Here is a 57,671-nt window from a genome sequence, read left to right as displayed (position 1 = left end):
AGCAACATTAGTCAGCAGGAGAGCCAGCGTGAGAGCTATCGCTACCAGCTTATGGCGACGTTGACCGGTGTGGCAGAAAAAACGGCGCAGGCCTATGTCGATGTGAAGCGTAACCAGGCGCTGATCGCGGCAACGACAGAGAGTATTGCCGCGCTGCAAAACGTCAACACCATGGCAAAGCTGCGGGCGGATGCCGGGCTGAGCTCGAGTTCGGACGTGCTGCAAACCCAGACTCGCATTGCCGGTATGCGCTCAACGCTTGAACAATATCAGGCGGCGCTCCAAAGCGCGAAAGCGAGACTGGCGGTATTAACCGGAATCAACGCCGCGCAATATCAGGCCATGCCGGTACGTCTGGCGCTTGAACAGGAACCGCTCGACAACATTGATTACTCGCTGATCCCGAGCGTGCTGGCGGCGGAGGCCATGCGTGAGTCTTCAGGGTATGCCGTAGAGAAAGCGAAATCGGGCCACTGGCCCACGTTGAGCCTGAAAGGCGGACGCACTCGTTACCAGTCCAACAACAGCGCGTACTGGGACGATCAGATTCAGCTGAGCGTGGACGCGCCTATCTATCAGGGCGGGGCGGTCTCCGCCCAGGTCGAGCAGGCTCAGGGAGCCAGACGTATTGCGGCTTCTCAGGTTGAGCAGGCGAAATTCGACGTGCTGCAAAAAGCGTCCGTGGCAATGGCTGACTGGAACGGGGCCAGAGGCCGTGAAACGGCGGGAAAACTCCAGCTGGAAAATGCCCGACGCGCGCGGGAAGTTTATAAAAATGAATATAAATTAAGCAAGCGCAGTCTCAACGACTTATTAAGCGTGGAGCAGGATGTGTTCCAGGCGGCCTATGCACAAATTAATGCGGACTTCGACGGCTGGCAGGCGGCAGTAAATTACGCTGCCGCCGTTGATAATCTATTGCCCCTGACAGGCGTCGAGAAAAATGCCGCCTCGAAATTACCGGATTTGAAATAAATGGTGTGAAAGTAGTGGCTTAGCCCCGCCACATAAAAATAAGTTGATGTGAAATGAGATCCGGAATTCTCAGGGGTTTCCACATCCAAAAATTAATACCGTATGCCTCGTTCCGGCATATATAAGGAGAAGTGCTATGAGTAAGATTCTTGAAGTTATTTCCCGCAAGGACGCAGAGAAAACCCTGGTAACAGGCGATGGGAATCTCTCTGTGTCGCTTTCATCCCCCTCTGTCATTCAGATTCACGGCAGCGCTAAAGATGTGGCGCACTATCTGCGTCAGGGCAACGATCTGCTGGTATACATGAAAGACGGCAGCGTTATTCGCTGCAATGGCTATTTTGTGGAGGAAGAAGGGCGGTCTGGGCACCATTCAGAACTGGTGTTTGATGACGGCAAGGCACTGACGCATATCACTTTCGACGAAGCGGGCGCCGCGGTTGGCAGCCAGGGCACGGCTTTAACGGCAACCTCCGTCCCCATTGAATCCATTGCACCATTCATGGACGGCTCTGCGCTCGGCGATGTGCCGTGGGGCTGGGTTGCTGGTGCCGTGGCCGGGGGCGCGGGTATCGGGGCGCTGCTGGCACACGGCGGCGGGAAGTCACACACCACCGTTATCGACAATACCAAAGAGGTCGAAAGCGCCCGGCCAACGTTCACGGTTACCGACAACAAAGGCGACAGCAAAGGGCTGCTGAGCAGCAACGCGGTGACCGATGACGCAACGCCAACCTTCAGCGGCTCCGGACAGCCGGGAGCCACTATTCAGGTCAAAGACAGCAACGGCAACACCATTGCCAGCACCATGGTCGACAGCAACGGCAACTGGAAAGTGCTGCTGAGCGAGCAGCCGGACGGGACGCACACCTACAGCGTGGTGCAAATCGACGGCAATAAAGTCACCTCTGCCGGGGATATTACCCTCAATGTTGTTACCGCTCAGGCTTCACTGACCGTCGCGACGACGGCAGGCGACAATATGATCAACGCGGCGGAGCAGGCAAATGACGTTATCATCAGCGGCAGTTCGCAGGCGCTGGCCAGCGGCACGGCGTTAACCCTCACCCTGAACGGGAAAACTTACAGCACAACCGTAGGTAGCGACGGCAGCTGGAGCGTAACCGTGCCTGCAGCCGACGCCAAAAACCTGGCGGACGGGAGCTGGACGGTAGCCGTGAGCGGGAAAGACGCCGCAGGCAACAATGTCACTGCCAGTGAAACGCTGGTGGTGGACACGAAAGCGCCTGGGCTGACGGTAAATGCCATCGCCGACGACAACATCATTAATGCGGTTGAACACGGCACGGCGGTGATCATCGGCGGTAAAACTGACGCCGAAGCCGGGCAGGTGGTCACGCTTAAGCTGAACGGCAAAACCTATACCGCAACGGTAAGCGCAGACGGCAGCTGGAGCATGACCGTGCCGGCGGATGATGTGCAGACTATGGCGGACAATAGCTACACGCTGAACTTCAGCGTCAGCGATAAAGCGGGTAACACCACCACCACTAACGCGTCCCTGCTGGTAGACACCACGCCGCCGGAAGCCAGCGTCAATACCGTGGCCGGGGATGATATTCTCAGCGTCAGCGAACAGGGTCAGGCACAGATCATTTCTGGCACCAGCCGTGGCGCAGCCCCTGGAGACAAGGTCACCGTTTCTATTGGAGGAGAAACCTTCCAAACCAGCGTGCAGCAGGACGGCAGCTGGAGCGTGGGCGTACCCAAAGAAGTTATTTCATCGCTGCCGGAAGGCACAAATACCGTTACCGTAACTATCACCGATGCGGCGGGAAACAGTGGCCGAGTAGACCATGACATCACCGTCAGCTCTACGCCGCCAGCGGTTGCCTTCCATCCGATAAGCCAGGACAACGTGCTGAACGCCATTGAGGCGACTCAGCCGTTAACGCTGAGCGGCACCAGCAATTTACCGGACGGCAGCACCGTCACCGTCAGGCTGAATAACGTCAATTATACCGCGGACGTTCAGGGCGGTGTCTGGCAGGTTCAGGTACCCGTTGAGGATGTCGTCAAGCTGGGCGATACCACTTACACGCTGAGCGTCAGCGGCACGGACAGTACGGGAAATACGGGGACGGCGAATGCGACGCTGCTGGTTGATACGGCACTGCCTACGGTAGTGGTGTCGACCTTCGCGGGCGACAACCGCATCAACAACAGCGAAATCGCTAACGACCAGACGCTGAGCGGGCGAGTCACCGGCGCGCGTGAAGGCGACACGGTTACCCTTAACGTAGGTGGAAAAAACTACACCACCAAAGTACAAAGCGATTTGACCTGGAGCATCACTGTTTCTGCGGGCGACCTGCAGGCGCTGGGCGATGGCGATGTCTCCGTGGTTGCGTCCGTGACCAACGGTCACGGCAATACCGGCCGGGGCGACAGCAGCTTTAATATCAACGCTCAGCTCCCGGGGCTGCGCATCAATACCGTGTCCGGGGATGACGTGATTAACGCCATCGAGCAGCATCAGGATTTGACGGTGAGCGGCACCAGCTCACACCTCAACGCTGGGACAATTATTACCGTACGCGTGAATGGCGTGGATTACCCGGCGGCTGTAAGCGCCACCGGCACCTGGCAAATAGGGATCCCGGCAAGCGATCTGGCCAGCTGGCCGAACGGTAAGCTGGACATTAGCGCCAGTTCTGCCGATGAATGGGGCAACCCGGTTGCGGCCTCCCGCCCGGTGGACGTTGATCTGAACTCCGTCGCTATCTCCATCAACAGCGTGACCAGCGATGACATGCTGAATGCGGTTGAGAAGGCCGCAGATCTTACCCTGGGCGGGAAAACTCAGGGCGTAGAAACCGGGCAAACTGTAGTCATTAAATTTGCCGGGCACACCTACACCACAACCGTTAACGAAAACGGTGACTGGACGTATACCGTGCCAGCGGCGGATATGCGCGACATGATTGATGGCCGAGCAGAAGTATCCGTGAGCGTTACCAATGCCAGCGGTAATAGCGCCAGCGGCGCAAGGGAAGTGCTGGTCGATACCCAGCCACCGTCAATCACGCTCCACAGCGTCACGGCTGACAATATTCTTAATCATGCCGAAGCGGCACAAGACCTGGTCATCACAGGTACCAGCACCGCACAGCCGGGGCAAACGGTCACCGTGAACCTCAATAACCAAAGCTACACCGGCCAGGTGCTGGCCGATGGCACCTGGAGCATCACCGTGCCGGTTGCAGACCTGGCTAATCTAACCGACGGTAACTGGTCTATCAGCGCCAGCGTCAGCGACATAGCAGGCAACCCGGCCAGTATCAACCACGGCATGCTGGTCGATACCACAGTGCCGGTGGTCACCATCAATGTTTTCGCTGGCGATAACATCGTTAACCGCACCGAACATTCCCAGGCGCAGATCTTGTCCGGTAAAGCCACCGGCGCGGCCGCGGGCGACAGCGTTAAAGTCACCGTTAACGGCGTCGAGTATTCTACGGTGCTGGACGCCGGTGGAAACTGGAGCATTGGCCTGCCTGCAGAGGTGATAGGCGGTCTGGCAGACGGCAAATATACCGCAACGGTCGCGGTGACGGATAAAGCAGGCAACGTCGGCGGCAGCTCGCTGGCGTTTGATGTTGCTACCGGACTGCCGCAAATCACCATCAATGTCATCGCGCAGGATGACGTGATTAACGCGGCAGAAAAGAGCGCAGAAGTTACCATTAGCGGGACCAGCAACCAGCCGGACGGGACACAAATCACCGTGAATCTGAACGGTGTTGACTATGCTGCCGTCGTTACCGGCAGTGCCTGGAGCGTTAAGATCCCGGCGCCGGACGTCGCAAAATTGGGTGAAGCTAACTATACCGTTAACGCATCGGTCACGGATGCCAGCGGTAACAGCAATTCTGCCAGTCACAGCGTGCTGGTCGACAGCTCGCTGCCTGTCATCACTATTAATACCGTCGCGGGCGACAACATCATCAACCTGGCGGAGGTTAACGCCGGACAGGTGCTCAGCGGCAGCGCGTTCAACGCGGCGGCAGGAGATGAAGTTACCGTCATTCTTGGCGGTAAAAGCTATACGGTTACCGTCCAGAGCGACCTGAGCTGGAGTTTGCCGCTGAGCAAAGAGATGCTCACCGCGCTGGGCGATGGTGAGCTTACCGTTCACGCCTCCGTCACCAACGGGCGCGGTAACACCGGCAGCACGGATCATGACATCACGATCGCAGCCCAGCTGCCGGGCCTGCGTATTAATACTATCGCGGGCGATGACGTGATCAACCTCGCGGAGCATAGCCAGGATCTCATTGTCAGCGGCACCAGCATTGGCCTCAACGCGGGTAGCGTGGTGACCGTGACGCTAAACGGCAAAGACTATCTGGCAACGGTAAACGCCGACGGCACCTGGAGCGCCGCCGTACCGGGAAGCGACGTTAGCCGCTGGCCTGACGGCGTGCTGACGGTAACCGCAAAAGCAGAGGATGGCGCCCAAAATCCGGTCAGCATCGACGGTATCGTGGATGTCGATTTAGCGCCGGTGTCCATCAGCGTGAATAGCGTCACGGCCGATAACGTGCTGAACGCGGCAGAAAAAGGCAGCGATCTGGTGCTCTCCGGCTTGACCACTAACGTTGAGCCGGGCCAGACCGTCAGCATTACCTTCGCCGGGCATCGCTATACCACCGTCGTGAATGACGACGGGAGCTGGCGCTATACCGTACCAGCCGCCGACATGGCAAAACTGAAAGACGGTGATGCCCAGGTGACCGTCAGCGTCAGCAACGTGAACGGTAACCCGGCAAACGCCGCCCAGGAATACAGCGTGGACGCCAGCGCGCCAACGCTACTTATCGATCCGCTGAGCGGGGATAACCTGCTTAACGCCGCAGAAGCGAAGCAGCCGCTGATTGTCAGCGGCAGCAGCAGCGCAGAGCCGGGGCAGGACGTTACGGTGACGCTGAATAACGTCAACTATACCGCGACCGTTGGCGCCGATGGCCGCTGGAGCGTCAGCGTTCCGGCCAATGATTTAGCCGCGCTCAAGGACGGCATCATCACCGTCAGCGCCTCCGTGGCTGACAAAGCAGGTAACCCTGCAAACGCCGATCGCGGCATGCTGGTTGATATTACCGAGCCGAAGCTGACTATCGATACCGTGGCAGGCGATGACATCATTAATGCCAGCGAGCATAACCAGGCCCACACCGTGAGCGGCACCAGCACCGGAGCTGCTGCGGGGGATGTGGTTACCGTCGTGGTGACCAACGGGCAGGGAACGTCGTTCACCTTCACCACAACGCTTGATGCCGGGGGTAACTGGAATGTCGGCATCCCGGCGTCGGTCATTAATGGCCTGGCGGACGGCAGCTACACCATCACCGCCAGCGTCACCGATGCGGCTGGCAACAGCGGCAGCGCCGATCGCGGCCTGAGCGTGAATACCGCGCTGCCGGCGATCTCGATTGCCGCCATTGCGGTGGATGACGTTATTAACGCGACGGAAAAGGGGCAGGACCTTGTGCTTTCCGGGACCAGCAACCAGCCCGCTGGCACCCTCATCACCGTCACCCTGAACGGGATTACTTACCAGGCCGTGGCCGGAACCGACGGCAGCTGGAGCACAACGATTCCGGCTTCTGCCGTCAGCAAGCTGGGTGAGGCTAATTACACGGTGACCGCGGCGGTAACCGACGCCCACGGCAATAGCAATAGCGACAGCCACAGCGTGCAGGTCGATAGCGCCTTGCCAACCGTTACTATCAACAACGTCACCAGCGACAATATTCTCAATATCACGGAAATCGCCAGCGGCCAGACGCTCAGCGGCCTCGTCACCGGGGCGGCAAAAGGTGACGTTGTCACTATTAATCTCGGCGGCAAGCTGTATCAGGCGACCGTCCAGGACGATTTAAGCTGGAGCCTGTCGGTTTCCAAAGAGATCCTCACCGCGCTGGGCAACGGCGAGCTGACCATTACTGCTTCTGTGACCAACGGACACGGCAACACAGGCAGCGGCAGTCGCGATATTGTTATCGACGCGAACCTGCCGGGGCTGCGCGTGGGCACCGTCGCGGGCGATGACGTGATTAACGCCATCGAGCATAACCAGAACCTGATTATCAACGGTACCAGCACCGGCCTCAGCGCGGGCAGCGCGGTAACCGTAACGATTAACGGTAAAGACTACGCGGCAACCGTTCGCGCGGACGGCAGCTGGCAGGCCGCCGTACCGGGAGAAGATGTCGCTCGCTGGGCAGAAGGTGCCGTCACCATTGAGGTGAAGGGCAGCAGCGGCGCGGGAAATGATGTGGCTATCCAGCATCAGGTTACCGTCGATCTCAGCGAAGTGGTGATCGGCATTAACGCCATAACCGGCGATAATGTACTGAACGCCGCTGAAAAGAGCGCCAACCTCGAACTCTCCGGCACGACGCAAAACGTAGAGCCGGGGCAAACCGTCAGCATTACCTTTGCCGGACACACCTACACCGCCACGGTTCAGGCGGACGGCAGCTGGAAGTACACCGTCCCGGCGGCGGATATGGTGAACCTGAAAGAGGGTGACACCACCGTTCAGGTGAGCGTGACCAACAAAAATGGCAACAGCACAGAAGCGGCGCAAAACGTCAGCATCGACAGCCTTGCTCCGACCCTGACCGTGGATCCTGTCAGCCAGGATAACCTGCTGAATGCCGCAGAGGCTAAGCAGGATCTGATTATCAGCGGAACCAGTACCGCAGAGGCGGGCCAGACCGTGACCGTGCAGCTGAACGGCGAAAGCTATCAGGCAACGGTAAAGGCAGACGGAAACTGGAGCCTGACCGTACCTGCATCGGACGTCGGTAAACTGGCTGATGGTAACGTCACCGTCACCGCAAGCGTGGAAGACCGCGCGGGTAACCCGGGCAGCGCCAGCCGCGACGTGCTGGTTGATAAAACCGTGCCTGAAGTGACCATCGGCACCGTCGCTACTGACGACGTGATTAACCAGACCGAACACGGCCAGGCGCAGGTGATCTCCGGTACCAGCACCGGCGCGCAGGCTGGCGATATTGTTACCGTTACGCTAGGCGGTAAAAGCTACACCGGCGTAGTGGACGCGAGCGGGAACTGGAGCGTCGGCATCCCGCGGGCGGATATCAGCGCACTGGGCGATAACACCTACACCGTGACGGCCTCCATTACCGACAAAGCGGGCAATACCGGCGATGCGATTCATAGCGTCAAGGTCGATACCGCGGCACCAACCCTGACCATCGACATTATTGCGGGGGACAACATCCTCAATGCCGATGAGAAAACCGGGGATGTCATCATCAGCGGTTCCTCTACCGGGCTGGCGAGCGGGAGCACCGTCACCGTACATCTGAACGGTAAAAACTATGCCGCTACCGTGGGCGACGACGGCAAATGGTCCACCACCGTACCAGCAGGCGACGTGGGCAAACTTGGCGAGGCCTTCTATGAGGTTTCCGTCAGCGCCAGCAACGGCGTGGGTAACGCTGGCAGCCAGAGCAGCACGCTGGAAGTCGCCTCTACGCTGCCGGGCGTTATTATCAATGCCGTGGCGATCGACGACATTATCAATGCCTCCGAGCTGGCCGCTGGCCAGACGATCACCGGGCGCGTGACCGGCGTGCAGGCCGGCGCAGACGTGACCATTAACATCGGCGGCGTCAACTATACCGCGAAGGTGCAAAGCGATCTCACCTGGAGCCTGGCCCTTAGCCAGGATGTGCTGACCGCACTGGGCGACGGCTCGCTTAAAATTAATGCTTCCGTGACGGACGGCGCGGGTAACACCGGTACCGGCTCTCGCGAAGTCACTATCGACGCGGCCCTGCCGGGCATCCGGATTAATACCATTGCGGGCGATGACGTTATCAACGCCATTGAACATGGCCTGAACCTGGTCATCAACGGCACCAGCCGTGGCCTGAGCGAAGGCAGTGCGGTAACTGTGACCATCAACGGTAAAGACTATGCCGCGACGGTACGTGCCGACGGCAGTTGGCAGACTGTGGTGCCAGGAAACGAAGTCAGCCAGTGGCAGGCAGGCGATATTACCGTTTCGGCAGGCGGAACCAGCAGCTCAGGCAACCCGGTGTCCATCGATCACACCGTCAATGTTGATCTCAGCGCGGTGGCGATAACCATCGGCCAGATTGCCGGGGACGACGTGCTGAACGCTGTCGAGAAGGGCGCTGATTTATTGCTATCCGGGGCAACACAAAATGTGGAGGCCGGGCAGACCATCACCATTACCTTTGCCGGGCACACCTACACTACTCAGGTAGCAAGCGACGGTAGCTGGACATTCACCGTACCGGCTAATGATATGAAAGGGTTGAAAGACGGCGAGACTTCTGTGGAAGTTAGCGTCGCTAACGTGAGCGGTAACGGAGCATCGGCCGGGCGTGAAATCAGCGTGGATACCGCAGCCCCGACCCTGCAAATCAACACTATCGCCGGGGATGACGTGCTCAATGCAGCCGAGGCCGGGCAGCCGCTGGTCATCAACGGTACCAGCAATGCGGAGCCGGGCCAGACCGTGACCGTGAAGCTGAACAATGAAACTTATACCGGCACCGTGCAGGCTGACGGAACGTGGAGCATAACCGTTCCGGCGGAGAAAGCTTCTGCGCTTGGTGACGGCGTCTATTCCGTTGCAGCCAGCGTCAGCGATGCCGCAGGCAACCACACCTCCACAAACCATAACTTCAGCGTGGACGTCACCGTGCCGACCATCTCCTTTGGTGTGGTTGCGGGCGACGATGTGATTAACCTCGCCGAGCACGGGCAGGCACAAATTATCTCCGGTTCCAGCAGCGGCGCTGCGGCAGGGGACAAAATTACCGTGACCATTGGCTCCAACAGCTGGACTACCACCGTGGACGCTGCGGGCAACTGGAGCATTGGCGTCCCGGCCAGCGTCGTCAGCCAGCTGGCGGACGGCACCGTCACTATTCACGCCAGCCTGACGGATGCAGCAGGTAATACGGGGATCGGTAGCCATGACGTTGTGGTCAATACCGGTTTACCGTCGCTCAGCTTCAATCCGTTAAGCGTTGACAACGTGCTTAACGCCAGTGAAAAAGGGGAAACATTAACCCTGAGCGGGACCAGCGCTAATCTGGCCCCGGGCACTGCGGTTATTGTCACGCTGAACGGTAAAAATTATACCGCCACCACCGACGCCAGCGGTAACTGGAGCGTTGACGTTCAGCCGGGCGATCTGGCCGGGCTGGGCGAAGCCAACTATACGCTGACCGCTACCGCAACAAGCGCTATCGGCAACAGTGCCAGCACTCACGCCAGTTTGTTGGTAGACACCGCCGCGCCGGGCGTCACGATTAATCCAGTGACCGCAGACAACGTCCTTAACGCGTCTGAAATCGCAGCAGGCCAGACTCTGAGCGGAAAAGTCAGCAATGCGGCAGCCGGCGACACAGTCACGATCAATCTGGGAGGGAAAACCTACACCGCGACGGTGCAGAGCGATCTGAGCTGGAGCCTCGACCTGCCTGCTAGCGTGCTTACCGCCCTGGGGAACGGAAAACTCACCGCCACGGCCTCGGTCACTAACGGGCACGGCAACAGCGGCACGGCAGAACGTGAATTTACCATTGATGCCAGCCTGCCGGGTCTTCGGATCCACACCGTGGCGGGGGACGATGTGATCAACGCCATTGAACACAATCAGAACCTGATTGTTAGCGGAAGCGCTAGCGGTATGAGCGCAGGCAGTACCGTGACCGTCACCATCAACGGCAAAGACTACCTGGCAACGGTGAGCGCCAGCGGAACCTGGTCGGCCGCCGTACCTGCGGAAGATGTCAGCCAGTGGGCGGCAGGCAATGTCACTGTTACCGCCGCGGGCAGCAGTAGCGCGGGGAACCCTATCTCTATCGATCGCATGGTGAATGTCGACCTCAGTCCGGTTGCGGTCAGCGTTGACGCTATCACAGCAGATAACGTGCTTAACGCGGCTGAGAAAGGGGCCGATCTGGTTCTTTCAGGTAAGACCCAGAACGTTGAGGCCGGGCAAAACGTCACCATTCTTTTCGGCGGGCACACCTATACGGCGCAGGTTGCGGTCGACGGGAGCTGGAGTTACACCGTGCCAGCAGGCGATATGGCTGGGCTGAAGGATGGCGATGCGTCAGTAAAAGCTACCGTGACTAACGTGAACGGCAACGGAGCCAGCGCAGAGCGTGAGTTCAGCGTGGATGCCACGCCGCCGGGGCTTGCCATTGACCCCATTGCCACGGACAACGTTATTAATGCCGCAGAAGCAGGCGCGGGCGTCGTCGTCACAGGAACGTCAAACGCGGAAGCCGGACAGACGGTCACGCTGACCCTGGACGGAAAAACCTATACTGGCGTAGTGAAAGCGGACGGCACCTGGAGCGTAACGCTTGATGCTACAGCCCTGGGGAGCCTGGCAGATAACAACTATCAGCTTAGTGCGAGCGTCAGCGATGCGGCGGGTAACGGATCAACCAGCAGCAAAACGATAACGCTAGACACCACCGCGCCGACGATCGGCTTTAACGTCGTGGCGGGTGACGACATCATCAACTTTGAAGAGCACGCCCAGGCGCAGATTATCTCTGGCTCCAGCAGCGGCGCAGCGGCAGGGAATAAAATTGTTATTACCCTCAACGGCACTCAGTATGTCACCCAGATAGATGCCAACGGCAACTGGAGCATAGGCGTCCCGGCTTCGGCGATTTCATCGCTGAAAAACGGCACAGCAACGATTACCGCCACGCTCACCGACAGCGCCGGCAACGAGGGCACTAACACCCATACGGTTGAGGTTAACGCCGTCCGTGTCGGGCTAACCATCGGGACTATCAGCGATGACGACGTGATTAACGCCTCAGAATCTCAGCAGGATTTAGTTATCGGCGGAGGTAGCGCTGAACTGGCCGTGGGCACTCAGGTGACCGTTACGCTGAACGGCGTACAGTACCACACCACTGTTCAACAAGGCGGCGGCTGGAGCGTTACCGTGCCGGCGAATCAGGTACAAAACCTGGTGCACGGTAACGGCTACACGGTCGTGGCATCGGCGACGGACGGCGCAAATAACGCCACTTCGGCAAGCCATAACATCACCATAGACACCGCAGCGCCGGTCATCACCCTCGCCGATATCTCCGGTGACAACGTGATCAACGCGGCGGAACAGCAGCTGCCGTTAACCATTCGCGGTACCAGCAGCGCGGAAGCCGGGCAAAAAGTGACCGTTAAGCTGGGGAGCGGGAGCTACGACGCTACGGTGCAGGCGGACGGCTCCTGGAGCGTGACCGTTGCCGCGGACGATCTGGCGAAGCTTACCGACGGTGACTTCAACGTTAGCGCCTCCGTTCAGGATAAGGCAGGAAACCCGGGCAGCGCGGATCGTACTTTGACGGTGGACACCACCCCGCCAACCATCACCTTTAACAAGGTGGCGGGGGACGACATCATCAACAGCGCCGAGCAGCAGGCAGGCCAGGTCATTAGCGGCACCACTGACGCTCAGCCTGGGCAGACGGTAACCATCACCTTCAATAATCACTCTTATAAGGCGGTGGTGAGCGACACCGGAACATGGTCTGTGACCGTCCCGGCACAGGACTTCCTGGGCGCGACAGACGGCAGTTACCAGATTTCCGCCAGCGTTAGCGATAAAGCCGGGAACAGCAGCAGTGCGAATAAGCAGGTGACCCTGAACGGCGAGGTGCCGACCATCAGCGTCAATGACTTCGCGCAGGACAACATTGTCAGCGCCGCAGAACACGGCACTCCGCTGGTGATAAGCGGCGTGACCAACGCGCCTGCGGGCCAGACGGTGACTATCACCCTGAATAATCAGAGCTATACCACCACGGTCAACGGCGACGGCACCTGGAGCTACACCCTCGGCAGCGGTGCGGTTTCCGCGCTGGTCGATGGCGGCTCGTATGTGATTCATGCCAGCGTCAGCAACAGCATCGGTAACAGTGCGGGAGCAGATCGCACCGTCACGGTGGACACCACACCGCCGCAGATGACCATTACCATTGACGCTCTGCAAAACGACACCGGGCTGAGCAAGACTGACTTTATTACCGCCGATAACAAGGTGGTGGTGAAAGGTTCCCTGAGCGCGGCACTCGGCAATAACGAAAAGGCGCAGATAAGCCTCGACGGGGGATCCAGCTGGATTGACCTTGTGGTTAACGGCAAATCCTGGAGCTATGCCGACGGGCGCACGCTGCCGGACGGTATCGTGACCTATAACGTACGCGTCATCGACAATGCCGGCAACGTGGGCTCGACGGCAACGCAAAACGTAACTATTGATACTGTTGCGCCGGATGCCAGTAAAACCATTACCGTTGAGGCCATTACCCAGGATACGGGTCTCGATGCGCACGACTTTATTACCAGTGACAATACGCTGACCATTAGCGGCAAGTTAGGGGGAACGCTGGCGGCCGGTGAACATGCCCAGATCAGTATTGATGGCGGAAAAACCTGGGTTGACGTGAGTATCAGCGGCACCACATGGAGCTACATCGATAGCCGCACACTGGCCGACGGGGATTATCTCTATCAACTGCGCGTGATTGATGATGCGGGCAATATCGGGGCAACCACCAGCCAGTTGGTCACCGTTGATACCGTGGCACCGGATGCGAGCAAATCCGTCACCATTGACCGCATTGCCGACGATACAGGGCTGAGTAATAGCGACTTTGTCACCAGCGACACCTCGCTGACTATCCACGGTTCTCTGGGCGCTTCACTGCTGGACGGCGAATATGTGCAGATAAGCATGGACGGCGGCCTCACCTGGAAAACGGTCACCACGGTAGGCACAACCTGGTACTTTACCGACGGGCGAACGTTAACCGACGGCACGTATCAATACTATGTTCGCGTGGTCGACGCTGCGGGTAATGTCGGGCAGAGCGCTTCTCAGACGGTAACGGTAGACACCACGCCGCCGGATGCGGCTATCACCGTTACCGTGGACAGCATCACCACCGACAGCGGCTTCAGCAACAGCGACTTTATCACCAACGATAACACGCTGACGCTGAACGGCTCACTTGGCGCGGTGCTTGGCAAAAATGAATATGTTCAGGTGAGCTTCGACGGCGGAGCCAGCTGGGTTAACGCCACGTCCGTCAACGGGACAAGCTGGAGCTATACCGATGGCCGCCAGCTTGCGGACGGTAACCACACCTGGCAGGTTCGCGTTGTCGACCTTGCCGGAAACGTGGGAGCAACCACCAGCCAGACGGTAACGGTAGATACCGTCGCGCCAACCTACGGCATCACCATCGACAGTATTTCGGATGATACCGGGCAGAGCGCCAGCGACTTTATCACTATGGATACCACGTTGACCCTGAACGGCACCCTGGGCCACGCCCTTGCCAGCGACGAGCGCGTGCAAATCAGCCTGGACGGCGGTCAGAGCTGGGTGGATGCCGTGGTGAACGGCACGGCGTGGCATTACGTGGATGGACGTACTTTGCCGGACGGCGACCATCTTTATCAGGTGCGGATTATCGATCAGGCCGGAAACGTGGGTTCAACCGCAGCCCAGGTTGTCACCGTTGATACCGTGGCGCCGGATACCGTCGGCACTATCGTCAGCTATACGGATAATGACGGCGAGCGTACCGGTAATTTCGACAGCAGCTACTCCACCGACGATACCTCGCCGGTACTGAACGGTACGCTGAACCATGCGCTGGCCGACGGTGAAATTGCCCAGATCTTCCGCGATGGCGTGCTGGTAGGCAAGGTGACCATTACCGGCGGTACAAGCTGGACCTTTGCGGATTCTGGCCTGCTGGACGGAAATTACCACTATGTTCTGCGCGTGACGGACAAAGCGGGGAACTACACCGAGTCGAACGACTTCACGCTGACGGTCGATACCTCGGTGCCGACGACAATTGCCCACGTAGATGCGGTATCGACTTCAGATACCACGCCGATTCTCACCGGGGATGTCAGTGCCCAACTGATGAATGGTGAATTCGTGGTCGTAACCGTGAATGGCAAAACGTACAGCTCCGAGCGCGGAGGCCCGGTGGTGGTCGATCCTTCGTCCAACCGCTGGTATCTGCAAATTCCTGACAGCGACCTGCTGGGGCTGAACAGCTACAACGTCACCGCCCAAGTGAAGAGCAGCGCGGGTAACGGCAACAACACCGGGATCCAGACAGGATCGCTGGTCGTGCATGCCGAAACGGCCAATGACACCAGCTGGGCGAGCACGGCGGGCAATGCGAACAACAGCGCCAGCACGTTAATGCTCAACAATAACGGCCTGTGGACGCTGGTGACCAATACCTCGGTATACAACGGCACGGATCTGAACAGTTACACCCAGACGTCGCTGCCTAATACGCGTGCGAATACCGTCAGCTACACCGCGCTGGACTTTGACCGTAACGGCACCGTTGATATCTACGGCACGGAAACCACTTACGGCAACGCGGTACAGACCATGTGGATCGCCAACGCCAATGGCACTTATACCACCAGTACCCAGGCCAACGGCACCACGATCTGGTACGGCGGCGTTATCGCCTATGACAAAAACGGCGATGGTTATGTCGACCTGGCCTACGGTGACGCCGGGGGCGACTCCAGAACCTACCTGATTAACAACAAGGGTAGCATGGTGGCCGACGGGACCAATGGCAACGGCGGCTTGACCGGCGTCAGCTACCGCGAACTGTCCGGCGTGGACATCAACAATGACGGTAACATCGATATTGTCCAGCATACCAACAGCAACGGGACCAGTGCGCTGAGCGTGATTTCTAACAACGGCAGCAAGCTGACGACCCTGCAGTCTATTGCCAACGTGTTTGTCGATAACGCGGCGAACACGACGACCGCTGCCTCCATGACGTGGGCCGACTTCAACGGCGATGGCTACCTGGATCTCTATATCGCCACCGGTCGGAGCGTGACCTCTGCGACGGTGAATTACAGCGGGAAGATTTTCTACAACGATGGTAATGGTCAGTTGAACAGCAACTACACCAGCGTGGAGTCTACGTCGACGGCGGCTAACGCGGGCTATATGTCCGTGGCCGTGGACTGGGACGGTGATGGCGACATGGATATTGTTAAGTTTTCCACCTACGGCACCAGTCAGACAGCGCGTCTGTTTAGCAACGACGGCACCGGCAAAAACTGGACCGAAAGCCAGCTGGCAAAAGGACTGGTTAACGTCACGGGCGTTGCGGTGGCGGACTACGACTGGAACGGTACTCAGGATCTGCTGGTGTCTCAGCAAAACGGGAAAGTGGTGTTGGTGGCCAACACCAACACCATCGCCCCGGGTACCGCGATGCACCTGCGCATTGTCGACAGTGAAGGGATCAACGTCTTCTACGGCAATACCGTCCGGCTGTATGACTCTGCCGGGAATCTGGTTTCGACGCAGATTATCAACGCCCAGTCGGGCATTGGGGCGAACGACGCGTCGGCGCTGGTGAGCTTCTACGGCCTTAACCCGAATGAAACCTACCATGCCGAGCTGGTCAGAGCGATTAACGGCGTCACCAGCAATGTGACCTGGAATGGGCTAACCGCCGGAGACGGAAAAGAAAGCTATGCCCTGACGGCGGAGGCCGCCACCGGCGTTCACGGCGGCACGCTGAACGGCACTGGCTATAATGATACCTTTATCGCCGAGCAGGGAACCTACGTCTATAACGGCGGCGGCGGCTGGGAAACTTCATCCGATCACCAGACCTGGAGCGCGACGGGCGGGATGGATGTGGTTGACTTCCGTAACTCCGGGGTAGGTATCACCGTTGATCTGGGTAAAACCGGGGCGCAAAACACCGGCTTTAACACGGCAACCTTCACCAACATCGAAGGGATCGTCGGCTCCAGCCATGACGACGTGATCACCGGCAATAGCGGGAACAACACCTTCGAAGGCGGCGGCGGCAACGACACCTTCAACATCGGCAGCGGCGGTCACGATACGTTGCTCTACAAGCTGTTGAACAGTTCGGACGCCACCGGCGGCAACGGCCATGATGTGGTGAACGGCTTCAGCGTGGGGACCTGGGAAGGTACGGCGGACAGCGACCGTATTGACCTTCGTGAGCTGCTGCAGGGCAGCGGCTACGCCGGGGACGCATCGGCGCATTACATCAATGGCGTTGCGCAGCTGGGGGCCGGGGCGGGCAATATCGGGGACTACATCAAAGTGGTGCAGAACGGCAGCAGCACTGAGATTCAAATTGACCGCGACGGTAAGGGCGGCGTCTTTGACCCGACCACGGTAGTCACGCTCAACGGGGTACAAACCGATCTCGCCACGCTGCTGGCTAACCACCAACTGTTAGTTATCTAGCCCTTATTCCGCCGGGCCTTAAGTCCGGCGGAATATCAGCAGCTTAACTTTTATTACCCGGTATAAAACATGTTTATGAAACAAGCCGCGGAAAGGACGACACAGGCGTTTTTTGGCATTTTCGCAGGATGTGAAACATCATGACTTCAACGAATACAAGCTATGAACCCTGGCTGCAGGCCATGCTGGCCGTCGCGCGCCACTATCGGCTGGATTTCTCGGAAGAGCACGTCCGCGTGGTGGTTAACCAGGAAAACCAAAGCCCGCAGCAGCTGGTGCTGGAAGATATGGCCCGCCAGCTTGGTTTAGCGATGCGTCGCGCCCCGGCGGACGTCTCGCTTATCGACCCGTGGCGCTTGCCGCTGGTGGCCGAGCTTGAGGGGGGCCAAATAGCGGTGGTTACCCATATGGATAATCACGGGCAACTGAGCCTGCAGCTTAGCGGCGATGGCGGTCTGGAGACGGTGATCGCTCGGGATGTGCTGGCCAAAAGGCTAAAGAGCCTGGTTGTGCTGCGCCCGCTGAATTCGATTCCCGATGCACGCGTCGATGATTACGTGAAGCCCTATCAGAAAAACTGGTTCTGGACGCTGGCGCTGAAAGACTGGAAACGCTACGGCGATATCATGCTGGTGGCGATGGCGGCCAACGTGCTGGCGCTGGCCGGGATGATCTTTTCCATGCAGGTGTATGACCGCGTGGTGCCCTCGCAGTCGGTGCCCACTTTGTGGGTGCTGTTTGGCGGCGTCATGCTGGCTATCCTCTTTGAATTCACCATGCGTATGCTGCGCGTGCATATTGCCGATGTGGTCGGCAAACGGGCCGACCTGCGTATCTCCGACAGGGTTTTTGCCAGGGCGTTACGCATCAAAAACAGCGCCCGGCCAAAATCTACCGGCTCCTTTATCTCGCAAATTCGCGAGCTGGAGTCGGTGCGCGAGCTGATTACCTCCACCACCATCAGCACCGTATCGGATATCCCGTTCTTCCTGCTGTTTGTTTTTATTCTCTGGCTGATAGGCGGCCCGCTGGTGTTCGTTGTGCTGCTGGCGATCCCGCTGCTGCTGATCCCCGGTTTACTGGTGCAGCGCCCGCTGGCGCACCTTTCGAATGAGGGGATGCGCGAGTCGGCCATTCGCAATGCCACGCTGGTAGAAGCCGTGCAGTCCATCGAAGACATTAAACTGCTGCGCGCCGAACAGCGGTTCCAGAACCAGTGGAACAACACCAACGACGTTGCCGCGGCGGTCGGGATGAAACAGCGCTGGCTGACCAGCCTGCTCATGACCTGGACGCAGGAAGTGCAGTCCATTGTTTATGCCGTGGTGCTGCTCGTCGGCTGTTACCTGGTGATTAACGGCGACATGACCACCGGCGCCCTGGTGGGGACGTCCATTCTGGCCTCACGCACCATCGCGCCGCTGGCGCAGATTTCCGGCGTGCTTTCGCGCTGGCAGCAGGCGAAGGTGGCGCGCAAAGGGCTGGACGACCTGATGCAGCGCCCGCTGGACGATCCTGAACAGGGCAAGAAAGTGCATAAAGCCCACCTGCAGGGGAACTACCAGCTCAACTACGCGGCGTTTTATTACGATGAAGAAGAGAAGGTCAACGATTTGGACATTGCCAGCCTGACGATCCGCGCCGGGGAAAAAATTGCGCTGCTCGGGCGAAACGGTTCGGGTAAAAGCACGCTACTTCAGCTTTTGGCGGGGATGCAAACGCCTCAGCACGGCCAGATTTTGCTGGACGACACCAGTCTCGGGCAAATCGACACTGCCGATTTGAGACGCGACATGAATCTGCTCAGCCAGCAGGCGCGGCTCTTCTTCGGCTCAATACGTGACAACCTCACCATGGGGCGCCCGTTAGCCACGGACGAAGAAATCCACCGGGCGCTGGCGCTAAGCGGGGCGCTGGAATTTGTGCAAAAACAGAAAAATGGCCTCAACTACACGATCAGCGAAGGCGGTAGTGGGCTATCGGGCGGCCAGCGGCAGGCACTTTTGCTGGCCAGAACGCTGATCCTGCAGCCGCAAATCTTATTACTGGATGAACCTACAGCGTGGCTGGATGAAGTCAGCGAGCAGCAGCTTATCCAGCAGCTTGGCCCGTGGCTCGGCAACCGCACGCTGGTGGTGGCCACGCATCGTATCCCAATTTTGCAGTTGGTTAACCGCATCATCGTGCTGGATAACGGCCGCATCGTAATGGACGGCCCAAGGGACCAAATCTTGCAGCAGCACGGTCTTATGGAAAAAAAAGCTGCCCCTCGCAGAACCGCGACCTTAAAACCGGCAGGTGACACGGAGGTTCGGGCATGAACGACATCACGCGTTATAACAGCCGACTGAAAGAGCCGGCGCTTCCACGAGCAAGCCTGGTGGCGTGGGCACTTGGACTGATGCTGCTCGCATTTGTGTTGTGGGCAAACTTTTTCTCTCTGGACGAAGTGACCACCGGGTCTGGCAAAGTCGTGCCGTCCTCTCGCGAGCAGGTTATTCAGTCCCTGGAAGGCGGCATCCTCTACAAACTGGACGTTCGGGAGGGGGATATTGTAGAGAAGGGCCAGGTTCTCGCGCAGCTCGATCGCACCAAAACCGAGTCCGGTGTGCAGGAAAGTGAATCCAGGCTACATGCCGCGATGGCTACCGCCGCACGACTGAAGGCTGAAGTGAGCGGCACGCCGCTGGTTTTTCCCGACATGTTACCTGGAGATAGCGAACTTGTTCGCCAGGAAACCGCGCTTTATAACTCGCGCCGGAGCAGTCTTGAAAAAGGGGTTGCCGGATTGCGGGAAGCCATCTCGCTGGTTCAGCGCGAGCTGGCGATGACGCAGCCGCTGGTTAAACAGGGCGCGGCAAGCAGCGTGGAGGTCCTGCGCCTGCAGAGACAAAAAAACGAGCTGGAAAACAAAATTACCGAAATGCAGAACCAGTATTACGTGCGCGCGCGCGAAGAGCTGGCGAAAACTAACGAAGAAATTGAAACCCAGCGCTCGGTGATGCGCGGGCGGGAGGATTCGTTAACCCGGCTCAAATTTACCGCGCCGGTCAGGGCGATAGTGAAGGGCATTGAGGTCACAACGGTGGGCGGCGTCATCCCGCCAAACGGAAAGCTCATGACGTTGGTTCCGCTCGACGATCAAATGCTGATTGAGGCAAAAATTTCACCTCGTGACGTGGCGTTTATTCATCCCGGCCAAAAGGCGCTGGTGAAAATCACCGCCTATGACTACTCGATTTATGGCGGGTTAAAGGGCGTGGTGACCACTATTTCACCGGATACGATTCAGGATGAGGTCAAACGTGATGTTTACTACTATCGGGTTTACATCCGCACCGATGTCAGCCAACTGACAAACAGGGACGGGAAAACGTTTCCGATATTTCCGGGGATGATTGCCACCGTGGATATCAAAACCGGTAGCAAATCGGTACTCGATTACCTGCTGAAACCGCTGAACAAAGCAAAGGAAGCGCTCAGAGAACGATAATCAAAAAAGCCGGCGAAAGCCGGCTTGATGCTGTTCAAAATATCGTCGGGTCGATATCCAGACCGTACATGATAAAGGAAAAATAATATCCAAAATAAGACTCAGCCGTCTCCATGAAGGCACGGTGTATTTCGAGCTTGCCCTCACTGTCTTCACTGAATAATCCGGCCATAATGCCGCAATTAACAATGCGTCTCAGATGCATTCTCGAGACAAAAAGATCTTTGGACGTTTTATTATAATTAGGCTTCAGCCACCAGCGGCCATCATCATCCTGTTTTGCCCTCAGGTATATTCTCAACATAATGATATGCCCGGCATCTTTGTCAACAAACATGGCGCTGTTGGGGACCAGTCGACTTAAAATGACTTCGTCAAAAAGAAGGTTGGCGCTGCGCCGGAAAAAATTCGCAAATGTGTTTTCATCCTCCAGAGCGTGAAACGACAGAGCATTTTCCGGTAGCAAAAATTTCAATGAAGGGATGGATATTTGCATATAGCTGCGGGTTTCATTGAGACCCTTTACGCTCGGGGAATACAACAGAACCCGGCGGTCATCCTCACTTTTTTCAAGCGTCATTCTGCCGGTGATGCGCAGGAGCGTGACCAGAGAATTCACTGTGTTCAGGCTGGTCAACCCCATTTTTACGCAAAACTCTTTGATGTCTGCGAGCACCGCCTGGCGGTCACCGTAGTGAAAACAGAGCAGGGCCAGAACCACATGAAAGCGCGAGCTTTGCAGAATGGTTTTATAAAAAAGAGGTTGTTTTTTATAGGTGATTAACAGGTGATCATAATGATGCTGTATGGCTTCTCGAAAACGAGGATGTTTTTTAACTTGTTGGCTGTATTTATCGATGGTGTCTTGAAGTTTGTGTCGTGTCATATTGTTTTTTCTCGGTATTCAGCTATGGCGCAAATGCTCCATAAAACGACTGCTAAAGGCAGAGATAAAATGCACGTTATACGTGATTTTTATTTAGTGATTGCAAGTTGATATCGTTTTTGAGTATATCACTGTTTATTTTAAAGTTAAAAATATGATTCTGTTTTTTCTTGTTTTTAATTTTTATTAACCAAAAATGCTTATCGTTCTCATTTTTTTGATTTTGAAATTATGTGGAAATAATATCTCCGGGCAGAGGAAAGCAGTGTGAGGTCATGTACAAAAAACATGCAGCGAGCGTTACGCCTGGATTGCTGTCTTTTCCGTCAGGTTTGCAGCCGATGTAGCAGTTAAAGTTGCGGCGACTTCGGTAAAATGATTAAGGATTATGCCAACGAAGTACTCACTTTTGTTTCTGCTTCATCTTTAATTTTCTATTTTTTTTTCGGGCTTAAAATGCTCTCCGTTCAGAGCGGGGGATAATACCTTAATTAAGATTTTGTTCATGGTGCTTCTCGCTATTTTATTATAATGTCCTATGCCTTGTTTATGATATGGATATTGCTATGACTATTTGTAAAAGCATTGATCAATTTTTATTTGAACGAAAAAAGAGAAATTTAAGCATTGATTTTAATCCTGCTGATGCAAAGCCAGTTGCTTATTATAAAGCGATTGAAATAGGTGAGAAAAAGAATGGGAAAGCTACCCGACTCCGTCTGGGATACGTCAGTGATTATTTGGGTACAGGAGAGCCGGGTCTTATGGTGCATGGTTCTCAAAGCGGTAAGTTATACATCATGGGGGATGGACCTGATCCTGTTTATCAGACATTTACACCGGAAGATCTTCACCGTTATCTTATTTTTCGCCATTCACTTGATCTCTCGAGAGATAAAAGACCGCTACATCTTTTAAGCTGTTATTCTGGCGAGGCAAAAGAAAATTCTGAAGAGCTTAGCGTGGCGCAGAGGTTAGCTAATGTATTGCAGAGAAGAATATATGTATATGGTGGATATGAACGTTTATCTTATAAATCGGAATATCAAGGGATTTTAGGTCTTTTAAATAATCAGGGGGCTATTTTTAAGGAGCGAAATCCTTTTGATAATAATCCGAGATTACCCCTTGTCGGGAAATTGATTACTCCAGCTTCACCCTTTAACTCGTTAAGAAATCGGTGATTTTTAGCCAGCGGCGAACAACATCGAAATAACTAAAGGGCAGGGCTTGCCCTTTACATAGCGTTGTGAAAAGAAAACGGCGATTATTATATTTGCTACAAAAACAGGCTTCGGCAGGCGTCAGAAAAGCAAGATACAAAGTCTTTCTATACCCATCTTTCATGTGATATCGTAAGTTACATGATATTTAAGAGGTCATTTGACCTTTTATCCATGATGGTGATGTTTAGCCGCAGTGCATCGCCGGAGGTGAAGTGATGAACGACACAAATGATATCTTTAACTCGGAATTTTCCCGCCAGTACGATGCCAGCAGCGAACGTCTGAAAGACATCTCTAACAACCTACACGCCTTGCTGTCATTGCTTCTCAGGGATCTTCCAACTGAGGCGAAAGTGCTTTGCGTGGGCGTAGGGACCGGCACCGAAATCGTCCGGCTGGCAAAACAGCATCCTGACTGGCATTTTACCGGGGTCGATCCTTCCCCCGATATGCTGGCCGTCTGTGCAGAAAAGCTTGAACGGGAGGGGCTGAGTGGCCGCTGTGAGCTGATTGTAGGCCAGGTCAAAGACGTCCCGGAACAGGATAAATTTGATGCTGCGCTGTGCTTACTGGTGGCGCATTTTATTCAACATCCGCAGCGGGGCGGGATCTATCAGCACATCGGCGACAGGCTAAAACCCGTGGGACAGCTGATTGCCGCAGAAATAGCGGGAGATATGGCGGATCCCGATTTTGACGGGCAATTAAGAAACTGGGTTGCGCTGCAGCAGGCCTATACCCAACGCCAGCGCGATATTGCTGAGGTAAAAGCTGAGCTCAACCAGCGGTTGCTCTTGTTGCCGCCTCGCCAGACCGAAGCTCTGCTGCGCGAAGCCGGGTTCGCCAGCGTAACACCGTTCTTCCAGTCGCTGCTGATTCACGGCTGGCAGGCGGTAAAATCTTCAGGCGGGCGGGGGTAGCATGCAGCTAAACAGCGAATGGATCGTTTGGTTTTAATCCGTGGAGTGTTCTCATGTCTTTCTTTAAAACAAAAAAGACTCAGTCCTTACGCTGCAACAATTGAAAGAAAATCTGCTTATTAATTTTGAAACTGAAACTGAAAATCCCGTCACTTACTATAAATCCTTTGAGATTTATCACGCGAAATAAAAAGATTTTTGGCATTTAGGGTATGTCAGTGATTTATGAAAAACGGGTGGTCCCGGTATTTTTGTTCACGGTTTTCCGGAGGGCCCAATCATCTTTTTCGATTTGAATAGCAGGCAAAAATTTGTTTGCTATCGCCAGCAAAGTTTTATCAACATCCTGTCATTAATTACTTCATTGACTTATCAAAGAATAAGCGCACTTTACATCTGGTTTGCTGTTTTTTTGATGCTGTAGAAGAAAGCTCAGAGGAGCTAAGTATTGTGCAGAAATTGGCGAGTGCCTTACATGCAAAAATATTATCATATGGTGATTATGAGCAAGTCCATTATTACGGTGATCATCAAGAATTGGATGAGATGATAAATGACATGGGTGATATTTCAATTTGTAAGTTAAATAAAGTTAAGAGATTCATGTGAAAATTAGTCACTTCGTATTCTTATTGAACATGAAAAAAATAGGGTGTGAGAGATATTAATTAGTCAGTGTTTTTCAGTGTGCATGTTTTGCTGCATTAATTATAGGTTTATGGTGAAGAGTATGCCATATCTTAGCATTGTCAGCATTGTCAGCATTGTCAGCATTGTCAGCATTGTCAGCATTGTCAGCATTGTCAGCATTGTCAGCATGTGGCTTGTGAAGTGCTGTGTTTACCACATTAAAAATACTTGTCGTGCGAAGAAATATTTTCTATTAATTTTAGTTCTAAGTTACTTGAACTACACTCATCTGGATAAATAAAACTCTGCCAATAGCGACTCATCAACGACTGGCAGGTATTCAACTCTGATTAATTTGCATCTTAATTAAAACTCTGCAAATAGACTCTGATGTTATTTTATAATAATCTCCATCGGCATCGTTTCGGATAAAATAACTGGAGTATTACCATGAGTTTTTTTTAAAAAAAGAGTTCGCCCCGGCCTCTGTCGTTGCAGGAGTTGAAACATAATCTGCAGATAAATTTTGAGCCGGAAAATGCAAGGCCATGGACTCACTATAAAACTTTTGCTATGGAAAAAATCTATTTAACTAAGATATCAGAACAGTTTATATGGAAATGTGGATACGTTAGTGACTTTATGGGGACGGGGGAGCCAGGGATTATGATTCATGGTTCTCCTTGTGGTAGCCTGGTAATTCCTGATGAAAACATCGGTAAAAATCAAGAGGCATCGTATTACACTCCCAGGGAATTTTATCATTACCTTATCCGCAGGTACTCACTTGACTTATATCAAGATAAAAGGCCTTTACATTTAGTGGCTTGTTATTCAGGCGCGGCAATGAAAAATTCAGGGGAACTGAGTATAGCGCAAAAGTTAGCTAATATAACGCAACGAAAAATATGGGCGTACGGAGGGCATTCTCCAGTGCTTTGCCATTGGAGTGGTGTGGTTGGCTCATTAAATAATAATTATTTTGGTGTTAGGGGGTATCCTTTTCCGCATAGGATTAAGCCTAAGCTAATTGAACCCTCTCCGCCGGTGTATATGAATAGAAACAATTCCATTACCCACTGCTAATTGACGGCTGCAGGCAATCAGGACTTAGTCTTAAATAAACGGCGCGCTGTAATAGTGCGCCGCAAACCCTTTATTTAGTGGTCGTTTCCTCTGATTTCACAAGCGTCGGCGTTTCGTTAAAGAAATTCCACGGCTTCAGCAGGGCATGTACCCACTCGGTCGGCATGATGGGCCACTCTTCGGCGCGGGCGATATGCGTGGTGCCGGTGGTTAGCCAGACCACATTATCCGTGTTCTCAAGTGACTGATTGTCTTTGCTGTAAGCCCCTAAACCGGTGTCGTGCGCAGAGCGGTTCGGGTATTTCCCTTCGGAATAGCGCTCATCCGGGTTGTAGCGGGTCACCCACAGCTGCTTATCCATAAAGCTCAGGCGATGATAAATCCACTCGTCCGGGGCAAACTTCGCGCCGGTGGCGACCGGGTGAGTCCCGCCCGCGTAGGGGATCAGCTGGTAGGACACCGGGTTGCCCATGCGGTTTTCTTTGTTCGGATTGCTCAGCAGGCGGACAGTGCCAGGATCAAATTTCTGCGCGGCGTCCTGCTCGTTTTTGATCGCGTATTCATTGGTTTGCATGGTGCTGGTGCGTGGGCCACCGCTGGTGTTTGTCTTCACCACCGGGTCAATCGCGGTCAGGCTGTTGTTTTCGCCATCCACGTCCAGGTCCAGACGGAAGTTGTAGATGTGCTGATGCGTTGTGCCGACAATATTATGGTCGATCAGCGTCCCGTACCGGGTATCTTCTTTGGCGGTGGCATCATGCATGGTTTTGGCCTTCACGCCTTTGACCGCCTCAATGCCGGTCGCGCCTGCATCAATGCCAATGGTGCCGTTCTGATGGAAGACCCAGTCAAAGATGTAGTCGTAGTTGCCGACGGTGCTTATCCAGCGGATCACCAGCTCACGGCGTTCGCTGCTAACGTTCGGCTGGCCCATTTCCTGATGTTTGTATTCCGGCCCGGCGTAACGCTCGAAAATAGCGATAGCTCGAGGAATGGTGGTGGGTTTACCGGTGTAATCGGCCAGGGTTTCGTCCAGCAGAACCGCGTTCGCCGGCGCATCTTTGCCGCGCACGATAGGGGACGTGAGCGTGCCCATGCCGTAATCCCCGGCGTCCAGATACGCTTTAAAATACCAGCCGATGTCCGGGTCGCCATACGGCACAATCATCCCGCCGAGCGACCCTTCATACATGATCTTCCGTTTAGTGCCGTTGTCGTTGTAGGTCACGGTGGAAATCATCGGGCCAACGCGGGAATTCAGGCGCAGGTGCAAATCCCAGTTTTGCCAGTGAATCGTGTCGCCGGTAATGGTGTAGTTTTTTCCTTCCGGCTCAATGATATCCAGCGGTTTGAGGTTGGCAGCCTGCCGGTCGCGGCCATCATAAGGGCGGGGCGTCATCGGCACAGGAATGACCGGGCCTTCCTCAATTTTGATGATTTTTTTCTGCTCGAGATCCACCACCGCGACCAGGTTTTCAATCGGATGCGCCCAGTAGTTGCCGTCGCCGACGTCAAGGTAGCTCACCACTTTCAGCAGGCGCTGATCCTGCTTCAGGCCGTCTTTACCGTCGAAATAGCCGACCGTCAGCGGCGTTGTGACGACCTTCGACGGATCGCTGATACCGCGTTTTTTCACCGCTTCCGCGAATTCTTTGCTGTTGTTGATGATTGACTGCACGCTGGCAAAATCGTCCAGCAGCACCATGCCCTGTGCGCCTTCGATAGGCTTCCAGCTCTTAACTATCCCGGCGGCCAGATCGACCGTGGCTTCAATAATATGGCGGCCACCCAGCATGATGACGTCCGCCTCGCGTGGTTGGCTGACGCTGGTGCCGTCCATCACAAACTTCCAGACTTGTTCTTTAGGCGGCTCGCGTAGTGAGATTTCGGTAAAGCGAATAGTCGGCTTGTAGTTAGCCGCGTCTTTGATTATCTCCACCGTTTTATTAATTTCGTCGGCGCTCAGAGAGTTCAGCGGGTGCGGCTTTTTCTCGACGGCAAAGGTTTGATCCAGCCCGGACTGGAAGACTTCATTGATAAACCCTTCGGAGATAAACGCCGTTTTGCCTTTAAAGATCACCGGCACTTCAAGCTTCAGCGTTTTGCCGTTAACGATGGCGGAGGTGGCATTAGGCTTCACCTTCACATAGGCACCGTCTTTCACGAGGGTGAACATCTGCGCGTAATCGTCCCACTGGACGTCGGCGCCAAAATCCGTCAGCGTTTTTTGCATCGGCACCATATGTGCCTCGCCGCCGTGGGCAAAAGCGGGGGCGTTAATCCCCGCCGAAGTCAGGAGCGCAATAGCCAGCGCCAGCGCTTTTTTTCCAGTTTTCATTGTCATCGCTTTCTCACCTTAAAAGTGCGTTGTGTTGTTATGTGCGTGCTGGATAAAGACTGTCGGATTCAACATAACAACTTCCGCCAGGGCTTCCCTTGTGCTCCCTGCCAAGTGTTTTGCTGTGGTTGCCAGAATGTAGGATTGGGAAGGATTGTGACTCCGGGTCGATGAGCGTCGGGCTAAATTCAGCCCTCACCTCAGAGGGAGAAGGAGAAAATAAACGACGGGAAGATTTTTATTCCCTCTCCCATTTAGGGAGAGGGTTAGGGTGAGGGTAAAAACCAAACTCGGTGACGAACTCTTATGAGGCAAAATCACCGTGCAGACGGGCCACCAGCGTCAGGATCGAGTAGCGCGCAACAATCTGCTGATGCTGGTTGGTGACATCCACCGCCCATTCCACCACGCCAACCGGCTTATCTTCCGCCGTCTTCTGCGGCTTGGCGGTTTTGTGTTTGCAGGTCAGGCGCACCTGAATGGTATCGTCGATTTTTACCGGCTCGATAAAGCGCAGATTTTCCATGCCGTAGTTGGCAATCACCGGCCCGACGCCTGGGTCAACAAACAGCCCGGCGGCGGCAGACACCACAAAATAACCGTGCGCCACGCGCTCGCCGAAGAACGACTCCGCCGCGCCAATTTTGTCGGTATGGGCGTAGAACCGGTCGCCGCTCAGGTTGGCGAAGTTGGTGATATCAGCTTCGGTGACGGTGCGGCGGGCAGTCAGAATACTTTCCCCGATGCGCAGCTCCTCAAAATGTTTGCGGAACGGATGCAAGGCGTCCTCGTGAACTTTTGCGCCGTAGTTCCATTGCCCGCTAACGGCGGCCAGCATCGTCGGGCTGCCCTGAATGGCGGTGCGCTGCATATAGTGCTTCACCGCCCGCAGGCCGCCGAGTTCTTCCCCGCCGCCCGCGCGACCTGGGCCGCCGTGCACCAGCATCGGCAGCGGAGAACCGTGCCCGGTGGACTCCACTGCAGACTCCTGGTTCAGCACCTGAATGCGCCCGTGAGCGCGGGCCGCGCCGAGAATAAAGTGACGTGCCGTTTGCTCATCGGCGGTCACCAGCGTCCCCGCCAGGCTGCCCTGACCGGCGCGAGCCAGCGCCATGGCATGTTCCGCATCCCGGTATGGCATCACGGTGGCAACCGGGCCGAAGGCCTCAAGCTCATGCACCGCAGGCGTTTCGTCAGGCTGTTGGCAAAGCAGCAGGGTTGGCGGGAAGAACGCGCCCGGCTGTGCAGTATCGGCCTTGCCGCCCAGCAGGACATCACAGCCGGCGCCAACCAGTTGGTCGACTTTCCGCTGCACGTCATCCCGCTGCGCAAGGCTGACCAGCGCCCCCATGCGCACGCCTTCGAGTGCCGGGTCGCCGGGCTGTATTTTTTCCAGTTTCGCTTTCAGCGCTTCAATCACCGAACCCAGCCGGTTTTGCGACACGATAATCCGGCGAATGGCGGTGCATTTTTGCCCGGCTTTGGCGGTCATCTCGCGCACGACTTCCCGTACGAACAGCGCAAATTCAGGTTGTTCAGGCGTGACATCTTCCGCCAGTACGCAGCAGTTCAGCGAGTCGGCTTCCATGGTGAAGGGAATTGAACGGGCAACGACATTTGAGTGACAACGTAACTTCTGGCCGGTGCTGGCCGAGCCGGTGAACGTCACCACGTCCTGCTCATCCAGGTGCTCAAACAGATCGCCCACGCCGCCGCAGATCAGGCTTATCGCCCCGTCAGGCACCAGCCCTGATTCCACAATCGCTTTCACCATCACCTGAGTTAACTGCGCGCTCGCCGTGCCGGGCTTGATAATCGCGGGCATCCCGGCCAGCCAGGTTGGGGCCAGTTTCTCGAGCATTCCCCAGCAGGGGAAGTTGAAGGCGTTGATGTGCAGCGCTACGCCTGACTTCGAAGTGAGTACGTGGCGGGCCGCGAATCCCCCCTGTTTGGACAGCGGCATCAATTCGTCTTCCGGCCACAGCGTGTCGTCCGGCAGCTCGCGGTTGCCCATTCCGGCGTAGGCAAACAGCGTGCTGATGCCGCCTTCAATGTCTACCCAGCTGTCGGCGCGGGTGGCACCGGTCTGGTAAGAGACCTGGTAAAACGCTTCTTTCTGCGCCAGCAGGTGCTTAGCCACCGCTTTTAACATCGCGGCACGCTGAATAAACGTCATCGCCTGCAGCGCTTTGCCACCTTGCGCAATGGCGAAGCGCTTTGCCGCCGCCATATCCGCCCCTTCGCTGGTCACCTGCCACAGCGGTTCGCCGCTAACGGCATGAAAAATAGTTCTTTCTTTTCCCTGGCCGCTAAACCACGTCCCGGACAGATAGCTGGTTAACTGTTGCATCTCACTCTCCATTACATGCTGCATTTAATCATTACAGTGTTTGTTTTATGAATCATAAAAATCAAGCTGTAATTTAATGAATTGTTAACATTGTGATGGCTTGTGTTTTTTGTTATTGATTTATCACGATGATAAGTCTGGTTTTTACGATATTTAGCGTGATAGGCCTCACAAACGTGCGGTGTAATCTTTGCGATCTTCGTTAACTTATCTGTAACTTTTAACCATAAAGTGATTCGCAATATCGCAGGTTGTTGAGTTAAATTGAATCATAAGGTGATGCCGTGACAGAACAAGAACGCTTTGATGAGCGCATCCAGCAGGAAACCGCCATCGAACCACAGGACTGGATGCCGGAGGCTTACCGCAAAACGCTGATCCGTCAGATAGGCCAGCATGCGCACTCGGAAATCGTTGGCATGCTGCCGGAAGGTAACTGGATAACTCGCGCCCCCAGCCTGCGCCGCAAGGCCATTCTGCTGGCCAAAGTGCAGGATGAAGCCGGGCACGGGTTGTACCTCTACAGCGCTGCGGAAACCCTGGGCTGCGCCCGGGAAGATATCTACCAGAAGATGCTCGACGGCAAGATGAAATACTCCTCCATCTTTAACTACCCGACGCTCAACTGGGCCGACATCGGCGTGATTGGCTGGCTGGTGGACGGGGCAGCCATAGTCAACCAGGTCGCGCTGTGCCGGACCTCGTATGGCCCGTACGCCCGGGCAATGGTGAAAATCTGCAAAGAAGAAAGCTTCCACCAGCGGCAGGGATTTGAAGCCTGCACCGTGCTGGCGAACGGCAGCCCCGAACAGCGCCAGATGCTGCAGGACGCCATTAACCGCTTCTGGTGGCCGGCGCTGATGATGTTCGGACCCAACGACGACAACTCGCCGAACAGCGCCCAAAGCCTCGCCTGGAAAATCAAACGCTTCGGCAATGACGAGCTGCGTCAGCGCTTTGTCGACAATACCGTGCCGCAGGTTGAGCTGCTGGGCATGACCGTGCCGGATCCCGATCTGTATCGCGATGGGGTCACGGGCCATTACCGCTTTGGCGACATCGACTGGCAGGAATTCAACGACGTGGTGGCCGGGCGCGGCTTATGCAACGAAGAGCGCCTCGCCGCCAAGCGCAAAGCCTGGGAAGAGGGGGCATGGGTGCGCGAAGCCGCCCTTGCGTATGCCGAAAAACAACAGGCCCGCACCGCCGCCTGAAGGAGTAAGAGATGAGCAAAATTTACTGGCCGCTGTATGAAGTCTTTATTCGCAATAAAAAAGGGCTGTCCCATCGCCACGTTGGCAGCCTGCACGCCGCCGACGACCAGATGGCGCTGGAAAACGCGCGCGACGCCTACACCCGCCGCAGCGAAGGCTGCTCCATCTGGGTCGTGAAAGCGAGCGAAATCGTCGCCTCCCAGCCGGAAGAGCGCCCGGAGTTTTTCGACCCGGCAGACAGCAAAGTCTACCGCCACCCAACGTTTTACACGCTGCCTGACGGCATCGAGCACATGTGAGGCCGCCAATGACACTCGATCCTGTAGCGACCTACAGCCTGCGCCTCGGCGACACCTGCCTCGTGCTGGCCCAACGCCTGAGCGCCTGGTGCGGCCATGCGCCGGAGCTGGAGATTGATCTGGCGCTGGCCAACATTGGCCTCGACCTGCTCGGCCAGGCGCGCAACTTCCTGACCTACGCCGCCGAGCGCGAAGGCGAGCACCTCGACGAAGACAGGCTGGCCTTTGGGCGCGACGAGCGCGAGTACCGCAATCTGCTGCTGGCGGAACAGCCCAACGGTGATTTCGCCGAAACGCTGGTGCGTCAGTACCTGCTGGACGCGTGGCACGTCTCGCTGTTCAGCCGCCTGGTAGAAAGCAAAGATCCACAGCTGGCGGCCATCGCAGCCAAAGCCATTAAAGAAGTGCGCTATCACCTGCGCTTCAGCCGTGGCTGGCTGGTTCGCCTGGGCCACGGCACTGAGCTTTCGCAGGCGAACACGCAAAGTGCTTTAAACAAACTATGGCGCTTCAGCGGCGAAATGTTCGTTGTCGATGAGCTGGAAACCATGCTGGCGGAGCAGGGCATCGCCGTCGACCCGCGTAGCCTCAAGGCCGAATGGCTGCAAGAAGTGACCGCCGCACTGAGCGATGCCTCGCTGCAGGCCCCGGCAGAGCAGCCATACCGCACCGGCGGTAAGCAAGGCTTACACACCGAACACCTCGGCCCGCTGCTGGCTGAAATGCAGTACCTGCAGCGCGCTTACCCGAACCAGCAGTGGTAAGGAGGAGAGGATGCAAACCGCCACGCTTCAGCCCGCTGCCGTCCGCGACGTCTGGCGTCTGCTGAGTGAAATCAGTGACCCGGAAATCCCGGTGCTGACCATCACCGACCTCGGGATGGTGCGCAGCGTCGAGCACCGCCCGGACGGCTGGCATATCGGTTTTACGCCAACCTATTCCGGCTGCCCGGCCACTGAATTTTTGCTGGCCGCCATCCGGGAAGCCCTGGAAGGCGCAAAGCTGAGTCCGGTGCACATCAGGCAGGTTTTGCATCCCGCCTGGACGACGGACTGGATGTCGCCGGAGGCTAAAACCCGGCTGCGCGAATACGGCATCAGCCCGCCGCAGGGACATGCCTGCCACGCGACGGTCGCCGCCCAGGTGACTTGCCCACGCTGCGGGAGCGAACACACGTCGCTCATCAGTGAATTCGGCTCCACGGCCTGTAAAGCGCTTTACCGCTGCGACAGCTGCCGGGAACCCTTTGATTACTTTAAATGTATTTGAGGATGCCATGACAACGTTTCATTCCCTGAAAGTGGCACGCATCGAACCCGAAACCGCAGAGGCGGTAGCGATTACCTTTGCGGTGCCGGACGCGCTGCGCGGGCAGTACCGCTTTCGTCCAGGGCAGCATTTGACGCTGAAAGCCCGGCTGGGCGGGGAAGAGCTGCGCCGCTGCTACTCTATTTGCCGCTCTGAGGATCCCGGCGAAATCTGCGTGGCGGTAAAAGCCATTGAAGGCGGCCGTTTTTCACAATATGCGGTCAGCGATTTAACCGCCGGGATGTCGCTCGAGGTGATGGTGCCGCAGGGAACGTTTGGCTACCAGCCGGAAGCGGAAACTCGCGGCAACTATCTGGCACTCGCCGTCGGCTCCGGCATCACGCCGATGCTGGCCATTATCGGCGCCACGCTCGCCACCGAGCCAGAAAGCAGCGTGACCCTGGTTTACGGCAACCGCAGCAGCGCCAGCATGATGTTCCGCCAGGCGCTGGCCGACCTGAAAGATCGCTACCCGCAGCGCCTGCAGCTGATTTACCTGTTCAGTCAGGAAAGGTCGGACAGCGACCTGCTCAGCGGCCGGCTGGACGGCGAAAAACTGAAGCAGCTTGGCGACCACCTATTGGACGTCAAAGGCTTTGACCGCACGTTTATCTGCGGCCCGCAAAGCATGATGCAGGCCACCGAAACCGCGCTGAAAGAGATGGGCGTCGCGCCTCAGGATATCTACCTCGAACATTTCAACACGCCGGGCATTGCGCCGGGTGCCCGTTCCCGCGCTCAGGCTGCGGGTAAAACCGTCATCCTGCGCCAGGACGGCGTAGATCGCCAGATTACCCTGACCGCCGGGGACGAAAGCATTCTCGACGCGGCCCTGCGCCAGGGCGCGGATCTGCCGTATGCCTGCAAAGGGGGCGTCTGCGCCACCTGCCGCTGCAAGGTGCTGCAGGGCGAAGTGGAAATGGGCGTCAACTACAGCCTGGAGCCGGATCAGCTGGCCGCAGGCTACGTCCTGAGCTGCCAGGCGCTGCCGAAGGGCGACGACGTGGTGCTCGACTTTGACGCGCAGGGGGTGTGATGAGCGAACTTCTTAGCCAGCAAAACGGCCGGGTGTTAACCCTGACGCTGAACCGCCCGCAGGCGCGGAACGCGCTCAACAACGCGCTGCTGACGTTGATTGCCGAAGCGCTCGAAGCTGCGAAGCAGGACGCCGCCATTGGTGCCGTCGTCATTACCGGCAGCGAACGTTTTTTTGCTGCCGGAGCCGATCTCAAAGAGATGGCCAGCCGGGATATGCCCGCCACGCTCAACGACCCCCGGCCACAGCTTTGGGCTCGTCTCGAGCGTTTCCCTAAACCCCTGATCGCTGCCGTGAACGGCTATGCGCTCGGGGCTGGCTGCGAGCTGGCGCTGCTGAGCGACATCATCGTGGCCGGGGATAATGCGCGCTTCGGCCTGCCGGAAATCACGCTGGGGATTATGCCCGGCGCGGGCGGCACGCAGCGGCTTATTCGTAGCGTAGGCAAAGCGCTGGCTTACCGCATGGTGCTGAGCGGCGAAGCTATCGACGCGGACCGGGCTTTACGTGCCGGGCTGGTCGCCGAAGTGCATCCCGCAGCCCTAACGCTGGAATACGCCCAGAAGCTTGCCGCCGGTATTGCCCGTCATGCGCCGCTGGCGCTGCAGGTCGCCAAAAATGCGCTTCAACAGGCACAGAACACGGGCCTGAGCCAGGGGCTGCTGCAGGAACGCCAGCTGTTTACGCTGCTCGCCGCCACCGAAGATCGTCGGGAAGGCCTCGCCGCTTTCCTGGAAAAACGACCTGCTGAATTCAAAGGACGTTAATCATGAGTTTTATTGTCAGCGATGTGCAAAACGGGGTGATGACCCTGACCCTCAACCGCCCGGAGCGGCTGAACAGCTTCAACGACGAAATGCATCGCCAACTGGCGGAAGTTCTCACCCAGGCAGAGCGGGACGAAACCATCCGTTGCCTGCTAATCACTGGCGCAGGGCGCGGCTTCTGTGCCGGGCAGGATCTCAACGACCGCAACGTTGACCCAAGCGGTGACGCCCCGGACCTCGGTTACTCGGTTGAAACGTTTTATAACCCTCTGCTGCGCCGCCTGGCGAAATTGCCAAAGCCGGTGATTGCGGCGGTTAACGGCGTGGCGGCGGGAGCCGGGGCTACGCTGGCGCTGGGCTGCGACATGGTTATCGCCGCGCGTTCAGCAAAATTTATTATGTCTTTCAGCAAGCTGGGGCTGGTGCCCGACTGCGGCGGCACCTGGTTCTTGCCTCGCCTGACCGGGCGGGCGCGTGCCATGGGGCTGGCGTTACTTGGCGACACGCTAACCGCCGAGCAGGCGCACGACTGGGGCATGATTTGGCAGGTCGTGGACGACGAACAGCTCAGCGATACCGCCCGCCAGCTGGCCCAGCACTTTGCCACCCAGCCGACCTTTGGCCTGGGGCTTATCAAGCAGGCGCTTTACGCCACGGAAACCAACACCCTGGACGCCCAGCTCGACCTGGAGCGCGACTATCAGCGCCTGGCTGGACGCAGCGAAGATTACCGCGAAGGGGTGTCTGCTTTTCTGGCGAAGCGCCCGGCCACCTTTAAGGGGAAATAAGTATGTTAACTCCTGAGGCCGTGATTGCGGTGATTGGCAGCGGCACCATGGGCGCAGGTATTGCCCAGGTGGCCGCCAGCGCGGGTCATCCGGTATGGCTGTACGACATTCAGCCCGGCGCAGCAAAGCGTGCGATAGGCGGCATTGATACCGTACTCAGCGCCCGCGTAGCCAAAGGCAAACTTGACGAGGCGCTCCGTCAGTCAACGCTTGCCCGGCTGCATCCGGCGGAAACGCTGGCTGATTTGGCTCAGGCCGCGCTGGTGATTGAGGCCGCCGCCGAACAAATTGACGTCAAGCAGGCCATCTTCCGCGATTTAGCGGCGGTCTGCGGGGCTGAGACCGTCTTTGCCAGCAATACCTCATCCATTTCTATCACCGCCATCGCCAGCGGCACCAGCCACCCGGCGCGCGTGGTTGGACTGCATTTCTTTAACCCTCCGCCGGTGATGAAACTGGTCGAAGTGGTCAGCGGCCTGGAAACCTCGCCGGAGATTGCCGAGCGGCTTTGCGAGCTGGCTCTGCGTTGGGGAAAACAGCCGGTGCGCTGCCATTCCACGCCGGGCTTTATCGTTAACCGCGTGGCTCGGCCTTTTTATGCTGAAGCCTGGCGCGCGCTGGAGGAGCAGGTTGCCCCGGCGGCGGCTATCGATGCCGCGTTACGCGACGGGGCGGGCTTCCCGATGGGGCCGCTGGCGTTAACGGATCTGATAGGTCAGGACGTCAACTTCGCCGTCACCTGCTCGGTGTTTAACGCCTTTTGGCAGGAGCGTCGTTTCCTGCCTTCTCTCGCCCAGCAGGAACTGGTGCTTGGCAAGCGGCTGGGCAAGAAAACCGGGCAGGGCGTCTACCGCTGGCCGCTTGAGGCGAAACCGGCATATCAGCCTCAAGTGCCTGCCGAACTGGCGGCTAAACAGGTCACGCAGGTCGGCAAAACTCTTGAAATCGACGGCATCGCCGTTGCCATAACCAGCGGTATTACGGCCACCGCCATGTCGGCTGAGCTGAAACGCCCGGTAGTGCTGCGGGACAGACTCGCCGAGTCTTCGCTGGAAGTGTTAGCGCCGTCGGCTTCGGTCACGCCTCAGCAGTTGGCGCAGGTCACCCATTACTTCCAGCAGCAGGGTAAACAGGTGCTGGTGATCGGTGACTACCCCGGCATGCTGGCCTGGCGCACCGTGGCGATGCTCGCCAACGAAGCGCTGGATGCGCTGCAGAAAGGCGTGGCTGCGGAAGACGACATCGATACCGCCATGCAGCTCGGCGTGAACTATCCGCACGGGCCGCTGGCCTGGGGAGCCCGCCTGGGCTGGCAAAACATTCTGACGCTGCTGGAGAATCTGCAGCGCCATTACGGCGAAGAACGCTACCGCCCGACCTCTTTACTGCGCCAGCGCGCGCTGCTGGAGAACCAACATGAGCACTAACGCCTGGGATAACGCCCGCGTGATGTACGCGCGGGACAACTGCGCCAGACAGATGGGCATTGAAGTGGTTGAGATGGGCGACGGTTTTGCGCTGCTCACCATGACCATCACTGAGGCCATGCTTAACGGGCACCAGACCTGCCACGGCGGGCAGTTGTTTACGCTCGCCGACACCGCTTTTGCCTACGCCTGCAACAGCCAGGGGCTGGCGGCGGTGGCCTCCGGCTGCAGCATTGAATTTCTGCGTCCCGGCAAGGCGGGGGACCGGCTTAAAGCGGTGGCTAGGGTGCGCCAGCAGGGGCGGCAGACGGGCGTCTACGACATCGAGATCAGTAATCAGGACGAGAAGACGCTGGCGCTGTTTCGCGGCCGCGCACATCGCATCGGGACGACGGTTTCAGGAGAAAAATTATGAGTCAGGCTTTTATTTGCGATGGGGTACGCACCCCGATTGGCCGCTACGGCGGCGCGCTTGCGTGCGTGCGCGCGGATGACCTGGCCGCGCTGCCGCTAAAAGCGCTATTGGCACGCTATCCCACTCTCGACTGGAGCGCCGTAGACGACGTGATTTTTGGCTGCGCGAACCAGGCCGGGGAGGATAACCGCGACGTGGCACGCATGGCGACGCTGCTGGCCGGTTTACCACAGACTGTGCCGGGCACCACGATCAACCGCCTGTGCGGCTCCGGGCTGGATGCCGTGGGCTTTGCGGCTCGCGCCATCAAAGCCGGTGACGCTCAGCTCATGCTGGCAGGTGGGGTGGAATCCATGTCTCGGGCACCGTTTGTGATGGGCAAAGCCAGCTCGCCGTTCCAGCGTCAGGCCGAGATGTTTGACACCACCCTTGGCTGGCGTTTTGTGAACCCGCTCATGGCAGCGCAATTTGGTACTGACAGCATGCCGGAAACGGCAGAGAATGTAGCGGAATTGTTAAAAATAAGCCGTGAAGACCAGGACCGGTTTGCGTTTCGCAGCCAGCAGCGTACCGCTCTCGCGCAGCAGACAGGCATTCTGGCTGAAGAGATTGTGCCGGTCACGCTAAGCGGTCGCAAAGGCGCGGTGACGGAAGTAAGGGAAGACGAGCACCCGCGTGCGGAAACCACGCTTGAACAGCTGGCGGCGCTAAAAACGCCGTTCCGCGCGAACGGCGTCGTGACGGCGGGCAATGCTTCCGGCGTGAACGACGGGGCGGCAGCGCTGCTTATCGCCAGCGAAGCTGCCGCGCTGCAGCACGGCCTGGCGCCTAAGGCGCGCATAGTCGCGATGGCGACGGCGGGCGTGGAGCCTCGCCTGATGGGGCTGGGGCCGGTGCCTGCGGTACGTAAAGTGCTGGAGATGACCGGATTAAGCATCCACGACATGGATCTGATTGAACTCAATGAAGCCTTCGCCGCGCAGGCGCTCGGCGTGCTTCGCCAACTGGGGCTTCCGGATGATGCCCCGCATGTGAATCCTAACGGCGGCGCGATTGCCCTGGGACACCCGCTGGGGATGAGCGGTGCCAGACTGGCGTTAACGGCCAGCCTGGAGCTGCACCGGCGCGGCGGGCGGTATGCCCTTTGCACCATGTGTATCGGTGTGGGTCAGGGCATTGCCCTGGTCCTTGAGCGTGTGAGCTAGTCAAACCTGCGAGTACCCTAATAATGATAACCTCTGAAACTAAGCTGGAATCGATTGAAACCGCATCGCTGGATGAGCTTCAGGCCCTGCAGACGCAGCGCCTTAAATGGACGCTGAATCACGCCTACAGCAACGTCCCGATGTATAAGCGCAAATTTGACGCCGTGGGCGTGCACCCTGACGATTTTAAAGAGCTGAAAGACATTCGCCTGTTCCCGTGCACCACCAAGCAGGATCTGCGCGATAACTATCCTTTTGACACGTTCGCCGTGCCGATGGAGCAGGTCGTTCGCATTCATGCCTCCTCCGGCACCACGGGCAAACCTACCGTTGTGGGCTACACCCAAAACGACATTGATACCTGGGCTAACCTTGTGGCGCGTTCGCTGCGTGCCGCAGGCGGAACGCCAAAAGATAAAATTCACGTCTCCTACGGCTACGGGTTGTTTACCGGCGGGCTGGGGGCGCACTACGGCGCAGAGCGCCTCGGGGCGACAGTGATCCCGATGTCCGGCGGCCAGACGGAAAAACAGGCGCAGCTGATCCGTGATTTTAAACCGGACATGATCATGGTCACGCCGTCCTGGTGCCTGAACCTGATTGAAGAGCTGGAACGGCAGATGGGCGGCGACGCCAGCGGCTGCTCGCTCCGCGTCGGGGTCTTTGGTGCGGAGCCGTGGACCAAAGCGATGCGGGCGGAAATTGAACGTCGCTTGGGCATTACCGCGCTGGATATCTACGGTCTGTCGGAAGTGATGGGGCCGGGCGTGGCAATGGAATGCCTGGAATCCCGGGATGGCCCGACGATTTGGGAAGACCATTTCTACCCGGAAATCGTTGACCCGCAGAGCGGTGTCCCGCTGGACGACGGCGAGCACGGCGAACTGCTGTTCACCACGCTGACCAAAGAGGCGCTGCCGGTGATCCGCTACCGTACCCGCGATTTAACGCGCCTGCTGCCGGGCAGCGCTCGTACCATGCGCCGAATGGATCAGATAACCGGCCGTTCAGACGATATGCTGATTATCCGGGGCGTGAATGTGTTCCCGTCCCAGTTGGAAGAAGAGATCCTGAAATTCCAGCACCTGGCACCGCATTATCAGCTGGAGGTGCATCGTCGCGGGCACCTGGATACCCTGGCGATCAAGGTGGAACTGAAGGAAAGCAGCCTGTATCTCAGCCACGAACAGCGCTGCGCGGTTTGCCATGAGCTGCGCCACCGCATTAAGTCGATGGTGGGGATTTCAACGGATATCACTATTGTGAACTGCGGCAGCCTGCCGCGTTCAGAAGGAAAAGCTATCCGGGTGTGCGATCTTCGTCAGGCGGCGAATCATTAATCATCCGTGACGGTTTCACTTAAGCGTGCCGGTGGATCATAATTCCCCGGCACGTTTGCCTGCCTGCAATCAGTTAAACGGCTCGCCCAGGGTCAGCATCAGACGGTTGGCCCATGCGAAAAAGGCCGTGGACTGCACCAAATCCAACAACTCAAGCTCGCTTAATCCCAGTTCCCTCAGGGCATGTATCTGTTGCGCATTGGCGCTTGCCGGAGTGGCGGATAATGCCGCCGAAAAGTTAATTTCCGCCTGCCAGCGAGGGGATTGCCCGTCGCTCAGCGTCCCGCCAGGTTCGATGGCCAGTAGACGTTCAATCGCTTCATTATGTTTTGACAGCTGGCTGGCCTTGCGGGCGTGCACGGAGGCGCAGTAAATGCAGCCGTTGATCTTGCTGGCAACCGTGGCGGCAAGTTCGCGCTCGGCGCGGGGCAAACCGCCCGGCGTATAGAAAATGCCTTTATCGGTGAGCGTGCGCTGTTCCAGTACCGGCAGATTGCGGCCCAGCAGGCGGAAATAATCCGAGTCCTGGTGCCCAAAACGTTTCAGGGTTTCCTGCTCTTCCGGGGCGAATTCCGCGTAAGGCAGGGCGGCTATCCAGGGTTCCCAGTTAAGCTCGGCCTGGGTAAACGTCACCGGGGCGGATTTGCCGCTGGCGGTTAACGGCTGGCGGTGCCACTCGCCGGCGGCAGGAATGCGAACCTGTTCGCCGTTTGCCTGTTGGCCGCCAATCAGGCGCAGGCCGCGCAGCAGTCGGCTCTGGAAGGCCACAAAGCCAATAATCTGTGACAGTGTCACCACTTCTTCTTCGCTAAAGCCTGCCTGAATCAGCGTCTGGACGTCCTGCGGGCCTGCCTGCACCGGCTGGAAACTCAGTCTTTCGGCATGATCGAGCCAGGCGCTGAAGCGTTCGCTGGCGGGTTGGCCAGCCAGACGCTGGGCGTAATGGTCCGTGAGCCGGGCATCGTCGTGCCAGTCCGCCACTCGCCTCGCGAGATGCAGCCTTTCTGGCAGGCTCAGGCCACTTGAACTGGCCTCACCGAAAAGCGCCTCATAGCTGCCCTGCGCATGGGCTGTGGCGGCCTCGCGGATTTCCCGCGCTTCCGCAAGCGCGGTGCCGGGAATAACGCCCGCCAGATGATTGAGCAAATCCGAATGACTCATAATGACTCCTTAGACAATGACGAGGTAGAGGTTGGGCGGGCGCTGCTGCGAACCCAGCCGAGCGCCGGAGCAACCTGCTGCGCCAGCAGTTCAATAGACCGCAAAATGTAGGCATGCGGCGGATCGATGGAGTGCACCTGGAACGAAAGGTCGGTCACGCGCTGGAGCGTGCTGTCGCGTGTCAGCGAGGCAATGACCTGCTGCGGCGTCCCCAGGTGAACGTCAAACGAGGCAATATGGCTATCCAGCGTCTCGCCCAATACCGGATGCCCCTGCGCCCGATGCTGCTCTGCCTGCTGGCGCAGCCCTTTGGCCGCGAGCTGCCTTGCCAGCTCGCCGTCGTCGGTGACAAACCCGGTTCTGGAGCCAAGGATGCGAGGCTCAACGCCCTCGGGTAAGGCGTCCAGATAGGCATCGATGATCGGGTTTTGTATCTCATCCAGCGGGGTATCCAGCGCGTCAGCCGGGCGAGGCTGAGTGCGGGAAAGCATCAGCCCGTCGCCCGCTTTTCCTGCCCGCGCGCCGCCGTCAACGGAAAAAGTCGCCTGCCAGATGCGGTTTTTTAGCTGCGGGGAGGCCGGGTAAAGATGGTTATCCGTGCCCGCCAGCGGCTCGTCGTTCAGGGCTGAGCGCAGCAATGAGAGGTTGTCGGCGTAAATTTTGCCCCTTTCCGCGCTTTGTAACCCAAATGCCGGAAAGGAGCCCGGTGTGCCGCCGGAGCCGACGCCAAGTTCAAAGCGCCCGCCGCTCAGCAGATCCAGGACAACCGCGTCTTCGGCCACGCGCAGCGCGGATTCCATCGGCAGGGTAATAATCCCTGTGCCAAGGCGTATGCGTCGGGTATGGGCCGCCACGTGGCTGAGAAACACCAGCGGGGCGGGAAGGCCGCCTTCGGCTTCATGGAAGTGATGCTGCGCCACCCAGGCGGCATCAAAACCGTGCCATTCGGCGTGAATAATTTGTTCCGTTGCCAGCCGGTAGCGTTCGGCTGCCGGGGCATGGTCAAGCAGGCGGGTAAAAAAGCCCAGTCGTTTAATGGTCATGCAACGTCCTTATGGCCAAAGCCAATATCGGGAATAGCGTTCAGCAACTGCCAGGTGTAATCGCTGGCCGGGGCGTTAAATACGTCGGCAATCGGGCCGTTATCCACCAGTTCTCCGGCGCGCAGCACCGAAACGCTGTGGGCCAGCTGGCGCACGGTGGCGAGGTCGTGGGAGATAAACAGGTAAGTCAGGCCGAGCTGCTGCTGCAGGTCGTCAAGCAGGCGCAGAATTTGTGCCTGTACCGTGACATCCAGCGCAGAGGTGGCCTCATCCAGCACCAGAATTTGTGGCTCAAGAATCAGCGCGCGGGCTATAGCCACGCGCTGCCGCTGCCCGCCGGAAAGCTCACGAGGTTTGCGGGTCAACGCCTCCAGCGGGAGCGCCACGCGTTCGGTAATCGCCTCTACTTTGGCGCGCCGCTCGGCCTTCGACAGCTTGCCGAAGTTAAGCAGCGGCTCCTCGATGATACGAAAGAGCGTCTGGCTCGGGTCGAGTGAGGCAAAGGGGTTCTGGTACACCAGCTGAATTTTCTGCCGGAGCTGACGGCGCGCTTCCGGGCTGAGATCGGTGGTGTCGATGCCGTCGATCAGCACTTGCCCGCTGTCCAGCTTCTGGAAGCCAAGCAGAATGCGCGCCAGCGTGGATTTACCTGAGCCTGACTCGCCAACCAGCGCGTGGGTGGTGCCTTTGGCTACGGTAAATGACACGTTGTCCAGAGCCCGGAGCGTCTGGTCACTGCCTTTCCCCAGGGAGAAGTGCTGGCTTAGGTTACGGATTTCGATGGCCGCCGTTTGCGGGGCGCGTGAAGGCCAGGCTCGCAGCGTGCGCGACAGCCCTGGCGCATCGGCAAACAGCTGGCGCGTATAGGGGTTTTTAGGCTGTTGAACGACGTCATTCGTGGGGCCAGCCTCCTGGATTCGCCCGTCGCGGAACACCAGAATGTGGTCGGAACGCTGGGCGGCCAGCGCCAGGTCGTGGGTGACGAATAGCACCGCCGTACCGGACTCGCGCCGCAGAGTATCCAACAAATCAAGAATGCGTTTCTGCACCGTAACGTCCAGCGCGCTGGTCGGCTCATCAGCGATAATCAGCGCGGGTTTCAGGGCGATAGCCATGGCGATCAGCACCCGCTGCTTCATCCCGCCGGAAAGCTGGTGCGGATATTGCCCCGCGCGCTGCGCCGGGTGACTCAAGCCCACTTTTTCTAGCAGGGCCACAACCTGGCTTTCCCGCTCGGCTTTAGGCAACCGCGTGTGAAGTTTCAGTACCTCGGCCACCTGTTCGCCGATGGTTTTTACCGGATTCAGGGAACTGCCCGGATCCTGCGGGATCAGGCTGATGCTGGCTCCGCGCAGGGCATCAAGCTGGCGTTCAGACCAGCGGCTGATGGCTTCCCCGTTGAGCTGAATTTCACCGGATTCAATTACGCCATTGTCGCCCAGCAGCCCAATAATCGACTGGGCGAGGGTGGTTTTCCCTGAGCCGGATTCGCCCACAATCGCCAGCACCTCGCCAGCGTTCAGGCTAAAGGAGGCGTTATGCACCACGCGTTTGTTACCGCCGCGCTGGCGCCAGGCGATGCTGAGGTCGGTGATTTTTAGCAGCGGTGTATTCATGACGATCTCCGGGCAAAAGGGTGGCTAAGACGATTGACGGCAAGCACGACGGCCACGACAATCACGCCGGGGAAGGTGGAAAGCCACCAGGCCGTTGCCAGATAGTTCCTACCTTCGGCAATCAACAGGCCCCATTCCGGCGTCGGCGGCGGCGTGCCATAACCCAGAAAACTCAGCGTAGACAGCGCCAGAATGGCGGAGCCGAACTGCAGCGCGGCAAAGGCCAACACGGAGGTCAAAGCATTCGGCAAAATATGGCGCCACAGCACCTGTAGGAATGTGCCACCGCTGCCGACCGCAGCCTCGACGTAATCGCTGTGGCGAATGCGAACCACTTCTGCACGGGCCAGGCGGGTAAAGTTCGCAATAGACGTCACGCCCACGGCAATAGCGGCGTTCACGGTGCCGAAACCAAGCAGAATAATCACGCTGAGCGACAGCAGCAGACCGGGGATCGCCAGCAGCACATCCACGCCTCGCATGAGCGCGTGTTCCGTTTTGCCGCCGGTTGCCCCGGCCAGGACGCCAAGTGCAGTACCGACCACCAGCCCGAGCGCTACCGCGACCAGCGCGCCGGAGAGCGAATGTGATGCGCCCCAGACGATTCGCGCGTAGAGATCGCGGCCAAGCTGATCGGTGCCCAGCCAGTGTCCGGCCTGAGGTGCAAGACGCTGCGCGCCTGGGACGCCTTCGGTTGGGCTCCACTGAGTGAATAGCGCCGGGAACAGCGCCCAAAGTGCGACAATAATCAGCGTTAACCAGGCTAGCCAAAGACCGGGCTGAACGTGAGCGCGCAGGCCCGAAAAGCGGCTTACCGCACGGCGCGGCAGCGGAGTATTAATATCAACGGTCGTCATGCGGTGACTCCCCGAATAGATTTAAGGCGCGGATCGAGCAGGGGATAAAGCACATCCACCAGCAGATTAATGACCACGAAGCTCAGGGCGGAGATCATCACCACCGCCTGCAGCACGGCGACATCCTGATTATTCACCGCCCGCTGCGTCAGCTGGCCCAGGCCGTTAAGGCCAAAGACGGTTTCGGTGATAAGCGCCCCGGCAATCAGCTCGCCCAGCAGCAAACCGGCCACGGTCAGCACCGGCAACAGGGCGTTGCGGGCCACGTGCCGCCACAGTACCCCGGCGCGGCTGCCGCCTTTTGCCCTGGCAACGGCGACGTACGGCTGGGTCAGCACCTGGTCGATATTTCGCATCAGCAGCTGGGCCAGCGGGGCGCTAATGGGCACCGCAAGCGTGGCGACCGGCAAAATCAGCCCCTGCCAGAAACCGGGATTGATCACCGGAATCAGCCGCCACTGGAAGGAAAACAGCTGAATGAGCGCAATGCCGAGCCAAAACGTCGGGACGGCAATGAACAGCGCCGGAAGGTTGGCAAAGAGCGTTCTCAGCCAGCGAAGCGGGGCCAGCGTAGAGGCCGCTGAAATGCCCACGGCAAGAATAATCGCGGCGGCAAAACCCAGCCCGGCCAGCCGCAGCGTCGAAGGAAGGTTGGCGGCAATCAGCTGGCTGACGGACACTCCAGCCTCGATGGAGTAGCCAAACTCACCGCGCAGCATATGGCCGAGCGTCGTCAAATATTGCTGCCAGAGCGGGGTGCTTTCGCCATAGATCACCCGCATCTCCTGAATTTGCTCGGCGCTCAGGCCGAGATCCGGGTTCTGGAATTTGATCAGGACGGCATCGCCCGGCAAGAGCTGCAGAAGAATGAACGACACGCTATAGGCCGCCCACAGTACCAGCAACGCCTGGGCTATGCGCCCGGCCAGATAACGTGTCATGGTTGCCCCTTAGTGTTTTTCAAGCCAGGCGGCGTAAAACGACGGGCGTCCGACCGCTTCAAACGCCACGCCTTTCAGCCACGGTGCACCGGCAAAGACCTGCGGCTCTTCAAAGATCGGGATGACGTAGGCCTGGTCGATAAGGTAGCGCTGGGCATCGCCCGCCAGCGCCAGGCGCTTCTGCGGATCCACTTCGGAAGAGATCCCCACCAGCAGGGCGTTCAGCTTGTCGTCGGTAAACTGGGAGGCGGCGCTGAGGCCGCCTTTTTGCAGCAGGGCGTCACGGTTGGCCGGATGGAACTGGCTTTTGATCACGTCCGGGTCAGCGCGACCTACTTCGATGACGTTAACCCCGGTTTTATGCGGATCGTTGGTATCCAGCACCCGGCTACCGGCATCCCCGGCGCGCACGCTCAGGCCCACGCCGATTTGCTTCCACTGCTGGGCAACCAGCTGTAGCACTTCTTTATTCTGCGGCTGCGGCAGGGATTCGTAAATGGTCAGCGCCAGCGGCTTGCCGTCTTTCTGGCGAACGCCGTTGCTGCCTTTTTTCCATCCGGCTTCATCAAGCAGTTTATTTGCCAGCGCCGGGTCATATTTCAGCTTGTCGCGCAGGTCAACATAGCCCGCTGCGGTGCTGGCGATCACCGACGTAGCAACCGGATAGTTGGCGGAAAACAGGGTGTCGACAACCTGCTGAGCGTTGGTGCCGTGCAGCAGTGCCTGGCGAACTTTGACGTCAGCGACCAGCGGGTTATCCGGGCGCAGCGCTATGCCGTCGTTCACGCCTCGGGTCGGGGCGGCGTAAAGGGGGAACTTCTGATCGGTGGCCTGTTTTTCGTCATAGGCCTGCACCTGGCGAATAAAGTCCGCCTGGCCCGCCAGCAGCGCGCCGATGCGCACGCTGTCCTCCGGCGTCACCAGAATCTTAATGCCGTCGAGATTAGCTGGCCCTTGCTGCGGGCTGTTTTTCGGCCCCCACTGGTAGTCTTTCCGCGCGACCAGATCGACTTCCCGGCCCAGGGTTTCGTTTTGCACCACGAACGGGCCGGAACCGATGATATTGCGGGCATCGCCCAGTTCGTCAAAGGTGCGCGACAGCGTTTTCAGGGAAACCAGGCCGGAGCCGATGGTTGCCGTGCCCTGTAAAAAGCCCGGCGACGGTTTTTTGAAGAAAAATTTGACGGTCAGCGGGTCAACAACCTCGCTATGGTCGTAGTTGTTGATCACCTCAGATACCGGCAGGCGCAGGGCTTTGTTGCCGAGGCCGTAGGTATCAAAGTTTTTGGCCACGGCATTGGCATCCAGAGGGGTGCCGTCGGAGAAAGTCACGCCAGGGCGCAGCTTGAAGGTGTATTCGGTTTTGTCGGCATTGCTGGTCCAGGATTCGGCGATCCACGGTTCCACTTCCAGCGTTTTGGGGTTTTGCCAGGTCAGTTTGTCGGTAATTTGGTTCAGGATGCCGCCGTTCGGGTAAAAGCCCCCGGCCGGAGGATAAAGGTTAGTGTGAGCCTGTTGTTCCAGGTAGACCAATTCCCCGCCTTTTACCGGGGCGGCGCTGGGGCTGAAAGCAGCAAAGGCTGCTGCTAATGCCAGACCGCGAGCGATCGTATTCTGGCGAGGCGATGATGGCATGGTGTTATCCTTTATTGTCTGATTGTTAGCGGCGCACGCAGCGCCTTGAAACCCATAACAACTCAGGCAATAAAGGATGAGAACGAAGAAAATTTACTAACGATTGTTGAAAATCGACTTAACGTAAATAGGTGGCTGGCCGTCTGTGGGTGACCGCATGATGGTGTTCGCGAAAATCATCAGCGGAATCTTCTGCCGCCTGGCGCAGTTCGTCGCTGTCTGCCTGGTGGCTAAGCTGAATGTCCATATCTTTCACCACGAAGTATTCATGTCCGTGACGTTCAGCCATGGTCTGGCCGGAGAAGAGTGCGGTAACAATTAATAACAGGATAATGTTGAGCGGTTGTTTTATTGCCATCTTGCCACGCCTCGTGGTTTTTTTTCTTGAGCCATTGTTGTTTGCGCCCCTCACCCTAACCCTCTCCCCAAAGGGGAGAGGGAATAAAAACCATGCGCAGTTTGTTTTCTCTCTCTCCCTTTTGGGGATAAGGCCGGGATGAGGGGCAGCGTCAGCACGCAACCTGGCTACTCTAGCGATAATCCCTGCGCGAAACTATTCGGTGAATCAAAAGTGATTTAAAGGTTTGTCAGCAAGGTAAAAACGGGCAAGGAAGGCGTTTTGTTGCGCTGCGGTTAAGGCGGAATATGCGAAGGGCCGCGCAAAAGCGGCAGCCCATCAGTGAAGACCGGCGAGGCGCAGGAGCGCGGTAACCAGCGCCGCGGCGATAATGACAAAAATCAATGGCACTTTGCGCCAGGCAAGGAATACGGCCACGGCAACACCTGCAAACCTGGCGTATCCGGCGAAGTGCGCGCCTTCAAAAAAGGTGGTTGCCAGCGCCACCGAAAACAGCAGCGTCGTTGCCCCGTCGTTAAGCAGCTTTTGCGAGCGTTCGGAAAGCGCCAGCTTGCTGCCGAGCTTTGCGCCACTGAAACGCATCAGCCATGTTCCTGCGGAAAGCACGGCCAGGCCGGCAAGCACGGTGAATGTATTGGTCATTATTTTTTCCTCGCCAGCAGGCCCAGCATTGAAAGCAGTACCGGCAGGCCAACGGGGGCGAAAGGCGTGGCGGCAAGTGAAATGGCGGCCCCGGTCGAGGCGCGAACCAGTGTGGTACGGCTTTTAAACGCCGGGATCACCAGCGCCAGCAGGATAGCCGGGAATACAGCATCCAGCCCGATAACCTCCGGCGAGGGAAGCAGGCTGCCTACGCCTGCGCCAAGCAGCGTTCCTGCGGGCCAGAAGATCGCGACGCCAGCCCCGCAGAGCCAGTAGGCGGCTTTGCGTTTTTCAGGCGTGGCCTGGGACAGCCCGAACACCACGCTTTCGTCGTTCATGATATGGCAGCCCAACAGGCTTGGCAGGCGTGTGCCCACCAGTTCCCGCACGGCGACGCCAAACGGAATATGTCTGGCGTTGACCAGCAGACCGGCCATCGCGGCGGCAAAAGGATTCCCGCCGCTGGCAATAATACCGATAAACATAAATTCGGATGCCCCCGCCAGCACAACAAAAGAGGCCAGAACCGGCAGCCAGAGTGGGAACCCGTAGGCCATCGCCAGCGAGCCGTAGGAGACGCCCACGACGCCGACGGCCAGGCAGACCAGAAATATCGCTTTTTTGGTGTCTCCGGGCAGGGTACGGAGATGTTCTCGCATCATCTTATGTTTTCCATATCGAACGAAATCGCCATTATAATGACCGCAATCTGTTACCATATCAAGCGAACGAATCGTTCATTTTAACGAACAGTGGGGGAGTTTTATGACCCAGCCAATAGACACCATCGCAAAAAGTTTGGTGCGTGAACGTGGGCGGACGGGGCTGTCGCTGGCGGAAGTCGCCCGCAGGGCCGGGATTGCGAAATCCACGCTTTCACAGCTGGAAGCCGGGAACGGTAATCCTAGCCTGGAGACGCTCTGGGCGCTGTGCGTGGCGTTAAATATTCCGTTCGCCACGCTGCTGGAGCCGCAAAGCGCCCGGACGCAGATTATTCGCCGGGGTGAGGGCAGCCGCATTGCCGCCGAACAGGCTAATTATGTCGCTATTTTGCTGGCAACCTGTCCGCCAGGCGTGCGTCGGGATATCTATCTGGTCGAAGCGCAGCCCGGCACGCCAAGGCTTTCAGAGCCGCATCCACCGGGTTCGGTGGAGCATATGATTGTGACGCAGGGGCGGGCTCTGGTCGGCCTGACGGAGTCTGCCGCAGAGCTGGGTGTCGGGGACTATATTTGCTACCCGGCAGATCAGCCGCATATTTTCCGGGCGCTGGAGCCGGACACGATGGCCATTATGGTGGCCGAGCAAAATTAACAGACCCGGGCTGCCGTGATAAGACAGCCCGGACGGCGCTCGTTAATGTGCAACGGATTTAGAAAAGAGGTTAATAACCAGCACACCGAGTATAATCAGCGCCATCCCTGCCAGGGCAGGCCAGTCGAGTTTTTGCCCGAGGAAAAGCCAGCCAATCATACCAATGAGCACGATGCCGGCGCCGGACCAGATGGCATAAATGATCCCGGTTGGGATAGTGCGCATGGTAATAGATAGCGCGTAAAATGCGACAGCATAAAAAAGAATCGTGACGACGCTTGGCCACAGGCGGCTGAAACCATCGGAAAGTTTTAACGCGGTGGTAGCAATCACTTCGGCAACGATTGCGAGAATAAGCCAGCTGTAGGTCATGTCGGTGTATCCAGTGAGAGACGGCGGTTGCGGAGCGCTATTCTGACCTGGTGCCGTATTTTTCGAAAGACGGCCAGGTAAAAAGGCGAACGCATCCTGATGAATGTTTATGAACTGTTTAATTTGTTAATTAAAGAATCTTGAGCTGGTTATATGGTTAACGAGCAGTGCCTTTAATGTTGAGGAAAGAAAATAGCAAAATATTATCCTTTGTAAGATTTTTCTGATCAACTATGATACCGGTAACATTTGGGGCTGACCGTATGCCTGCGATGTCGTGTAGTGTCGTTAACGATAAATAACCTCGGGGTGAGGCATGGACTGGTTAGTAGACTATTTTTCTACTTATCTGTATGGGTTGAAGGTCATAGCGATTGGGTTGGCGATTCTGATGCTTATCAGCGGAATCGACGATCTGTTTATTGATATTGTGTTCTGGTTCCGCCGCCTTTGGCGCGCCTGTACCGTTTATCGTCGGCATAATCATTTAGGCTATAAGCAGCTGTATGAACCACAGGAAAAGCCGCTTGCTATCATGGTGCCGGCCTGGAATGAAACCGGCGTTATTGGCAATATGGCGAGCCTTGCGGCAAGCACGCTCGACTACGAGAATTACCATATTTTTGTCGGTACCTACCCCAACGATCCTGACACGCAGCGCGACGTCGATGAGGTGTGTGCCCGTTTCCCTAACGTGCACAAAGTGGTTTGCGCCCGCCCAGGCCCAACCAGTAAAGCCGACTGCCTGAATAATATCCTTGATGCGATTTTGCAGTTTGAGCGTAACGCCCGGTTCTCCTTTTCAGGGTTTATTCTGCACGATGCAGAGGATGTTATTTCCCCGATGGAGCTGCGGCTGTTCAACTACCTCGTTGACCGTAAAGATCTGATTCAGATTCCGGTTTACCCCTTCGAGCGCCGCTGGACCCATTTCACCAGCCTGAGCTATCTCGACGAGTTCTCCGAGCTCCACGGCAAGGATGTCCCGGTGCGTGAGGCGCTGGCAGGCCAGGTGCCAAGCGCTGGCGTCGGCACCTGCTTCAGCCGCCGCGCGGTGCTGGCGCTGCTTGCTGATGGTGACGGTATCGCCTTTGATGTGCAAAGTCTGACCGAAGACTATGACATCGGTTTCCGCCTGCGGCAAAAAGGGATGGAGGAGATATTCTGTCGCTTCCCGGTGGTGGATGACACCGATCGTTCCGCAAGGCCGTTCGGCCAGCGTAAACGCACCGCAAAAGTGATCTGCGTGCGCGAATATTTCCCGGATACGTATACGACTGCGGTGCGCCAAAAGTCCCGCTGGATTATTGGTATCGTTTTTCAGGGATTTAAGACGCATCGCTGGAGCAATAACTGGGTACTTAACTACTTCCTGTGGCGCGACCGGAAAGGCGCTGTGGCTAACTTCCTGAGTTTTGCCGCCATGCTGGTGATGCTGCAGCTGGTGGCGCTGTTAATTTATCAGCGCAGCGTAGAAGGCGCCTGGCAGTTCCTGTCGATCTTTGTCGGTGGCGCATGGCTCAGCACTCTGCTGTGGATAAACTTTTTCCTGATGGCCAACCGAATTTTACAGCGAATTATCTTCGTCACCGGTTACTACGGCTTAGGGCAGGGACTGATGTCCATTCCACGCCTGTTCTGGGGCAACTTAATCAACTTTATGGCCAACTGGCGTGCAATTCGTCAGGTGATCCAGCATGGTGATCCGAGGCGCGTTGCCTGGGATAAAACAACCCATGACTTCCCGACAGTCAATACCCGCAACCGTGCTCTTCGTCCGCTGGGTGAAATTCTGGTCAGCCAGGGCGTTATCAGCGAAGAGCAACTGATGGAAGCGCTGCAAAACAGAGTACCTGGCCTCAAACTTGGGGGGAGCCTCGTTAATCGCGGGGTGATTACGGCCCAACAGCTAGCGAATGCTCTGGCGGAACAGGCAAGCGTGCCGATGGAAATCATCGACAGCCGTCGTTTAGATGAGGCGCTGGTTAAATCGGTGCCGGCAAATGTGGCGCTGCACTACGCGGTGCTTCCGCTACGCGAGGAGCAGGGAACGCTGATTTTTGCCAGCGAAAGTGCCATTGATCCCGTCTCTCTTGCTGCGCTGGGGCGCAAAGTTCAGCGTCCAGTAAGTTACGTTATCGTGCCGCGAGGTGAAGTTGTGGTGGGGCTACGTCGCTGGTATCTCCAGTCTGAAAACGACCCGTCGGAACTGCTCTCCAGAGCGGTCAATGCGGAAATGTTAACTTCGGATCAGGCCGAGGCTATCTGGCAGGAATATGTCTCCGGGCAAATATTGTTTGCCGAAGTGCTGATTACGGAAAGTCACCTGGATGAGGCTGTACTGAAAGCGGTACTGCTGCGCTATGAGCGCAGTGAAATGCAGTTTGGTGATTTCCTGGTGCAGGAACAAGTTGTCGACCAACACGCGGTCGATCGTGCGCTGGAACAGCAAAAAATACTCCAGCCTTCTTTAAATGGGCTGATGCATAAAGCCGGGTTGAGCAGCCTGCAAATCTCCAGCCTTGCAGGAGAAATAGCATGAAGTTCACCCTTAAACCGTTAGCTATTTTGACATGCGGCCTGATGATCGCCGGGTATTCCCTGGCGGCCACCGAAGGTTCGAAAGAGGATCTGGGGTTAAGCGATTACCGCTACTTCAAGGTGTATCCACACATTGAGCGCGCGCAAAAGGCGCTGAAAGCCAACGATGAGCAGCGTGCCATCAGCAGTTTTCAGCACGCCCGCGAGCTGGCCCCGGATAGCGTCCGACTGACACTCTGGCTTGCCGAAGCGTATCGCCATTTTCACCATGACGATAAAGCGGCTGCGCTGCTGAATGAGCAACTACGCAAAACGCCCGACAACGCGCAGGTCCGTCGGGCGCGGGACGCTATTCCCCTTCCAGCTAAAAATGTGACAACGCGTGAGCAACTGCTGGCGTTTAACGACGAATGTAACGCTTCTCCTTCCGTGGTATGCCGCGCCGAAGTGGGTAACTTTGCCGTTAAGCTTGGGGCGTTGGATATCGCGCTGCAGCAGTTTAACGACGATGCGTTTCGCACCTCGCCTGCGCGGCACACGTTGATTAACAACCTGACTCAGCGCGCTATTTACCTGCAGGAGTGGCAAACAGCCGATCGCGGCTTTGCCCTGCAGGACAGGCTGGCGACGCTGAGTGAAGAGCAGTATCAGCAGTGGTTTGCCATCCTGCTTCATCTTGGGCGCGATCGCCGTATTCTGGATCTCCAGCAGCAGGGCGTCATGAACACGCCGGGTATGCAGCTGGCCTACGCGCAGTCCCTGGCGGAGCGCAAGAAACATCCCGAACTGGAAAATTACCTGTCCAGCCACAAGCCTGCCTTTGATACGGACAGTGAGAAACATAACTGGCGCTATCTGATGGTGACGTGGGGCGGGCTGAAGCTACCAGAGACAACGCTGCCGGTTGTGAAGCCAAAACCGCTTTCCGCCGCTGAAATTCGTATGGCGCAGGCGCGCGTGCTTAAAGACCAGTGCGATAAAGTCATCACCATCCTGGGCGACATGTCGCCGCAGTACGATGCGCAGAGCTGGTCGCACCTCGCGGAATGCTACCAGCAAACCTCGCCGGGAATGGCGCTGTATGCCGCCCAGCAGGCTCAATCCCGCGATGCTAATCCTTACTACGCGCGGCAGGTGGCTTATCTGGCGTTTGCCGTAGAAGACTACGCGCTGGCGCAAAGTAGCCTGCGGAGCGTGCCGGTTAAAACGCTTAGCGATGAAGACATCCGTGCCGCAGCGCGCAGCGCCTGGCTGGCGAAAGACAGCGCCGCGCTTGACTACTGGCGACAGGTGGCCTGGCAGCGAGCCATGCCGGAGCTGAACTTTGAGACCCCGCCGGAGCAGGATCACGCCACGCGCGGTTTTGCGCTGTTTAAAGCGGGAGATATGCCCGGCGCGCGCAGCGAGCTGGAGCAAGCGTTGCAAACCATGCCTGACTCGCCGGAAATCCTGCGACAGATGGTTTATATCAACCAGCGGCTGGATGACAAGCCGCAAACCAAACGCTACAGCGAACGTGTTGTGGATGATATCGACAACACGCTGACCCCGTCTAAAGGCTTAACCGACGCGCAGCAAAAAGAGCGCTTCGCCTTCCGCCGCGTGCACGAAGATAGCCAGCGGCGCTGGACGTTCTCCTTTGACAGTTCGCTGGGCCTGACTTCCGCCTCTAAAAATGAAGCGGGCGCAGGCGGCGGCGTCTCACGAGATAAAAGCAACCGTAGTTATGGCCAGGCTGAAGCTGAATACCGCATTGGTCAGAATCAAATTCTGGATGGCGATCAGCTTTCGGTTTATACCCGACTGTTTGGCGGCAGCGCAGGGCACAGCAATATCGCGCCTATCTATCAGCCGATGGTGGGAATGGGCGTTCGCTGGAAGCCATTGCGTGAGCAGGTTATTTATCTGGCGGTGGAGCAGCAGCTTCCTCTCGATAAGGCGGACGATGCCCGGACGGATATGATGCTGCGAGCCAGCGCTTCGTTCCTGAACGGCGGGGAGTACAGCGATGACTGGCACCCGCTGGGTAAAGGCTGGTTTGCGCAGAACCTCTATCTGGACGCGGCGCATTTCGTGAAATACGACTATCAGCTGTACACGGCCGATTACCGACAAAGCTGGCACCACAAGGTTTCGGAGCGGCACACGATCGAACCTTACTGGCATGTGCAGTACAACAACCAGACGCGGCATTCACGCAGTATGGATAACAGGCTCGGCGGCGTAGGCGTTCGCTATAACACCTGGTTTGGCGAAACACATTATGATGCTTATCCCCACAAGGCGAGCGTGGGGCTGGAATACCAGCGGGTATTCGACGGCCGCAACCGCGATATAGACTCCAAAAACAGTCTGTTCCTTACCATAGGAGTGCGTTGGTAATGAAATTTACTCCGGCATTAACGCTGGCGGCCGCGCTGTTTTGCCCGGCGTCTGCCTTTGCCATTAACGCGGTAATGTATCAGCCCCAGCTGCGTGATATGTCGATGACCGACCAGCAATGGACCACGATGCTGGCGCAGCTGAAGCAACAGGGCATTGATACTCTGGTCTTTCAGTGGAGCCGCTATGGGGACGCCTTCGCCGGCGGGGAGTCGCAACACTGGCTGGAGGGCAAGGCTCGCCTGGTAAAAAACAGCGGGTTGAAGCTGGTGCTGGGCCTGGCCGCGGACGATAAATTCTTCGAACGGCAAAATCAGCCGCTCACTGCGCTTGAAAGTTATTTTAACCTGCTGCGCGCCCGGGACGTGGCGGTTGCCACGCGCTGGACGCAGGTGCTCGGGGCTGAAAACATTGCGGGCTGGTACATCAGCAGCGAGCTGGACGACCGCCGCTGGCGAAGCCCGGATATGCAGCAGGCCGCGCTGGCATGGCTGACAAAAACCCATGAGTCTCTCGCCTCGGTGGCCGATAAACCGGTTGCCGTCAGCAGCTTCTTTGCCGGCAATATGTCGCCGGATGGCTACCAAAAATGGGTGACGACCCTGAGCCACAGCGGGGTGAAAATCTGGGTGCAGGACGGGGCCGGGACGGGCGTGTTAACGCCAGCTGCGCGAGCGCTGTACCGGCAAACGCAAAGCAGCGGTGAGGTGATCGAACTCTTCCGTCAGGATAAAAATACCGCTCACTTTAGCGCCGAGCCTGTTTCTACTGCCGAGCAGAAGCGCTTAATGTCTGTCAAACCCGCAGCGGGGCAGGACAGAGTGTATTTTTCGCTGCGTTATTTAGAGGTTGCCGCTGGAATATTACAATATCGTAATGTGCCGCAGGCCAGCGTGAAAACAGAAGTGAAATAAAAATGAATGACGGCCCTGTTTTAGGGCCGTCTGGTTATTTATTTCTTAAAGACTTCGATATTAATATTTTTATGATTAGACTCGTCGCCGGTGGCAGCGATTATCACATAAAAGCAGTCGGCAGGCTTCACGTTGGACGCTTCACACTTTTGATTTACCTCTTTGGATAAATCCTTGTGTCCGACGGTCGGGGTCCCGTCTTGTTCCAGGGAAAGATCGCCAACTTTTGTATAACCAGATGATTCTTCATGAGTAATTTGTTTTGCCGCAAAAGCAGGTGATGAAACTAACAGCGTTAAAGCCAGTGCGGGTAGCATATATTTCATCTTTGTCATCCTCTGAATGTTTCATTGAAATGGTTAACTGTTTTTCCTCATTAACGCATTAAAGAATTAGCACAGTTTTAAAGAAAATCAATTTCTTCACCATAGATTCAGAATGAGTTAGCGGGAAGGACTGAACATATTCCTTCCCACGACGCACGGCTCAGCGAATTAAGATTTAAAGCCTGCGGCTGTCATCAGCAGGCGAAATCCCATCCCCACTGCGGCCAGTGCAAATACGCTGACGCTCCATAGAATAACCATCCACATGACACGTTTAGCGGTCTCTTTCATCAATGGTAGCCCTCGCCAGGCTGCACCTTCCCTCGGAATACGTAATAGCTCCAGAAGGTGTAAACCAGGATTATCGGAATAATAAAAAGCGCGCCAACCAGCATAAAGCCCTGGCTTTGCGGTGGCGCAGCGGCCTGCCACAGCGTGATGTCCGGCGGAATGATGTTTGGCCAGATGCTGATGCCCAGCCCGCTAAAGCCCAGAAAAACCAGCCCCAGCGTCAGCACAAACGGTGTGGCGTGCAGGCTGTCGGTTGCCCGCACGCTGCGCCAGAGCCACAGGCTGAAGAGCACGACAAGCAGCGGGACCGGCAGCAGGAACAGCAGATTTGGCAGGGAGAACCAACGCTCTGCAATATTCGCGTGGCGAAGCGGCGTCCAGAGGCTGATCGCCGCTATCACGGCCAAAAGCGCCAGCAGCAATGCTGGGGTCAGGCTCCGCATTCTTCTTTGCAGCGGATCTTCGCTTTTCATCACCAGCCAGGTGGCACCCAGTAAAGCGTAGGCTATGACCAGACCCAGGCCGCAGAACAGGTTGAACGGCGTCAACCAGTCAAGCTGGCTACCGGCAAAATGCCGCCCGCTGACTGAAAAGCCTGAGATAACGGCGCCGACGGCGATACCCTGGCAAAAAGTCGCCAGAATCGATCCCCCCAGGAACGCTTTGTCCCAGAAGGGGCGATGCGCCGGCGTGGCCTTAAAGCGGAACTCGAAGGCGACGCCGCGAAAAATCAGCCCCACCAGCATCAGCGTGAGCGGAATAGTCAGGGCATCGACGATAACCGCATACGCCAGCGGGAAGGCACCAAACAGGGCAGCCCCGCCCAGCACCAGCCAGGTTTCATTCCCGTCCCAGACCGGTGCCACGCTGTTGACCATCACATCGCGGTCATCAGCGTCGCGAATAAACGGAAACAGAATGCCAATCCCCAGATCGAAACCGTCCATCACGATATACATCAGGGTGGAGAAGACGATAATCACAAACCAAATAACAGATAAATCGATGCCCATTAGCGCGTCTCCTCGAGTGATTCAGCGACCGCAGACAGCGGGCGGGATGGGGTGCCTTGTGCCGGATGGTCGTCGAACGGCTGCGGGCCTTTTTTGATGAGCCGAATCATGTAGCCGTAGCCGACGCCAAACACCGACATGTACACCACAAAGAAAGCGGCCAGGCTGAGGCTCATTTGCAGCGTACCGTGGG

General features: G+C 57.2%; 39 protein-coding genes (2 of these 39 only partly in view). 22 read left to right on the top strand and 17 right to left on the bottom strand.

Going from position 1 to position 57,671, the window contains the following annotated elements; all coding sequences use genetic code 11:
• From WFN87_RS03960 to WFN87_RS03945, 4 genes are all read left to right on the top strand, one after another.
• Nucleotides 1–975, top strand: the 3' portion of a protein-coding gene (locus tag WFN87_RS03960) for a TolC family outer membrane protein (protein ID WP_008461396.1). It extends 369 nt beyond the left edge of the window; only the last 975 of its 1,344 coding nucleotides appear in the window; its start codon lies beyond the left edge, outside the window; its stop codon occupies nt 973–975.
• A gap of 136 nt (nt 976–1,111) precedes the next feature.
• Nucleotides 1,112–17,344, top strand: coding sequence for an Ig-like domain-containing protein (locus WFN87_RS03955; protein WP_336981351.1), 16,233 nt, complete (start codon nt 1,112–1,114; stop codon nt 17,342–17,344).
• A gap of 140 nt (nt 17,345–17,484) precedes the next feature.
• Entirely contained in the window at nt 17,485–19,665 is a 2,181-nt protein-coding gene (locus WFN87_RS03950; RefSeq protein ID WP_336981349.1) for a type I secretion system permease/ATPase, read from the top strand.
• Nucleotides 19,662–20,837 carry an HlyD family type I secretion periplasmic adaptor subunit gene (locus tag WFN87_RS03945; RefSeq protein WP_166992168.1) on the top strand — a complete coding sequence of 392 codons (1,176 nt, stop codon included), beginning with the start codon at nt 19,662–19,664 and terminating at the stop codon, nt 20,835–20,837. The genes WFN87_RS03950 and WFN87_RS03945 overlap by 4 nt, the downstream gene beginning before the upstream one ends.
• Before the next feature lie 34 nt (nt 20,838–20,871).
• Here the strand turns inward: WFN87_RS03945 and WFN87_RS03940 are convergent, their stop codons facing one another.
• Nucleotides 20,872–21,723: a hypothetical protein gene (locus WFN87_RS03940; RefSeq protein ID WP_008461399.1), complete on the bottom strand. Its 852-nt coding sequence runs from the start codon at nt 21,721–21,723 to the stop codon at nt 20,872–20,874.
• Nucleotides 21,724–22,289: 566 nt separating this feature from the next.
• Here WFN87_RS03940 and WFN87_RS03935 point away from each other — a divergent pair.
• The 3 genes from WFN87_RS03935 (at nt 22,290) to WFN87_RS03925 (ending at nt 25,585) form a co-directional block, all read left to right on the top strand.
• Nucleotides 22,290–22,907: a hypothetical protein gene (locus WFN87_RS03935; RefSeq protein WP_336981347.1), complete on the top strand. Its 618-nt coding sequence runs from the start codon at nt 22,290–22,292 to the stop codon at nt 22,905–22,907.
• 257 nt (nt 22,908–23,164) lie between these two features.
• Entirely contained in the window at nt 23,165–23,869 is a 705-nt protein-coding gene (locus WFN87_RS03930; protein ID WP_336981345.1) for a class I SAM-dependent methyltransferase, read from the top strand.
• Between the two features lie 1,131 nt (nt 23,870–25,000).
• Nucleotides 25,001–25,585 carry a hypothetical protein gene (locus WFN87_RS03925; protein WP_336981343.1) on the top strand — a complete coding sequence of 195 codons (585 nt, stop codon included), beginning with the start codon at nt 25,001–25,003 and terminating at the stop codon, nt 25,583–25,585.
• Nucleotides 25,586–25,655: 70 nt separating this feature from the next.
• On the opposite strand, the gene tynA is transcribed toward WFN87_RS03925, so the two are convergent.
• Together tynA and paaZ are read right to left on the bottom strand one after the other, a co-directional pair.
• Nucleotides 25,656–27,929 (bottom strand): primary-amine oxidase, encoded by a 2,274-nt coding sequence (gene tynA, locus WFN87_RS03920; protein ID WP_336981341.1) that lies wholly within the window; start codon nt 27,927–27,929, stop codon nt 25,656–25,658.
• Between the two features lie 298 nt (nt 27,930–28,227).
• On the bottom strand, nt 28,228–30,273 hold the full coding sequence (paaZ, locus tag WFN87_RS03915) for a phenylacetic acid degradation bifunctional protein PaaZ (RefSeq protein WP_336981339.1): 2,046 nt from the start codon (nt 30,271–30,273) through the stop codon (nt 28,228–28,230).
• A 284-nt stretch (nt 30,274–30,557) separates the two neighbouring features.
• Between paaZ and paaA the strand changes: the two genes are divergently transcribed.
• The 11 genes from paaA to paaK are packed head-to-tail and all read left to right on the top strand — an operon-like array spanning nt 30,558 to nt 40,072.
• The gene (paaA, locus tag WFN87_RS03910) at nt 30,558–31,487 is read left to right on the top strand and encodes a 1,2-phenylacetyl-CoA epoxidase subunit PaaA (RefSeq protein ID WP_336981337.1); all 930 of its coding nucleotides are present in this window, start codon (nt 30,558–30,560) and stop codon (nt 31,485–31,487) included.
• Between the two features lie 11 nt (nt 31,488–31,498).
• Nucleotides 31,499–31,786, top strand: coding sequence for a 1,2-phenylacetyl-CoA epoxidase subunit PaaB (paaB, locus tag WFN87_RS03905; RefSeq protein WP_008461407.1), 288 nt, complete (start codon nt 31,499–31,501; stop codon nt 31,784–31,786).
• Nucleotides 31,787–31,794: 8 nt separating this feature from the next.
• On the top strand, nt 31,795–32,550 hold the full coding sequence (paaC, locus tag WFN87_RS03900; RefSeq protein WP_336981335.1) for a 1,2-phenylacetyl-CoA epoxidase subunit PaaC: 756 nt from the start codon (nt 31,795–31,797) through the stop codon (nt 32,548–32,550).
• Between the two features lie 10 nt (nt 32,551–32,560).
• Nucleotides 32,561–33,055, top strand: coding sequence for a 1,2-phenylacetyl-CoA epoxidase subunit PaaD (gene paaD / locus WFN87_RS03895; protein WP_166992188.1), 495 nt, complete (start codon nt 32,561–32,563; stop codon nt 33,053–33,055).
• Nucleotides 33,056–33,062: 7 nt separating this feature from the next.
• Complete coding sequence (paaE, locus tag WFN87_RS03890; RefSeq protein ID WP_166992191.1) at nt 33,063–34,130, top strand: 1,2-phenylacetyl-CoA epoxidase subunit PaaE; 1,068 nt, start codon at nt 33,063–33,065, stop codon at nt 34,128–34,130.
• Nucleotides 34,130–34,897: a 2,3-dehydroadipyl-CoA hydratase PaaF gene (gene paaF / locus WFN87_RS03885; protein ID WP_336981332.1), complete on the top strand. Its 768-nt coding sequence runs from the start codon at nt 34,130–34,132 to the stop codon at nt 34,895–34,897. The genes paaE and paaF overlap by 1 nt, the downstream gene beginning before the upstream one ends.
• Nucleotides 34,897–35,685, top strand: coding sequence for a 2-(1,2-epoxy-1,2-dihydrophenyl)acetyl-CoA isomerase PaaG (gene paaG, locus WFN87_RS03880; protein ID WP_336981388.1), 789 nt, complete (start codon nt 34,897–34,899; stop codon nt 35,683–35,685). Before paaF ends, paaG begins: the two co-directional genes overlap by 1 nt.
• A 2-nt stretch (nt 35,686–35,687) precedes the next feature.
• Entirely contained in the window at nt 35,688–37,112 is a 1,425-nt protein-coding gene (locus tag WFN87_RS03875; protein WP_336981330.1) for a 3-hydroxyacyl-CoA dehydrogenase, read from the top strand.
• Entirely contained in the window at nt 37,102–37,527 is a 426-nt protein-coding gene (paaI, locus tag WFN87_RS03870) for a hydroxyphenylacetyl-CoA thioesterase PaaI (RefSeq protein WP_166992200.1), read from the top strand. Before WFN87_RS03875 ends, paaI begins: the two co-directional genes overlap by 11 nt.
• Complete coding sequence (gene pcaF / locus WFN87_RS03865) at nt 37,524–38,732, top strand: 3-oxoadipyl-CoA thiolase (RefSeq protein WP_336981328.1); 1,209 nt, start codon at nt 37,524–37,526, stop codon at nt 38,730–38,732. The genes paaI and pcaF overlap by 4 nt, the downstream gene beginning before the upstream one ends.
• Before the next feature lie 23 nt (nt 38,733–38,755).
• A complete protein-coding gene (paaK, locus tag WFN87_RS03860) occupies nt 38,756–40,072 on the top strand; it encodes a phenylacetate--CoA ligase PaaK (RefSeq protein WP_166863696.1) in 1,317 nt (438 codons plus the stop codon).
• A 69-nt stretch (nt 40,073–40,141) separates the two neighbouring features.
• Here paaK and WFN87_RS03855 read toward each other — a convergent pair whose 3' ends face one another.
• The 9 genes from WFN87_RS03855 to WFN87_RS03815 form a co-directional block, all read right to left on the bottom strand.
• Nucleotides 40,142–41,233 carry an alkylhydroperoxidase domain protein gene (locus WFN87_RS03855; RefSeq protein ID WP_336981325.1) on the bottom strand — a complete coding sequence of 364 codons (1,092 nt, stop codon included), beginning with the start codon at nt 41,231–41,233 and terminating at the stop codon, nt 40,142–40,144.
• The gene (locus WFN87_RS03850; protein WP_213714456.1) at nt 41,230–42,276 is read right to left on the bottom strand and encodes a putative FMN-dependent luciferase-like monooxygenase; all 1,047 of its coding nucleotides are present in this window, start codon (nt 42,274–42,276) and stop codon (nt 41,230–41,232) included. The genes WFN87_RS03855 and WFN87_RS03850 overlap by 4 nt, the downstream gene beginning before the upstream one ends.
• Nucleotides 42,273–43,892 (bottom strand): ABC transporter ATP-binding protein, encoded by a 1,620-nt coding sequence (locus WFN87_RS03845; protein ID WP_336981322.1) that lies wholly within the window; start codon nt 43,890–43,892, stop codon nt 42,273–42,275. Before WFN87_RS03845 ends, WFN87_RS03850 begins: the two co-directional genes overlap by 4 nt.
• On the bottom strand, nt 43,889–44,749 hold the full coding sequence (locus WFN87_RS03840) for an ABC transporter permease (RefSeq protein WP_336981320.1): 861 nt from the start codon (nt 44,747–44,749) through the stop codon (nt 43,889–43,891). Before WFN87_RS03840 ends, WFN87_RS03845 begins: the two co-directional genes overlap by 4 nt.
• Nucleotides 44,746–45,690, bottom strand: a complete 945-nt coding sequence (locus tag WFN87_RS03835; RefSeq protein ID WP_008461425.1) for an ABC transporter permease — start codon at nt 45,688–45,690, stop codon at nt 44,746–44,748. Before WFN87_RS03835 ends, WFN87_RS03840 begins: the two co-directional genes overlap by 4 nt.
• Nucleotides 45,691–45,699: 9 nt before the next feature.
• Nucleotides 45,700–47,325, bottom strand: a complete 1,626-nt coding sequence (locus WFN87_RS03830) for a TIGR04028 family ABC transporter substrate-binding protein (protein ID WP_166992221.1) — start codon at nt 47,323–47,325, stop codon at nt 45,700–45,702.
• Nucleotides 47,326–47,443: 118 nt separating this feature from the next.
• Nucleotides 47,444–47,683, bottom strand: a complete 240-nt coding sequence (locus tag WFN87_RS03825) for a DUF2554 family protein (RefSeq protein ID WP_039302993.1) — start codon at nt 47,681–47,683, stop codon at nt 47,444–47,446.
• 318 nt (nt 47,684–48,001) lie between these two features.
• Entirely contained in the window at nt 48,002–48,325 is a 324-nt protein-coding gene (locus tag WFN87_RS03820) for an AzlD domain-containing protein (protein WP_008461429.1), read from the bottom strand.
• The gene (locus tag WFN87_RS03815) at nt 48,325–48,984 is read right to left on the bottom strand and encodes an AzlC family ABC transporter permease (protein WP_336981386.1); all 660 of its coding nucleotides are present in this window, start codon (nt 48,982–48,984) and stop codon (nt 48,325–48,327) included. The genes WFN87_RS03820 and WFN87_RS03815 overlap by 1 nt, the downstream gene beginning before the upstream one ends.
• 106 nt (nt 48,985–49,090) lie before the next feature.
• Here WFN87_RS03815 and WFN87_RS03810 point away from each other — a divergent pair, with 106 nt between their 5' ends.
• On the top strand, nt 49,091–49,639 hold the full coding sequence (locus WFN87_RS03810) for a helix-turn-helix domain-containing protein (RefSeq protein WP_008461431.1): 549 nt from the start codon (nt 49,091–49,093) through the stop codon (nt 49,637–49,639).
• Nucleotides 49,640–49,681: 42 nt separating this feature from the next.
• Here the strand turns inward: WFN87_RS03810 and WFN87_RS03805 are convergent, their stop codons facing one another.
• A complete protein-coding gene (locus tag WFN87_RS03805; protein WP_008461433.1) occupies nt 49,682–50,011 on the bottom strand; it encodes an SMR family transporter in 330 nt (109 codons plus the stop codon).
• A 316-nt stretch (nt 50,012–50,327) separates the two neighbouring features.
• Here WFN87_RS03805 and nfrB point away from each other — a divergent pair, with 316 nt between their 5' ends.
• The 3 genes from nfrB to WFN87_RS03790 are packed head-to-tail and all read left to right on the top strand — an operon-like array spanning nt 50,328 to nt 55,848.
• Complete coding sequence (gene nfrB, locus WFN87_RS03800; protein ID WP_166992224.1) at nt 50,328–52,553, top strand: cyclic di-3',5'-guanylate-activated glycosyltransferase NfrB; 2,226 nt, start codon at nt 50,328–50,330, stop codon at nt 52,551–52,553.
• A complete protein-coding gene (locus WFN87_RS03795; protein ID WP_336981316.1) occupies nt 52,550–54,934 on the top strand; it encodes an NfrA family protein in 2,385 nt (794 codons plus the stop codon). The genes nfrB and WFN87_RS03795 overlap by 4 nt, the downstream gene beginning before the upstream one ends.
• Complete coding sequence (locus tag WFN87_RS03790; protein WP_336981314.1) at nt 54,934–55,848, top strand: DUF4434 domain-containing protein; 915 nt, start codon at nt 54,934–54,936, stop codon at nt 55,846–55,848. The genes WFN87_RS03795 and WFN87_RS03790 overlap by 1 nt, the downstream gene beginning before the upstream one ends.
• Nucleotides 55,849–55,886: 38 nt before the next feature.
• Here the strand turns inward: WFN87_RS03790 and WFN87_RS03785 are convergent, their stop codons facing one another.
• The 4 genes from WFN87_RS03785 to WFN87_RS03770 all read right to left on the bottom strand — a co-directional run.
• Nucleotides 55,887–56,174, bottom strand: a complete 288-nt coding sequence (locus WFN87_RS03785) for a hypothetical protein (protein ID WP_336981312.1) — start codon at nt 56,172–56,174, stop codon at nt 55,887–55,889.
• Between the two features lie 168 nt (nt 56,175–56,342).
• On the bottom strand, nt 56,343–56,465 hold the full coding sequence (locus WFN87_RS03780; RefSeq protein ID WP_008461441.1) for a DUF2474 domain-containing protein: 123 nt from the start codon (nt 56,463–56,465) through the stop codon (nt 56,343–56,345).
• Complete coding sequence (gene cydB / locus WFN87_RS03775) at nt 56,465–57,478, bottom strand: cytochrome d ubiquinol oxidase subunit II (RefSeq protein WP_336707222.1); 1,014 nt, start codon at nt 57,476–57,478, stop codon at nt 56,465–56,467. The genes WFN87_RS03780 and cydB overlap by 1 nt, the downstream gene beginning before the upstream one ends.
• A protein-coding gene (locus WFN87_RS03770) for a cytochrome ubiquinol oxidase subunit I (RefSeq protein ID WP_336981308.1) crosses the window boundary here: on the bottom strand, nt 57,478–57,671 show its end. Its footprint extends 1,201 nt past the window's final position; the window shows 194 of its 1,395 coding nt (coding positions 1,202–1,395); its start codon lies beyond the right edge, outside the window; the stop codon is at nt 57,478–57,480. Before WFN87_RS03770 ends, cydB begins: the two co-directional genes overlap by 1 nt.

This window comes from Cedecea sp. AS113, assembly GCF_037152415.1.
Lineage (GTDB): Bacteria > Pseudomonadota > Gammaproteobacteria > Enterobacterales > Enterobacteriaceae > Cedecea.
This window is presented reverse-complemented; position numbering and strand designations above follow the sequence as displayed.

Coding starts and splice junctions, on each gene's coding strand:
- nfrB (WP_166992224.1), top strand. CDS start 50,328: ATGGACTGGTTAGTAGACTATTTTTCTACTTATCTGTATGGGTTGAAG.
- WFN87_RS03815 (WP_336981386.1), bottom strand. CDS start 48,984: ATGCGAGAACATCTCCGTACCCTGCCCGGAGACACCAAAAAAGCGATA.
- paaZ (WP_336981339.1), bottom strand. CDS start 30,273: ATGCAACAGTTAACCAGCTATCTGTCCGGGACGTGGTTTAGCGGCCAG.
- WFN87_RS03825 (WP_039302993.1), bottom strand. CDS start 47,683: ATGGCAATAAAACAACCGCTCAACATTATCCTGTTATTAATTGTTACC.
- pcaF (WP_336981328.1), top strand. CDS start 37,524: ATGAGTCAGGCTTTTATTTGCGATGGGGTACGCACCCCGATTGGCCGC.
- WFN87_RS03790 (WP_336981314.1), top strand. CDS start 54,934: ATGAAATTTACTCCGGCATTAACGCTGGCGGCCGCGCTGTTTTGCCCG.
- paaB (WP_008461407.1), top strand. CDS start 31,499: ATGAGCAAAATTTACTGGCCGCTGTATGAAGTCTTTATTCGCAATAAA.
- paaF (WP_336981332.1), top strand. CDS start 34,130: ATGAGCGAACTTCTTAGCCAGCAAAACGGCCGGGTGTTAACCCTGACG.
- WFN87_RS03795 (WP_336981316.1), top strand. CDS start 52,550: ATGAAGTTCACCCTTAAACCGTTAGCTATTTTGACATGCGGCCTGATG.
- WFN87_RS03855 (WP_336981325.1), bottom strand. CDS start 41,233: ATGAGTCATTCGGATTTGCTCAATCATCTGGCGGGCGTTATTCCCGGC.
- WFN87_RS03955 (WP_336981351.1), top strand. CDS start 1,112: ATGAGTAAGATTCTTGAAGTTATTTCCCGCAAGGACGCAGAGAAAACC.
- WFN87_RS03875 (WP_336981330.1), top strand. CDS start 35,688: ATGTTAACTCCTGAGGCCGTGATTGCGGTGATTGGCAGCGGCACCATG.
- paaC (WP_336981335.1), top strand. CDS start 31,795: ATGACACTCGATCCTGTAGCGACCTACAGCCTGCGCCTCGGCGACACC.
- WFN87_RS03840 (WP_336981320.1), bottom strand. CDS start 44,749: ATGACGACCGTTGATATTAATACTCCGCTGCCGCGCCGTGCGGTAAGC.
- WFN87_RS03850 (WP_213714456.1), bottom strand. CDS start 42,276: ATGACCATTAAACGACTGGGCTTTTTTACCCGCCTGCTTGACCATGCC.
- WFN87_RS03935 (WP_336981347.1), top strand. CDS start 22,290: ATGACTATTTGTAAAAGCATTGATCAATTTTTATTTGAACGAAAAAAG.
- WFN87_RS03945 (WP_166992168.1), top strand. CDS start 19,662: ATGAACGACATCACGCGTTATAACAGCCGACTGAAAGAGCCGGCGCTT.
- WFN87_RS03805 (WP_008461433.1), bottom strand. CDS start 50,011: ATGACCTACAGCTGGCTTATTCTCGCAATCGTTGCCGAAGTGATTGCT.
- WFN87_RS03785 (WP_336981312.1), bottom strand. CDS start 56,174: ATGAAATATATGCTACCCGCACTGGCTTTAACGCTGTTAGTTTCATCA.
- paaD (WP_166992188.1), top strand. CDS start 32,561: ATGCAAACCGCCACGCTTCAGCCCGCTGCCGTCCGCGACGTCTGGCGT.
- tynA (WP_336981341.1), bottom strand. CDS start 27,929: ATGACAATGAAAACTGGAAAAAAAGCGCTGGCGCTGGCTATTGCGCTC.
- paaE (WP_166992191.1), top strand. CDS start 33,063: ATGACAACGTTTCATTCCCTGAAAGTGGCACGCATCGAACCCGAAACC.
- WFN87_RS03830 (WP_166992221.1), bottom strand. CDS start 47,325: ATGCCATCATCGCCTCGCCAGAATACGATCGCTCGCGGTCTGGCATTA.
- WFN87_RS03930 (WP_336981345.1), top strand. CDS start 23,165: ATGAACGACACAAATGATATCTTTAACTCGGAATTTTCCCGCCAGTAC.
- cydB (WP_336707222.1), bottom strand. CDS start 57,478: ATGGGCATCGATTTATCTGTTATTTGGTTTGTGATTATCGTCTTCTCC.
- WFN87_RS03810 (WP_008461431.1), top strand. CDS start 49,091: ATGACCCAGCCAATAGACACCATCGCAAAAAGTTTGGTGCGTGAACGT.
- WFN87_RS03835 (WP_008461425.1), bottom strand. CDS start 45,690: ATGACACGTTATCTGGCCGGGCGCATAGCCCAGGCGTTGCTGGTACTG.
- WFN87_RS03950 (WP_336981349.1), top strand. CDS start 17,485: ATGACTTCAACGAATACAAGCTATGAACCCTGGCTGCAGGCCATGCTG.
- WFN87_RS03845 (WP_336981322.1), bottom strand. CDS start 43,892: ATGAATACACCGCTGCTAAAAATCACCGACCTCAGCATCGCCTGGCGC.
- paaK (WP_166863696.1), top strand. CDS start 38,756: ATGATAACCTCTGAAACTAAGCTGGAATCGATTGAAACCGCATCGCTG.
- WFN87_RS03820 (WP_008461429.1), bottom strand. CDS start 48,325: ATGACCAATACATTCACCGTGCTTGCCGGCCTGGCCGTGCTTTCCGCA.
- WFN87_RS03940 (WP_008461399.1), bottom strand. CDS start 21,723: ATGACACGACACAAACTTCAAGACACCATCGATAAATACAGCCAACAA.
- paaI (WP_166992200.1), top strand. CDS start 37,102: ATGAGCACTAACGCCTGGGATAACGCCCGCGTGATGTACGCGCGGGAC.
- WFN87_RS03780 (WP_008461441.1), bottom strand. CDS start 56,465: ATGAAAGAGACCGCTAAACGTGTCATGTGGATGGTTATTCTATGGAGC.